Here is a 56,907-nt window from a genome sequence, read left to right as displayed (position 1 = left end):
TCAGACCATGAGGATCCTTTCACAATAACAAAACTGGCAGGACTTTCTTTTGAGATTGAACCATCCCAATCCAAATCCATTAAATTAGCTGGACAAGTTGTAAAGGCCGATAAACAGGCCCTCTCCCAAGGTGCCATTTGGATTAAGGGCATCGAATGAGACATGAGCGACAGAGGATTTAGATTGCCAATAGGGAACCAAGCGTCTTGAACATTGTCTGAGCCAATAGCAACAGTAACTCCTGCTTCTTGAAGCTGCTTGATTGGAGCTAGAGGCCTTATTGTGGGAGTTGATTTTTCTTTTCTCCCAAGGAGCCAGTAGTTTGTAAGAGGAAGTGCAATAACATTAATTTGATGATCAGCCATTCGTTCAGCAAGATGTCTGATTTTTTTTGGGGATAGTAGTCCCATGCTGCTTGAATGACTACATGTTATAGGTATAGTTATCATATTTTCATCAAGTATTTTAAGGAGAAAATTAATTCCCTTACCAGGCGATGAACTTGATTCATCAATGTGAATGTCAATTCCGCAGCCAAGTCTCTCTGCTAGAAATATTAATTCTTTGAGGTCTTTCTTATTTTTTTTTTCATCAAAAGGTGGGGCCAACACTCCTCCCAAATAACCTCTGCTAGTTGAGACCTTTGTTGCTAGTAATTGTCCTTCCCCACTAGACCAATAATCAAGAGGAACTAAAGCAACACACTGTATGTCGATAACCCTATGCCACTTTTTCTTTAACTCACTTATGACTTCCCAACTATGAGTGCCACCAATACCAAAACTGTCTATATGAGTTCTTAATGCTCTAATTCCATTACTAAAGGCATAATCTAATGCTGTTTCAGAGCGCTCCATAACATCACTAACTGTTCTGACCCGATGTTCCTCTAAGTTCACCTCCAAAGCTGCCTGGTAAGTACTTTTAAGATTTGGAAATCTTGACCAGCTATAACCCTTATCTATGTGAGCATGAGGCTCGACAAAACGAGGAAGGATCATCTTATTTGGAATTTCTCTGTCAAAACAAACCTCTATTTTAATTATTTTTCCACATTTCCAATATATCCTTAGTGGACAGAGACCTTCTTCAGTAACATTCGCGGAAATAATTGCATTCCCATCATTGATAAGACCTCTAGGGACCCATCCTTCAATTGATCCACTGTCTGCGCTGGTCACTTCCTCAATCACCTCATCAAAATGTGGCTATGGTTTCCAAAACTTATCACTTACTTACTTTACGAAACTTTTTATGTGAATAAGACAGTAAAAGTCTTTAAATATGGACAAAAAATAAATTCATAAAGATCTTTTGTAGAAAATTCCTTATGAATTGGTAAATTCATAGATGTGAGGCGGGCGTCGCCAAGTGGTTAAGGCAGCGGCTTGTGGCGCCGCTATTCGGGGGTTCGAATCCCCTCGCTCGCCCTTCAATTCTTTATTCGAAGCACTTCTAAGAAAAAAACCAAGTCCTATTGATTCTCGTTAACCACTCCAAATAAGAAAAGTCACCTTGTTTTAATCCAAAAGTGTCAAATTCAACAACACTCACACAACCAATCAAGTCTGCGACCTCAATAAAAAGCCGGGGTAGCTACTGGATAACTACTTTTGGATGCCAAATGAATAAAGCAGATTCTGAGAGAATGGCTGGTATTCTTGAATCAATGGGTTATCGGGCTGCCCAAGGTGAACTGCAGGCTGATCTTGTCCTTTATAACACTTGTACTATCAGAGATAACGCAGAACAAAAAGTATATAGCTATTTGGGCAAGCAAGCCATAAGAAAAAAATCCCTACCACATTTGAAATTAATCGTTGCAGGCTGTGTGGCTCAACAAGAAGGGGAATCTCTTTTAAGGAGGGTTCCAGAATTGGATTTGGTAATGGGACCTCAACATGCCAATCGTCTTGAGACTCTTTTAAACAAAGTTGATAATGGCCAGCAAGTAGTCGCAACTGAGGAACTACAAATCCTTGAGGACTTAACCACCGCCAGAAGAGATAGCGACATTTGTGCATGGGTAAACATAATTTATGGTTGCAATGAGCGATGTACTTATTGCGTTGTCCCGTCTGTCAGAGGGAAAGAACAATCTAGAACCCCTGAAGCAATTAAAGCTGAAATAGAGTCTCTTGCAGAAAAAGGATTTAAAGAAATTACATTATTAGGGCAAAATATTGATGCATATGGGAGAGATTTGAAAAGCTCACAAAGTACAACATTAAGAGATTTTTCACTAAGAGATTTACTAGAGTACATTCATGAAATAGAAGGAATTGAACGTATCCGTTTTGCCACAAGTCATCCAAGATATTTTACAGATGAATTAATCAAAACTTGTGCAGAATTACCCAAAGTATGTGAGCACTTTCATATCCCATTTCAAAGCGGTGATAATCAAATATTAAAAAAAATGTCAAGAGGCTACACAATAGAAAAATACAAAGAAATAATCAAATCCATTAGAGAATTAATGCCAGAGGCATCAATAACTGCTGATGTTATTGTTGCTTTCCCAGGGGAAACACACAAACAATTTATGAAAACTTTATCAATCATTGAAGAGATTGGATTTGACTTAGTAAATACTGCAGCATACTCACCACGGCCTAATACTCCCGCTGCAAATTGGACAAACCAATTAGAAGAAGATGTTAAAGTTACACGTCTCAAGGAATTAAATAACTTAGTTGCAACAATCGCGAAAAAAAGGAATGATAGATACAAAGATAAAATTGAAGAGGTATTGATAGAAGGAATTAATCCTAAGAATCAAAATCAATTAATGGGAAGGACCAGGACCAATAGACTTACTTTCTGCCCCAAGGTTGATTCAGCAAAAAATGAATACAAACAAGGTGATATTGTTAATGTAAGAATAAGAGAAGTCAGAGCCTTTTCTCTTACTGGATACTTTGAGTAAAAGAATAAATTTTATGAAAAAAAAACTTATTTCGAAAAATTATATTTTTTTTAGACTTAATGAATAATATTAAAAAGAAAGTTTGTCTCGTATTTGGTGGGGCATCAGGTGAACACAATGTTTCAATAAAATCCGCTATCAATGTGTTCTCTGCACTACAAAGTAAAAAAAATAAAAATCTCTTTCAAACTGAATTAATTTATGTTGACATTAAAGGAAGATGGTGGGGGGCTAATGTCGCAAATAAGGCCATGAAAAAAAAAGAAAGTTTAGATATATCAGAACTACCAGAAGTTAATTCCAAAACTGGCTTTACATCATTTCCCTTTGAGGCGAATTCAGTAGATATATGGTTCCCAGTTTTACATGGCCCCAATGGTGAAGATGGTTCCATTCAAGGTTTGTTTAAACTTACTGGAAAATGTTTTGTTGGATCTGGTGTTTTGGGGTCTGCATTGGGAATGGATAAAATCGCCATGAAAGCTGCCTTTAAAGCGGCGGGACTACCACAAGTACCATATGTCCCATTTGACTCAAATATCAATATAAGAAATCAATCTCATGAAGAGCTCGCAAATAAAATCGAACAAAGTTTTGGATATCCATGTTTTGTAAAACCAGCAAATATGGGTTCATCAGTTGGCATAACAAAAGCACTTGATCGCCATCAGTTTTTTACGGGGATAAAGACTGCATTAACTTTCGACTCAAGAATTGTAATTGAGAAGTGCATAGAGGCTAGAGAGCTTGAATGTGCAATTCTGGGTAAAAAAAATATTAAAACATCTATTGTTGGGGAGATAATTCACCAATCAGATTGGTTCGATTACCAAACAAAATATTTAGAGGGGAAATCACTTGCGAACATTCCAGCTTTAATCAGCAATAGTCTCTCAGATCAAATAAGAGAACTAAGTATTAAGGCTTGTAATTCATTAGCCGTCGACAGCATTGCGAGAGTGGACTTTTTTTATGAAAAATTTTCCGAAACTATTTATCTTAATGAGGTAAACACTCTCCCAGGATTTACAAATCAAAGCATGTATCCAAGTTTATGGGCTGCATCAGGACTAAAGATTGGGGACCTAGTATTTGAATTATTAAAAATTGCGCAACAATAGAGATTAATTCCTCTCAATACTCTCACTCAAAAATCCATTTTAGAAAAAATGATTCACGGCTTGCTTTGGTTCCCCCTTCTTATTGCATTTACTCTCCTTACAGGGTTGGGCTGGTTGGAGCGTCGGCGCCAAAATCTCTATTTAATTTGGGCTGAGGGTTCTGAACTTGCAAAACTAGATGGATCAGGAGCTGCCAAATTGAATGATGGGATTTTAATTTGGAGTACTTTTGAAGCAGGAAAATTTAAAGATCAGGAATCTTTTGAAATCAAACAATTGGAATTACTTGAACTTTTGGCTCTTGCATCTGGAGAGGCACCATTAACAAATGAATCTCAAGGCACATGTCGCCTCAGACTTATTGGATGTGGAAAGGAAACAGACATACCTTTTGCAGATGCAGACAGAGCAAGAGAGTGGATGAATGAATTAATGCAAAAAGCCAGGTGCGAGCTTTGATTCGATCCAAGATAGTTGGTACAAAAACATATGAAAAGAAGAAACTCAATAAAAAGGCAACGCAAAAAAGAACAGCATTCTTTCGAAACAAAAAATATAATCTATCTCTGGCAAATTTTAATTTCAAGTTTGTTATCGATTTTTCTATTTAATTTATTTATTGGCAAAAGTACAACCCAAATCAATCCGAAAAATCTAATTATTAAGGGGAATGTTAATTTTGATAAAGAATTAATTATTTCTCAAACGGGCATTAATTTTCCAGCAACTGTCTTGCAAATTAATCCTAAGCAAATAGAGTCAAATTTAACTAGAGAACTTGCCTTAGAGGCGGTATCTGTTAGCCGCAAGCTCATCCCACCTGAATTAATTATTTCAATTCTTGAAAGGAAGCCAGTTGCATTTTCTCAAAGAAATAATGGATCAAAGATGGACTATGGAATGATCGACAAGGATGCTTACTGGATACCACTCAAGCGTAAAAAAGAAGACCTTAAAGAGTTAAATCTGGTCGTAAAAGGATGGAGACCTAGATATCGCAATTCAATCTCATTAATAATTAAATATAAAAACGATTTTGGTAGTCCTCTTGAGGAAATAAATTTCGATCCAACTGGCGAACTAAGTTTGAAAACAATCAATATCGATTCAATAAAACTGGGGACAGATCAAGAAAAACTTCTTCAGCAAATTAAAACTTTGTCTTATTTAAGTGAGGTTCTACCTGAGAGTTTTTACACAAAAAAGGGCTTTAGTATTGATTTGAGGGATCTCGCAAAACCTGAATTGCAAACAGGGGGACAAGATTAAGAGCATGAAGTTGGCTAAAGCCATATACTGGCAATGTTTTAAAAGAAATTATCCGATTGAATTCGTATAATTGACTTTTTAAAACTACTTTGTGGATAGGAGAAGTTTTTCGCGTAGACAAACTACTCTTATTTATAAAGACAAAATGCACCAAAAATCTCTTATCAACTCAAAACATGGTGATGGGCATCGGTAACAACTCAGGGTTTGCATTGGATGAACAAATCCAACCAAGTCAATCAGCCCGAATTGAGGTGATTGGAGTTGGTGGCGGAGGCAGTAATGCTGTAAATCGAATGATCTTCAGTGATCTTGATGGTGTTACTTATCGGGTTCTCAATACTGATGCTCAAGCTCTTCTTGAGTCCTCAGCGAGCAACAGAGTGCAACTAGGACAAACTCTTACTCGTGGCTTAGGTGCTGGAGGCAATCCAAGTATTGGTCAAAAGGCTGCAGAAGAATCAAGAGCAGAACTACAACAGGCACTTGAAGGCTCGGATTTAGTATTCATTGCAGCAGGAATGGGAGGAGGTACAGGCACTGGAGCAGCACCTGTAGTAGCAGAGGTTGCTAAAGAAATTGGCGCATTAACAGTCGGAATAGTAACAAAACCCTTTGGATTTGAGGGTAAAAGGCGCATGAGACAAGCTGACGAGGGTATTGCAAGGCTTTCAGAAAATGTTGATACTTTGATTGTTATTCCCAATGACCGTCTCAAAGATGTCATAGCTGGAGCGCCTCTCCAAGAGGCATTCCGCAGTGCTGATGATGTATTAAGAATGGGTGTTAAAGGTATCAGCGACATCATTACCTGTCCTGGATTGGTAAATGTAGATTTTGCAGATGTTCGCTCTGTAATGACTGAAGCAGGAACAGCACTTCTAGGCATAGGACTTGGTTCTGGTCGTTCAAGAGCCCTTGAAGCAGCTCAAGCTGCAATAAATAGTCCCCTACTGGAATCAGCGAGAATTGATGGTGCAAAAGGTTGTGTGATTAACATCACAGGCGGGAAAGATATGACATTAGAAGATATGACCTCAGCTTCTGAGGTCATTTATGACGCTGTTGACCCTGAAGCAAATATCATTGTAGGTGCTGTTGTAAACAAGGAACTTGAAGGAGAGATCCAAGTAACAGTAATAGCAACAGGCTTTGAGAATAACCAAGCTTCATATAACTCCCCAAAAAGCAGAAGCCGACTTTCTCCAAAATCACTTTATGGACAAGAAGAAGCCAAGGAAACAGGGGCTACAATTCCTGAATTCCTAAGACTTCGTCAAAACAGAAAATATCCTGGAACCTGATAATTATTAGGTGACCCGGAATCCACGCCTGCTTTTAGCATCCCTTGTGGCTGCTATCTTCCGATCCTGACCAGATTTGGGCGTAAAAGCCGCATGGGTCCGAGTCGATTAGATTTTAGCAATTGATGCTTTTTTAGTAAGTAAATACCCATGATCCCAAACGAATTGATTCGTTTTAAAGAACTTGGAAAACCCATTACGGTATTAACCGCCTGGGACAGTATTTCCTCTTCAATGGTTGAAGAGGCTGGAGCAGATGTGGTCTTAGTGGGAGACTCTTTGGCAATGGTAGCGCTTGGCCATCAGACGACTCTCCCCGTCACTATTGAACAAATGTTGCACCATGCACAGGCCGTATGTAGAGGTTTTTCAAAATCAATTGAAAAACAACCATTAGTAATTTGTGATCTACCTTTCTTGAGTTATCAGATAGGAATTAATGAAGCTACAGAGGCAGCAGGGACTTTAATTAAGAATTCAAGGACAGCTGGAGTTAAGCTTGAGGGGGCAGAGCCAGAGACTCTTTTAGTTATAGAAAGGCTTATCAGAGTAGGGATCCCCGTGATGGGGCATTTGGGACTAACCCCTCAATCAGTTAATCAAATGGGTTATAAAATTCAAGCTTCTGATGAAAAGGGGAAAAATAAAATATTTGATTCTGCAAAAAAACTTGAATCAGCTGGCTGTTTCGCAGTTGTTCTAGAACATATCCCATCAGAAGTTTCCTTAAAAATAAGCAACAACCTCAAAATACCAACTATTGGAATAGGAGCGGGCAATCAATGTGATGGCCAAGTGCGAGTAACTGCAGATCTAATTGGGCTCTCTCAAAAGCAACCCCCATTTGCTAGACCGCTAATTGAGACAAGAAAAATTTGTGTTAAAGCTCTCGAGAGCTGGGTAAGCGAGCAGCACTCTCAGGGAGAGAATCCCACCAAATAATCACTTCAACAAGAATCTGATTACTCAAATCCATTCCCTTGGGATTTGTTAGAGAAATTCTTCTTCCCTTCTTAGTTATCAAACCTTTTTTAAAGTATTTATTTAATCTCAACATCAAAATTGACTCATATTTCTCAATTTGTTTCTTATCCCAACCCCACTCTTGAAAAACTGCGCCTAAGTCAACTCCCTCTCTTGTTCTCAAACCAACAATTAGTTGATCTTCTGGACAAATTGGTTGAGAAAATTTAGAAATTAAAGATGAATCAATTCCATTTAACTCTTGATCCTTAACCCATTTTTCATAACCATCTAGGGTCTTAGGTCTGGAATATCTTGTACCCCAAGGTGCACTAGTTGCACTCATACCAAATCCCCACCATCCTGCATTACCCCAATAAACACGGTTGTGACGAGATGAATGACCAGGCAATGCATAATTTGAAATCTCATAACGAGCGAAACCTGCTTCGTTAAGCATTTTGGAAGTCAGGCTATTGATATCTGCCGATAGATCCTCATCAGGGAGTGATAATTCTCCTTTCCTTTTTTTTAGTTCAAAGAGTGTTCCAGGTTCGATAGACAAGTCATATATCGAAAGATGAGGAACTTCTGTTTTTAAAGCTTTTTTAAGTTGAGACTCCCAAAAATTTATGTTATGACGAGGAAGATTTTGAATCAGATCAAGACTCCAGCTTTTAATTTTTCCAGCTCTAAACTCTTCATTTACCCACGAACAGGCCTCATACAAGTCACTTGAGGAGTGACTTCTGCCTATTTCTCTCAAAGTTGAATCATCAAAACTTTGACCGCCCAGGCTAAACCGGTTAATTCCACTCTCAATAAATCCAGCAAGAGATCTTTTATCAAAACTTAGGGGATCTACCTCTAAAGTAATTTCAGCGCCTAATTGAATTCCAAAGACTTTTTTGAGATGAGAAATTAAAGAATATATTTGAGCAGGTGCTAACAATGAGGGAGTCCCACCACCAATGTAAATAGTTGAGAGGGGAATGCCCCCATTTATCAAATCAATCTCACGTCTAAGTAATTCCAAATAAGATTCAAATATCTCAGTTTGGTTTATGCCTGTCTTTTCGGAACTTTTTAAAAGAGGTACGATGGCAAAATCACAATAAAAGCATCTTTTGTGACAAAAAGGGATGTGTAAATAGGCGCTTCTTGGTGATTTTTTCACAACTTTTTCATGTGATCATTAAAAATATGAAGAGATGAAGTCATAGGTTTATTTGTTAAAGGAAAATCATGGTGGTGCCAATTGTTCTAAATGAGAATAAATTAAAAGCATGATGGACCAATTTGTCCTACTTTTATTTTTCATCTCAGGAGCCATCCTTGGTTGGCTTGGAATTGATTATTTACCAACACTGATAATAGATAGAGTAACCAATCTTGAAATTTTTAGAATAATACTCGCTGCAGCAACAGGTTTTTTTAGCGGAATTTTTGCTTTTTTGCTTCTCCAAATAAGGAAAAATATCCTAAAAAAAATACGGACTATGCCAACAGATCTGCTTGTAAGCAGATCTGTTGGCCTTATTCTCGGATTATTGGTTGCTAATTTACTTTTGGCTCCAATTCTATTGCTGCCACTACCAGAGGAATTATTTTTTCTAAAACCACTTATTGCAATTATAAGTAATATCTTTTTTGGTTTAATTGGTTACAATCTCGCCGATATTCATGGAAGGACTTTGCTAAGAATATTTAATCCAAATAGTACAGAAGCACTTTTAGTTGCAGAGGGAATACTTACTCCTGCTACTGCAAAAATAATCGATACAAGTGTAATAATTGATGGGAGGATAAAAGGACTTTTAAGCTGCGGAATTATTGAAGGTCAAATCATTGTTGCTCAAGCAGTTATTGATGAATTACAAAAACTAGCTGACTCTGGAAATAGTGAAAAAAGAGCCAGAGGAAGAAGAGGTCTGAAATCTTTAGCTGAACTTAGAGAAATTTATGGGAGGAGACTAGTTGTTAACAGCACTAAATACGAAGGGCCCGGAACGGATGAAATTCTTTTGAAATTAACTAGTGATACTGGAGGGGTACTCATTACAGCAGATTACAACCTCTCCAAAATAGCTCAAGTAAAAGAACTGAAAGCTTTAAATCTCAGTGATCTTGTTATTGCTTTAAGACCTGATGTACAACCAGGTGCAAGATTAAATTTAAAAATTGTCAGAGAGGGTAAGGAAGCCTCTCAGGGGATTGGTTATTTAGAAGATGGAACAATGGTGGTAATCGAAGGCGCAAGGGAATTAATTGGAGATAGGCTTGAAGTGGTAATAACCGGTGCTCTCCAAACCCCAACTGGAAGAATGATTTTTGGAAAAGTTGAAAAGAAACTTCCTCCTAAAAAAACTCAAAAAACAAATGCGACTTAGCCCTCAATGTCGCTAGGCTTTAATTCAACGTTGATTTTCTGAATGTGACTGTTTCAGCTCCCTATTATGGGGATTCAGCAGTAATGAGAACTCCCCCTCCAGATTTACCCTCTTTACTTTTGAAAGAGAGAATCGTTTATCTAGGCCTTCCTCTCTTTTCCGATGATGACGCAAAGAGACAAATGGGCATGGATGTCACTGAGCTAATAATTGCTCAATTATTATTTTTGGAATTTGACAATCCAGAAAAACCAATATATTTCTACATAAACTCAACTGGAACGAGTTGGTACACCGGAGATGCAATTGGATTCGAAACAGAGGCATTTGCAATCTGTGACACTCTCAGATATGTAAAGCCTCCTGTTCATACAATTTGCATTGGCCAAGCAATGGGGACAGCCGCTGTAATTCTTTCTGCGGGGACGAAAGGGCAGCGGGCCTCACTACCCCATGCTTCGATAGTCCTCCATCAACCAATCAGTGGGGCAAGAGGCCAAGCCACTGACATTCAGATCCGAGCAAATGAGGTTATACACAATAAAAAAGCAATGCTTGAGATTCTCTCGAAAAATACTGGCCGTTCAGTTGCTCAGCTTGCCAAAGACTCTGACAGGATGAGTTATCTCAATCCATTTGAAGCAGTTGAGTACGGGTTAATAGATCGGGTGCTTACAAGCAGAAAAGATCTACCTGTTGAGGCTTAAAAACTCCCTCCCTTAAAACATTTTATCCAATTTATTAATCCAAATCATGCCAATAGGTACTCCAAGTGTTCCATACAGGCTCCCAGGGAGTCAGGTCGAAAGATGGGTAGACATTTACACACGGCTTGGAGTCGAGAGAATTTTATTTCTCGGCCAAGAAGTAAATGACGGGATAGCAAATAATCTTGTAGCTCAAATGCTTTATCTTGATTCAGAAGATAGCACTAAGCCTATTTATTTATACATAAATAGTCCAGGAGGCTCTGTAACCGCTGGATTAGCGATATACGACACTATGAAATACGTTAAAAGTGAGGTAGTGACTATTTGTGTAGGGCTTGCAGCCTCAATGGGAGCATTTTTACTATCTGCTGGATCGAAAGGAAAACGTTTAGCTTTACCTCACAGCAGAATTATGATTCACCAACCTCTTGGTGGAACTTCCCAAAAACAAGCCAGTGATATTGAAATTGAAGCGAGAGAAATACTAAGGATTAAAGAAATGCTTAATAAATCAATGGCTGAGATGACTGGTCAAACTTTTGAAAAGATAGAAAAAGACACCGATAGAGATTACTTTTTAAGTGCAGTTGAAGCCAAAGAGTACGGTCTGATTGATAGGGTTATCTCTCACCCCAACGATGCTAAAACCCAAAATAATTAATTTGCATGATTCAACTACGAATTATTTGGTAGATATTGCTAGCAACTATGAATTTTAAATCTGAAAATTTACATAAATGATTTTAAATTAGCTTCTCTTTCTTAAGCTCTGAATATTCCAGAAGTAGATAGCAAGCTAATGGCTCAACTTTTCTATGATTCAGATGCAGATCTCAAACTGCTTTCTAATAAAACAGTTGCGATAATTGGATATGGTTCCCAGGGACATGCCCATGCACTCAATCTTAAAGATAGTGGTGTCGAGGTCGTGGTGGGCCTGTACGAAGGGAGTAGATCCGCAAGTAAAGCAATCTCAGATGGTCTTGAAGTTTTGAGCGTTGCAGACGCTTCTGCAAAGGCTGATTGGATAATGGTTTTACTTCCTGATGAATTTCAAAAAAGTGTTTACGCTAATGAAATACAGCCCCATCTCAAACCTGGCAAAATATTGAGCTTTGCACATGGATTCAATATCCGTTTTGAATTGATAAAACCTCCTGAATTTGTTGATGTTGTGATGATCGCTCCAAAAGGTCCTGGACACACTGTCAGATGGGAATATCAAAATGGTCAAGGCGTTCCAGCACTTTTTGCAATTGAGCAAGATTACTCAGGCAAAGCAAGAGATTTGGCAATGGCTTATGCCAAAGGAATAGGAGGAACAAGAGCAGGAATACTGGAAACCAATTTTAAAGAAGAAACTGAAACCGACCTTTTTGGAGAACAAGCTGTTCTATGTGGAGGGCTATCTGAACTTGTCAAAGCGGGTTTTGAAACGCTTGTCGAGGCTGGCTATCAGCCCGAATTGGCATATTTTGAATGTTTACATGAAGTCAAGCTAATTGTTGACTTAATGGTCAAGGGTGGATTAACTGCAATGCGAGATTCAATATCAAATACTGCTGAATATGGCGACTATGTAAGTGGTCCTAGATTGATTACAAAACAAACAAAAGATGAAATGAGGAGAATATTAGGTGATATCCAAGACGGAACTTTTGCAAAGAATTTTGTAGCTGAATGCGATTCAGGAAAACCAAATATGAAAAAGTTCCGAGAAAGGGATTCCCAACTTCCAATTGAAAAAGTAGGCAAAGTCCTCAGATCCATGTTTAGCTGGTTGAGATAAAGCCCTGAATAATTTAACTATAATATTTTGTACTGCAATCTTATTAGACTATATAATTGGTGACCCTAAAAAGATTCTTCATCCAGTTGAAGTTATTGGTGTATTAATAAAATATAGTGTTGATAAGATTGAATCTAAAGGAAAAAATAATAGATTTATACTATTATTTAAAGGGCTTATTCTTACAGTTTTTATTCTTATATTAAGTGGCTTTTGTGGCTATATTATTGAAAGAATAGTTTTTTCAAAATCGATTCTTATTAGTCAATTTAGCACCGTAATATTAGTAATTTCTCTCTCAAGTGCAATTGCATTTGGCTCTTTAAAAAAAACAAGTTTAGATATTTTAAAATCCCTTGAAAACAATAAAAAAGAAATTCGGATAAAAGAATCAAGGGAAAAGCTTGCTTTCATTGTGGGTAGAGATACAGATAAGCTGAATGAAAAGGAGATTTTAAGAGCGACCGCTGAATCAGTTAGTGAAAATTCAGTTGATGGAATTTTTGCACCAATTTTTTGGGTCTTTGTGGGGATGATTTCTTGGAAAATTTCTGTAATTTTTCCAGGTCCGCTTACATTCGTCTGGATTTATAAAGCCAGCAGTACTCTTGACTCCATGGTTGGATATAAAGAGGGAAATCTTAAATATATTGGTTTTTGGGGAGCTAAATTGGATGATTTATTAACTTGGATACCATCAAGAATTGTTCTGTTAACTCTTCCAATTACATGCAGATCTTGGAAATTGGCTCCTAGCTTAATCAATGCAGCCTATCGAGACGGGTCTAAATACGAATCCCCAAATTCTGGCATTTCAGAAGCTATATTCGCCCATTGCTTAAATATAAAAATGGGAGGAGAAAGCTCCTATAAAAACAAAATAAAAATTAAACCACTTTTAGCAAGCAGTGCCAAAGATGCTGATCGCGAATCTATTAGACAAATTTTAAAATCCATTCTTAAATTAGAAATTTTATGGTCGGCAGCAATAATCTTTTTTTTGATATTTCTTGAATTTCCAACTAGCTAATAAGCCCCTCGATCCATTGGAAAGAATAGGACTCCTAAAGTTAATAATATAATCTCAAGATCCAAATTGAAAGACCTATAGCGAGCATAAAAAAGATCCATTTGAACCCTTTTGGAATAAGTAAGGTTGTTCCTTCCACTGACCTGCCAAAGTCCTGTGAGGCCAGGTCTAACAGAAATGACCTCATCCATAGCAGAGCCATATCTATCAAGTTCATCTTTCACTATTGGTCTTGGCCCAACAACGCTCATTTCTCCTTTTAATACATTGAAAAATTGAGGGAGTTCATCAAGACTTGATCTTCTTAAGAATCTTCCAATTGGAGTTATCCTAGGGTCTTGTCTTAATTTAAAATCGCTCTCAAACTCTTCTCTTAATGAAGATGAATTGGAAAGAAGCTTCTCTAATAAAAGATCTGAATCTTTATACATAGTCCTGAATTTTATACAACCAAATTTCTTATAGTTTCTCCCTATTCTCTTCTGTACATAAAAAATAGGGCCAGGGGAGCTGATTTTTACGAATATTGCTAGAAAGAGAAAAATTGGCGTTCCGAAAATTATTACAGAGGTTGAAAAAATAATATCACCAGCCCTTTTCAGGACCCTACCCCAAACACTTTGCTTCCCAATCAAGGCATGAGCTTTAAGATCTGATGGAGTAACATCTAAATTTCTACCTGAAAAAGATGAGAAGCCTCTCATGAGTTTAGTTGTCTAGAAAGAAATTCATGGCCCTAATTTTTGAAAAAAGATAGGAAAATCATCCACTATTAGCCTACCTAATCATCGCAAAATTATTCTGGCAATAATGAAGGATTTTTCATAAAAGATGAGTTGATTTTTTTATGTTCTTCATTAACCATCATCAAAAATCTCTCCATCTTAGAATTGAATTTATTCGGATGAAATCTTTGAGACCATTGGTGTAAGTAATTAGAACTAATTTTTCTCCATAATCCATCTTTCTCAAACCACTCTATTGCCTCAACTAAAGAGGAGACTTTCTGCTCAGAGAAAAGAAGTCCTGTTGCTTTTGAATAGTCATCTGAAGCACAGCAAACACTATCAAGAACTCCACCCTTGCCGTAGGCAATTACTGGGGCACCAGCTGCCATCGCCTCAACAGGGGCAATTCCAAAGTCCTCAAGTCCTGCGTAAACATATGCACGACAACTTTGCATGAGCTTAATTACTTTTTCAGAATCCAAAAAACCCACCACATCAACACTCGGCCCAGCAATACTTTTTAAGAAAGCTTTTTCTGGTCCATCACCTACAACAATAAGGGGCAACTTCAATTTATTGAATGCCTCAATAACAATATCAACCCTTTTATTTGGCACAAGCCTACAAAGACACAAGTAAAATTCATCTCTATTTAAATCACTTCTAAACTTATCAACATTTACCGGTGGATTAATTACTTTTGATTCTCGCCCCCAATAACTCTTTATCCGCATTGAGGTAAATCTAGAGTTAGCTATAAAATAATTAACTCTTGAAGCGGACAGTTGATCCCATTTTCTCAGCGAATGCAGTTGCAATCTTATTAACGGCCCCAAACCTAGCCTACGAAAAGTTGATCTTTTTAAATAAACATTCATTTGATCCCAGGCATATCTAACTGGGGTATGCACATAACTAACATGTAACTGATCCGGTGAAAGTAATAATCCCTTCGCGACACAATGAGAGCTACTAATTACAAGAGGGGCACCCCCTATCTCCAGCTGCTCAATTGCAAGAGGAAGCAGCGGAAGATATTTTTGTACGTTATTTATCCCAAAGGGCAAATTTTGAACAAAGCTTGTTTGTATTTTCTTCCCATAAAGCCAACTGGACCGAATGGTACTTTCTCCGTCTACCAAAGAACACAAAGCCACATCACTTCCTTTTGAAGTGAGATAGTCATATATGCATTGCACAACTTGCTCTGCACCACCAACAGAGCCTGGCGAAAACCATTCATGAACTAGAGCTATTTCCCGTGGTAGCTTTGTAAAATTCAAATATTCTCAAGGTGGTATTTTATTATATAGGAGCATTAATAAGTACTTTTGTGGAATGAATTGATAGAATATCAAAAAATTAAATTAATATATAAATTTAGCTCAATTAACAGTCAAATACCAAGAAATGGTAATGGAATTATTTTACCAATAATTAATAAGAAGATAATCCCTGAAAAAGCCGTAACACTTGAGAAATAACGTATATAGCCGGTTCTTCTTTTCAAGGAATAGAATGACCATATTAAAACAGCAAGAGCAGTAGAGCCGAGAACTGTAATAACTTTTTCGATTGTATTATTTATAAAGAATACAAAATTAAATTTAAAGAAAGAGAATATAAAATTAATTTCTTGTGACTGTTCGGGAGTTTTGATAACTAACAAAGTTATGCAAAAAATAGTAGAAATAGATACACAAGCTATTAAAAAAATTGAAATCGGCTTAGTTAACCTATTAATTGTTCTATTAAAAATAATTAGGAGGAAAATAACTAATAATGATCCTGCAAGTGGCAGGGCAGGTACTAGCCATGAAATTTTACCTAGTGTCTCCATTTAATAAAAAATTTTCATTACCACTCTAAAGCAAATCAGCTTGGTCTCAGTAAAATAAATCAAAAATCACATTACTTATTTGTTAAAGCTCAAATATGCATATTTTCTTTGTAATAGTCCTGATAGTCTTTTTACTATCACTAATTGGATTTAACTTAAACCAATTAGAAAAACGGTACTACAGTTATTTTAAGAAGAGAATGATAAAGAATTCAAGAAAAAAGCCTCACCGGAGAAAAAAAAAGTAGTATTTTATAGAAAGTTTCAATATTTGAATGGATCTAAATTCAAATAATCACAGCGAGATAAAAGAAAATCGCAACTCTAGTGATGGTTCTCCCGAAGATAATGTAAGAGAAGTTAATAATCTCAAAGCTATTCCAGAAACAAATGAATATGCAAAGTGGATAGATAATGAGGGGAATGAGGTTCAGGAGGTTTTTGGTTTTAACCATAATGCAGAACTTGTTAATTCAAGAGCTGCTATGTTTGGTTTTTTAATGTTAATTCTTACTGAGCTTGTTTTTAAAGGAGAAGCTGTTACTAAAAGTATATTTGGAATTGGTATTTAAGAACTGAATTTTAAGTTAGAATAATCATTGTTATTCCCCTGAGTCAAATGAAAAAAAATGTCTTTTATGGAATTATGTATGTGTCAGTTTTAGTTATTATATGGGGCACAATAGGTTCTCTTATTGATTTCGAGTTTTTGGAGCAAGATATATACGATGTCGGTAGCATCGGGCAGATATCAACATTTGCCATTACTTCTATTATAACTGCAATATTTGGTAAAACTTTCTATTCTAATTTCTCGTCTCGTTTTAATAAAATTGAAAAATAATATATTAATAGCGAAACCTTTTTAAAACTTTTGCAGCCGATAGATCCTCTCCTTTTTCATATAAAATCCATTGCCTTGTTTCTAAATCATGATCACACCCATGCTCCCCATCCTCAGAGAAATTTGTAAGTAAAATTGAGTGGCATTTCTGATCAGCCTCAAAAGCTGATGGATAACCAGTTAAGTAATAATAAAGACCAATTACAAATGTAAAGACCAATAAGAATCCTATAAATATTCTCATAAAAAAATCGAAGAGTTATTACCAATATTAATAAAAAATATGCTTTCAGAGGATTATTAAATTAATTCTAAGGTTTTTTGGTTTCAATCCTCAAGCTCACATTCAGTCAAATTAGAATTATTCAATCTACTCAGAACCCTTGCCATGTCAATTGCCGACAACTCTCCGTCTGACCCCCATTTTAAAGTTGTTTTACGTTGAGGAGGATTCTTCTCAAATTTAGAATTTAGATCTGCCTTTGAAGTCATAATTCTAAGGAGTAAATCTTTGAAGCACTTTACCTAAAAATTTGATCAAATCAAAAGCCCAATATTGCAAAGAAATTAAATTTCATTAAATCCAAAGCATGAGGCAGCTAACTCAACTGTCACTGTGACAGTTGAGTTAGCTGCCTCATGCTCTCGCCAATAAAAAAAAACCAAGCAATAATATTAAAGTGAGGAGTTGAGTTTCTGGAGTCGAAACTAGGAAAGACGTCCAGGCAACTCAAAAAAACCCCGCCTAGGCGGGGTTTTTTTATTTTCTAATGAATCTTCATCTTCCAAAATTGTATACAAATTCCTGGAATCCAGGGAGATAGAAGTAAAGAATAACGCTTATCACAAGTAAAACATTCAGACCAATTACAATTCCGCCCACTATGATTCTTTGATTTTTTCCTGGCATTCGGTACTTCATACCTGCAGGTAAATTCAACAGTACTTCCTGTCCATTCTCATTTGACTTTGAACTATTCATTGAAATTTTTTTGCTTGTTTTCATGCTTTCAGGTTTAGAGTTCTTAGAGGCCATGCTTTTAATAGAATTTGAACTTCTTTGGTTCTAATCATATAGTCTTCTTAGAGAATTACATTAGTTTTATCAGATAATTAACTAAATAATGTAAGTTCAAAAATTTAATAATTTTTAATTTTCAAAAAATATTTAATAATTACCAATTTTTAAGGCTATAACAATAAGATTTAGCCTCATTTAAATATTTAATTGAATTTTCTTTTTTTGAGATTCTATACATGTATGCTATTAAGCTGGATTGCAAAGCTAAAATTCTGCTTTGACAAGCCAAATTATTAATATCTGCCTCCTCTAATTGCAATCTCTCAAGATAAGCAATAGCTTTTATACATGTTTTCTTTTTCTTATATTTAATACAATTTCTTATAGGTTGAGAGTAATTAATATATTTATTTTTACTTATATTAGCATAAGCCTCCAAACTTCGAAATGGAAAAATCAAAAATATGAAAATGACTAAGCAAATTTTTTTTTTATTTGCGCAGTTATTCATTTTAATAAGTAAATTAATTTTCTCCAAAAGAAATTCTTTTTAAGATGGCAAAATTAATTAGTAATTGAAAATTCAATTAGAAAAATTCCCTATGAAATTATAAGTCTAGAATAGTCTAAAACTAAAAATAAAAAAATCTTCATATTTAATAAGTAGATTAATTTAAGAATCAATTACAAAAATAATTTTTCAAAAGACGATCTTGCAAATAAAATACTGCAGTAATAAGATTCTTTATCGGCCTAATTTGATTCGACTAATCTTGATTAAGAGATTAGTCGAATCAAAAAAGGGCCTTTTTGAAAAAGGCCCTTTTTTGTAGAAGTTTCTTTTGGATTAACCTTGTACGCGATCTTTAAACATTTTACCCGCGGTAAAAGCTGGAACTCGCTTTGCAGGAATTTTAATTTTTTCGCCTGTTTTAGGGTTGAGTCCCTGACGGGCAGAGCGATCACGAGGTTCAAAAGAACCAAAACCAAGTATTGATACCTTTTTGCCCTCTACAACAGAATCAATAATAGTATCAATAGCGGCATCAACCACTAGGGACACGTCTGTTTTTGTTAGCTCTGTACGAGCCGCAACAAGGTTTACAAGATCTGCTTTGTTCATTGGAAAGTAGGGATGTAGCGGAGAGTATTAACCACAAAAACCAAACAGGCTTTTGATGGAGAAAATCTCAATCGCGCTAATCGTATGGAAGCAATCGCATGCCGGCAACTGAAAAAGACTGTGGCGCAATGCATTGTCCAAGGGAAAAAGACCAAAATTAGTAGCAAAAAGACGTTTTGAGAAATGAGATTTTTGAAAATACTGAAAAATAAACGACTGTCTTAAAATGAAAATACTTAGTGATTGCAGTCATTTAGAGGAATTATTTTTCCTAACACTCTTTTTTCCTTCCAAAAAATTGAAGCTTGTTCTTCCTCTCCTCAGCTGAAAAAAAAAAAAAATAAAAAAACTGAATGTAAACAACAAACGTTCGCAGAAGAGAACATTCCGATGGCAAAATCCAATCAAATTCGAAAATTTTTACTGCTTTTATTTTCAAATCTTCTATCTAGTGAGGGATTTCAAGTCATTGCGTTGTTAAAGCGATCGAAAGAACTAACTTAAGAATGGCTTACTGCATGAGGAAGAAACCAGTGAGCAAAATTAATTGTGGTTCACCATGGCCCCTTGGTAGCTCGATAACAAGACTAGGTGTAAATTTTTCAGTAGCAGCACCTCATGCCACAAAGCTAGAACTTTTAATTTTTCATAATCCCAAAGATGATTCAACCTATGAAATTATTACCCTGGTTGACTCAAAAAATAAATCAGGCGACTACTGGCATGTTGAAGTTGAGGGGATTAACCAAGGGTGTCGCTACTGTTATCGAGTAATTAGTAATGTCAGAGGAGCTAAAAGGAACCAATTACTTTTAGATCCTTGTTCAAGAGCCATTTCTGGATGGAATAGTTATAAGAGACAAACACTTGAATCACAAAAAACTCTTTTTGACAAACACCTTAAATCTGTAGTAACTGAGAGAGATCGCTTTGATTTCGACTCACATCCAAGACCGAGGCACCCTTGGGAGCAAACCATAATATATGAACTTCATGTTGGTGGATTTACTCAATCAAAAAATTCTTCAGTTTGTAGGGAACATAAAGGAACTTTTCTTGGTTTAATCGAAAAAATTCCTTACATAAGAAGCTTGGGTGTAACGACAATAGAACTTTTGCCTGTGTTTGCTTTTGATATTTATGATTCTCCAAGAGGGGTACAAAACTATTGGGGTTATAGCCCTTTAAATTGGTTTACTCCTCACTCACAATATGTATCTAGCAATGACCCATTAAAGGCTAGAGATGAATTCAGAACTCTAGTAGCTGCCTGCCATGATGCCCAACTAGAAGTGATTCTAGATGTTGTATACAATCACACTACGGAGGGAAATGAGAGCGGGCCAACTATTAGCTGGAAGGGCTTTGGAGAAAGTACCTACTATCACCAAGACAAAAAAAATAAGTTCCTTGATGTTACGGGATGTGGAAATACCATTGCAGCTAATAAGCCACTCGTAAGGAATCAAATTCTTGAATCCTTGCGATGTTGGGCTATCGAATTAGGCGTTGACGGATTTAGATTTGACCTTGGGATCGCCTTAAGTAGAGGTGAGGATCTTCTCCCTTTAGAAGAGCCTCCACTATTCGAGGAAATTGAATCAGATCCGTTGCTAAGTGACTTGAAATTAATAAGTGAGCCATGGGACTGTGGGGGGCTTTACAAGTTGGATGATTTTCCAGCAAAAAGATTCAGTACTTGGAATGGTCATTTTCGAGACGATGTTAGAAAGTTTTGGAAAGGTGATAAAAATTGCACATGGGTTTTTAAAGATAAAATAATGGGTAGCCCAGATTTATATAAATCAAATGGAAGATATACAAAATACTCTGTTAATTTTATAACTTCACATGATGGCTTTACATTAAGAGATTTATTGAGTTTCAATACAAAACATAATTTAGCAAATGGAGAGAATAATAGAGATGGAGACAATTCTAATAATAGTTTTAATCATGGAGTTGAGGGCCCATCATCAGATAAAAAAATAGAAATTTTAAGGAAAAAGCAACAAAGGAACTTATTATCAACTCTTCTATTTTCTCCAGGTGTCCCAATGATTTTAATGGGTGACGAAGTTGGGAGAAGTCAAGGCGGTAATAATAATACATGGTGTCAAAATAATAATTTAGGATGGATGATATGGGGGCGTGAGGAATGTGACTATGAATTAAAATTATATTTAGAAAAGTTAATAAATATAAGAAAAAGTTTACCAGAGTTTTTTAGTCCAAAAAAATTTTTACCCGATAACAAAAAGTCCCTGAGCGGAAATAATTTATGGGTAGAATGGCATGGGATTAAATTGAAAGAACCTGATTTTTGCAGTTGGTCTCACACTATAAGTTACAGCATAAATTATAAAGATAAAGGTTCATGTGCTTGGTTTGGATTCAATGCATATGAAAAGGCAATGAATTTTGAGTTGCCAAGGCCAATATCACAATGGGTCAAAGTATTAGATACTTCAAAAGAAAATCAAGAGCAAGATCCCAAAACTTCGGTAACTAATCAAAAAAATATTGAAGTTGCCCACAAGAGTATGGTCTTGATGATTGAAGATCAATACGCTAAGCGTATTAACTATTGATTCATTTAAGCGGGCGGCGGGAATCGAACCCGCATCATCAGCTTGGAAGGCTGAGGTTTTACCACTAAACTACGCCCGCGCTAGAACTAACTAACCAAAGCATATTATTTGGTTAGGTTGTGAAAGCAAGCACCTACACATTATTACCCTGCGCTCCCCCAAAAAAAGAGTTTGACCATATCAAAATCAAAATTTCTCAACACGGGCTCTCGAAGAAGGTTGATGTTCTCCTATGGACTTGGAGATGCCGGGACAGGATTAGCCGCTACTCAACTGGGTTTTTATCTTTTTCCATTCTTTACAGGCTCAGCAGGGTTACCTGCTTTTATCGCAGGGTCTTTACTTATGGTCATAAAGATTTGGGACGCAATAAATGATCCTTTAATCGGTTGGTTAAGCGACCATACAAAATCTCGATGGGGGCCAAGATTACCCTGGATGATTGGCGGAGCTGCGCCGTTGGGTATGAGTTTGGCTGCAGTTTGGTGGATTCCACCTGGAGGTACAAATGAAAAAACTCTCTATTACTTGTTTGCAACAGTTTTATTGATGACTGCTTATACAAGTGTCAACTTACCATTTGCTGCTCTTTCAACCGAATTAACTCAAGAAACTTCCATAAGAACAAGGCTGAATGCTGCAAGATTTACAGGATCAATTTTAGCTGGACTTTCAGGTTTAATTGTTGCCGCAGGCCTTTTATCTGCAGGGGATGGCGGCTACATACTAATGGGAAGGATTACAGGCTCAATAGCAACTATTGCCACACTTATATCTTGTTGGGGTCTTGCTCCTTTTGCGAAGAAAGCGAGAAGACCTAGAAAAAAAACAGAGCCCTTTAGATTGCAAATAAAAAGGATTCTCTCTAACAAGTCTTTTATTAAAATTATTTGTTTATATCTTCTACTTTGGTGCGGATTACAACTAATGCAAACTGTATCGATAATATACCTTGAGCAAGTTATGAAAGTCCCTACAGAAATATCAAAATGGATACCAATTCCTTTTCAAATTAGTGCTCTTTTAGGCCTTCAATTTTGGAGTTTTTACTCTAACAAGAATGGAAGAATACAGGCTCTTTTTAAAGGATCGTTTATCTGGATAACAGCATGCTTAATTTCAATGATTTTGCCACCATTAAGAGAAAATATTAATATATTTCAAATTGAATCAATTGAAATTATTGAAATCATCAAACTAATATTTTTATTAATTACTATTCTATTGATAGGTTTTGGTGCAGCCACTGCATATTTAATTCCTTGGTCTTTACTACCTGACGCAATTGATGCAGATCCTGAAAAACCAGCTGGGATTTACACCGCCTGGATGGTATTAATTCAAAAAATAGGAATTGGCCTTAGTGTTCAAATACTTGGACTTCTGTTAAGTTTTGCTGGATACAAATCAGCAAATCAATGTCTTGATTTTAATAATTGTATTGAACAACCTATAAGTGCGATTACAACTATAAGAATATGTATGGGCCTTATTCCTTCGATACTTATTGGAACTGGTCTTTTCATTATGCAAAGTTGGATTGATAAAGAAAAAAATTATGTGCCCTCAAAATCATGAAGATTCCAAGATGGTTAAAAAGACTTGGGGAAAGTCTTCTGATTGGTGGACAAGCAGTTAATGCAATTTCAAAAAAGAAAATTTCAATTAATGATTTGTCTGAGCAATTGATGGAGGCTGGTCCGGGTAGTTTTCTAATTGTATTAATAACAGGTGTAGCAGCAGGCACGGTTTTTAATATTCAAGTGGCTGCAGAATTAAGCAAACAAGGTATTGGTTCTGAGGTAGGAGGTCTTCTAGCCATTGGAATGGCAAGAGAGATTGCACCTCTTCTTACAGCAACTTTATTAACGGGGAAAGTAGCAACAGCCTATGCGGCTCAACTTGGGACAATGAAAGTTACTGAGCAAATTGATGCTATTACAATGCTAAAAACTGATCCGGTTGAATATTTAGTGGTGCCAAGATTACTGGCAATGGTTCTTATGGCACCAGTTCAATGCTTGTTGTTTTTTACAGTTGCACTATGGAGTGGGCAAATAAGCAGTACTTCGCTTTATCAAATCCCTCCTGAAATTTTTTGGGTATCTGTAAGAAACTGGCTAATTTTGAGTGATATACCATTTATGCTTGTTAAAGCTCTTGTTTTTGGGCTCCAAATAGGTGTCATTGCATGTGGTTGGGGACTAACAACAAGGGGTGGTCCAAAAGAAGTTGGTACCAGTACTACAGGCGCTGTAGTCATGACACTTCTAACGGTCTCTTTAATGGATGTCTTACTTACTCAAATTCTTTTTGGTTAATGTCTCAAACAAATCTTTCTAACTCAAGTCAAAGAGAAACGCTTACCCCCTCCCATCAATTGCCTTTGATCATTGTTGGGATAGGACTCTTACTATTGTTACTGCCTTGGAGTCCATGGCCAACAATAATTATTAGCAGCTTTGGGTTATTTCTTCTACTTCAGTCTTTTACTCTAAAATTGGAATTTACTGACAAAGATCTAGTGGTATGGCAATTGGGCAAAGAACTTCGACGCTTTCCTTACAAATACTGGATCGCATGGAAAATCTTTTTTCCAAATGTGCCTGGATTTTTCTATTTTCGAGAGGAGGCAAGCCCACACTTGCTCCCAATACTATTTAACCCAGAAGAATTAGAGTTAAAATTAAAATCAAAATTACCAGATTTAGAAATAAAAAATAATTAAAATGCTATATCCCAGTAAATTGGATACACCTTGAGAGGGTTAATGTCAGAAACAAACAATCATAATAACGAAGGTAATCTTCAAAAACTCAGTGATGAAGAGTTGGGAAAACTCACGAAACCTACTAATGACATAACTGTTGACTCAATTGAATCAAAACCTACTCAAGAAAAAAGAAAATTCGATAAAAGTAATGACACAGAGCAGAGTGAGAAAGTTAGGCATATTTTAGACGAAAATCTCAATGACCTTATTGAGAGAAGAAATCTTCTAAAAAAAGAAATCGAGGCACTTTCACTCAAAAAAGTTTCTATTGAGAAAGAATTAACAAGTAATTTTGTTGGGCAATCCGATGCAATTGCTAGAAGATTAAAAGGATTCCAAGAATACCTAACCGGAGCATTCCAAGAGCTTGCTCAATCAGCTGAACAGTTAGAGTTGGTTTCTGAACCAGTTTTACTCACACCGTCACCTCTCGATAAACAATCAATTGAACGTGAAGAAATAGTCTTTTCACCTGCAATATCAGATACTTTTAAACCAGATGAAGATTTTATTCGTGACTGCCTAACTCAATATCTGGAACAACCCGAGTTTTATGCTGACCCTTGGAAATTTCGAAGAAGTCTTGAGATCAAAGACAAAGAACTTCTTCTCGATTGGTTTTTTAGTATGGGTGGGAGGGGCGCTCAACCCAGTAGAGGAAATAGATCTAAGAATATTCTTCTGGCTGCCGCACTCATAGCAATACTTGGTGATCTATATGGCGAACGTTTCCAGACTCTTGTGCTAGCAAGTCAACCTGAACGACTTGGTGAATGGAGGCGTGGACTACAAGACGCTCTTGGACTAAGCAGAGAAGACTTTGGTCCTAATAGCGGGATAATGCTTTTTGAGAGAAGTGATGGTCTGATTGAGAGAGCTGACAGGTTAGAGGATAGAGAGGAAGTACCCTTAATACTTATAGATGCAGCAGAGCAATCAATTGACACGCCTATCCTCCAATTCCCAATTTGGTTAGCCTTTGTTGCCTCACCCGAGGAAATTTATGCAGATGAGGAGGAGTTTATTTAATGACATCCATAACAACAAGTCCTTTAATTTTACTAATTGGCTATCTTCTGGGATCTATTCCAACTGGTTACTTGGCAGGTAAATGGCTGAAAAATATTGATCTACGAGAAATGGGATCTGGTTCAACAGGAGCAACAAATGTACTGAGGCATGTTGGGAAGAAAGCGGCTTTAGTTGTTTTTTTAGTTGATGTCCTCAAGGGTATTGCCTCTGTAATGATAGCCAAGTCTTTCGATCTAAATGATACTTGGCAAGTGATTGCTGGAATAAGTGCTCTTGGTGGACATATATGGCCTGTATGGCTTAAGTGGAAAGGGGGTAAGGCTGTAGCGACTGGATTAGGATTATTCCTCGGGTTGTCTTGGCCGGTTGGCCTTGCAAGTCTTGGTATCTTCCTTCTTATAATAAGTATTAGCAGAATTGTCTCACTTGCGAGTATTTGTGCATCTATATGCCTACCAGTTTTCATGTATATCAATTTAGAAAGCAGAGAAATATCTTCTCCTTATATGTTGGTATCTTTCATTTCTATGTTAATGGTTTTCTGGAGGCACCGAGAAAATATTCAAAGGCTTTTGAAAGGTAAAGAACCAAAGATTGGTTTTAAAAATTAGTTTCTTAACTGAGAACAAATTTGTTCAAAAACAAACCTTGGATTTGATGATTTTGTTACTGGTCTGCCAATAACTATTTTTGAGGCACCTGAGAGAATTGCCATTTTTGGTGTCATAATTCTCTTTTGATCGTTCGACTCATCATTGATCATTCTTATCCCCGGCGTGACCAACTCAAAATCGTCTCGGAATTCAAGACGTAATTTAGCAACTTCTAAGGGTGAACAAACACATCCATCCACTCCTGCATCCCTAGCCAATTTTGCTAGGAATAAAACTCTATCCTCAATAGATTGACCTATTAATAATTCTTTGTTGAAATTTTCTTTATCCCAACATGTTAAAACTGTTACAGCCAAAAGTTTTGGTTTAGGAAGACCTGATTCTGTGGAACCATCCAATAAACCTTGTACAGCAGCCTCTATGGTTTTAACTCCCGAACTAGCATGAACAGTTAATAGACCCACACCTAAATTCGCAGCTCTCCTACATGCACCGTAAACAGTAGCTGGGATATCATGGAATTTTAAGTCCAAAAATATATTCCTTTCCATCTCGAGAAAAGTTTCTACGATTGCTGGCCCTCCATTTATAAATAATTCAAGCCCAACCTTGACCCACAGGAGTTCAGGAATATTTCCCACTAAGTCAATCGCATCAACCTCAGATAAGCCATCTAAAGCAAGAATAATTTTTTGATTTGGACTACTTTCTTTTTTTAAAATTTCCTTCATGTTTTTTGCTGGGAAAGTCTCCTGAATATTTTTTTTCCAATTTGTATTACTTTGCCAGAAAGTTCATTGGGATTCTGAAAAACAATATTAGGGTCACAAATTTTTTCACCATCTAATCGCACGCCACCCCCTTGGATTAAACGTCTTGCTTCACTACTTGAACCGCATAAACCAATTGCACTTAAAAAATAAAAAGCTTTAACAGGGAATGAAATAGATGCAAAAGAAATATCCAAAATATTATTATCTAAATTGACGCCACCTGTGACTAGTTGAGCTGCATCTTCTTTAGCCGAATTTGCAATTTCCTTTCCATAAAAAGTTGATGTCACAGTCAATGCCATAAATTTTTGTAATTCTCTAGGATTAGAAGGAAGGTCCGATAGATTCGAATTGGTCAGTAATTCTAAATATCTATAGACACTCGAATCAGGTACTTTTTCTAATTTTGAATACATTGAAAGAGGGTCTTCAGTTAGAGATACTGTATTACCTAAACTTTTACTCATTTTTTGCACTCCATCTATTCCAGTCAATATTGGTAAAAGCATTCCGAATTGAGGTCTTTGATCAAAAAACTTTTGAACATCTCTTCCCATAGCTATATTAAATTTTTGATCTGTTCCACCAAGTTCAATGTCTGCATTGACTGCAAATGAATCATAACCTTGTAAAAGAGGGTAAAGAAATTCATGAAGTGAAATCGATGTTCCTTTTTTATATCGATTGGCAAATTCTTCTTTGGCCAACATCTGACCAACTGTGGCGTTAGTAAGTAACTCGACTACATTTACTAAATTTAATTTTGAAAGCCATTCACTATTACGATGAACTTCAAGTCTTCCAGGTGTTTTGAAATCCAAAATAGATAAATCTGGAGATTTTTTACTTCCAAGTTGTTCGAGATAAGTTAACGCGTTTGCATCTACCTGTTCTGGAGATAATTGAATTCTGGTTTTACTTTTCCCGCTAGGATCTCCAATACGAGCAGTAAAATCGCCAATTATCAAGACAGCCGTGTGACCAGCATCTTGAAAAGCCCTAAGTTTTCTAAAAAGAATTGTATGGCCAAGATGGATTTCAGCTCCAGTAGGATCAATTCCAAGTTTGACACGCAGGGGTTGGTTTATTTTTATTGACTCATCCAATCGTTTTAATAAATTATTTTCTGTAGACAATCCCTCTTTTCTCACATTTGGGAATAGATCAACTACTCCTCTTGATATTAATTCAGGTAGATTTTCTGACTCATTCAACATTTAATTCCTCTACAGTAAAAAAAACATTAATCTCAATCAGAAGATTTTTCTAATTCTGACCTCATTCGATCCAATGTCATATTCATTTGATCAAACATCTGATCAGGAGTAATCCCAAATTGATTTAATTGTGTCTTTAATTGTTCGACAGTCATTTTTGCCTGAAAATCCTCTGAAAGCTCAAAACGTTTCATAAATACTTTATATCTTTCCATCAAATCCTCCATATTGCTGATAAACATTTTTTTGCCCTCACGGTCAAATTTGCCATAATCTGAACCTAGTTTCATAAGGTTTTGATAATCCATAAAGAGTTTCTTGGCCTCTTCTTGGACTATTTCGGATTCAAAAAAGGCCATACTCTTAACCCTTATTAGTTTTCTATACCCAAAAAATTGTTGGGCATGTTAAAGAAACCACAAAAGCTGTCCTAGCTTCATTGATTCTCTATATCATTTTACAGTTATTCCCACTTTCTTCTCCAATATGGGCATAGGGGAATCACCGCACTCACCAATTAAGCCCATCTTGCAGATAAATAAAAAAACTCGATGGAAAAATTACAAGGGCAAGGTGAGCTCTTTAAGCAAAGTTGCCTGTTTTGGGAATCTTCAAAAGAGAATCAACCTCAAATGCCAAATAAAGGCTATTTAGAGGATTGGCGTAATCGTATTTGGACTCATCAATGTAAATATTTTTGTGGTAAGTCAACAGCTGAATTGCAAACATCACTTTTCGAAGAAAAAATCATTGATTCTGTAAACAATTTCAAACCGCTGGAACTAACTCCTCTTCCTCAAAATTTTTGGCGTCACTCCAAAAATTATCATAAAGGACCAGCGATTTACGTTGTTATAGATACCTTCGAAAATGATGAAAGAAAAATAATGCTTTATCTAGGTGAAACCATCGCCGCAGAGCAGAGATGGAAAGGAGAACATGACTGTAAAACTTACCTTAAAAACTACACTGAAACCCTACAAACTCTAGGGATTAAAAGCACCTTAAGCATTCGTTTTTGGACAGATGTTCCAGAAAACACAAGAAAGAGAAGGAACCTTGAAAGCAAACTTATTCAGAAATGGCTCCCCCCTTTTAATAAAGAAACAAGAAGTCGTTGGCAAACCCCATTCACTACCAAATTTTCTGTATAACTTTAGGTAAAATGTAGTAAAAGCACGATTTAAATGAAAGTTTCTTTTTATCAAGGAGATCTACAAAACTGGTCCGGTTCAATATTAGTTATTGGCTTAACTGAAAATAATCAAAAAAAACAACTTGAACCTTTTGAAACCCTTATAAACACTCAGTCTTTAATTAAATCTCTTGAAGAATCCAGAATTAAAGGTAAAAAGGGTGATTTATTTTCCTTTCAATTTTTAAATGAGAAAATAAAAAAATTGATAGTTGTCAGTCTCGGGAGGGAGGGGACTTTCACTTCAGATGATTTTCGACAAGCCTCATCATCCATTGCCAGAGCAAATATTGGCTCGGTAGATAAAATCAGTATTTTCTTTCCATGGAGTGATTTGAATCCAACTAAAACTATTAAAGTATTTTTAGAGGGTTTCAGACTTACAAACTTCAAAGATTCACGTTTTAGAAGCAAGCCTGAATTAACAAAAAGTTCCCAAGAAATAGAATTCCTCAACCTTCATGAAATTGAGGAAGATCTCTTAAAAGACATTGAGCCAATCTGCTCAGGAGTAGAGCTAGCGAGAGAACTTGTGGGATCGCCTCCAAACACGCTAACTCCCAATGAACTTGCCAATCAAGCAAGAAAAATTAGCTCCGAATACAATTTAGAAATAAATATCCTTAACAAACAAGATTGTCAAGAGAAAAAAATGGGAGCCTATCTCGCTGTTTCCCAAGGATCTGATTTAGAACCACAATTTATTCATATAATTTATAAACCTTCCACACAAATTAAAAAACGCGTTGCAATTGTAGGTAAAGGTTTAACCTTTGACTCTGGTGGATATAACTTAAAAGTTGGAGCTGCACAAATAGAAAAAATGAAATACGACATGGGTGGCAGTGCTTCTGTCCTTGGAGCTGCAAGAGCTATTGCAGAATTAAAACCAAAAAACATCGAGATTCATTTTATTGTTGCTGCATGTGAAAATATGATTAATGGATCAGCTTTGCATCCAGGAGACATTATCACCGCATCTAACGGCAAAACAATTGAGGTAAATAATACTGACGCAGAGGGACGTCTAACGCTTGCTGATGCCCTTATTTACGCTTGCGCTCTTAATCCTGATTCCATAATTGATCTAGCAACTTTGACAGGGGCATGTGTCATTGCACTCGGTGATGAAATTGCGGGTTTGTGGACTGAAAATGATGATCTTGCGGCTGAACTCTCTCAAGCCGCAGATTGCGTAGGTGAAGGTCTATGGAGAATGCCGATGAGGAACTCCTACAAGAAAGGACTCAAATCGATGCTTGCTGATTTACAAAATACAGGTCCTAGAGCAGGGGGATCTATTACAGCTGCGTTATTCTTAAGGGAATTCGTCGATGAGTCAGTTCGTTGGGCTCACATTGATATTGCTGGGACTTGTTGGACCGATAAAGATAATGGTATAAATCCAGCTGGAGCCACAGGTTATGGAGTAAGGACACTTGTAAGCTGGATAAAGGAATTAAGCATTGATAGCGACCATTAACTAATATGAAGAGTTGCGTCATCAGACAATTAACGTCACTCTTTTTTTGCCTTTCTACCAAGCATTCATTGTTTTTGCCCTCTCACCCCATACATCTAGAAGTCTTTTATCACGACCACAGCTATATCTATAAAACTTGTACCTAACTGGATTATTTACTGCATAATCTTGATGATAGTCTTCTGCCGACCAGAACTGTTTATTTTCTGTAATTTGGACTTTAATTGCCTCAATAGGTAAGTTTAATTCTTTTGCAACTTTTTGGAGGCTTAGCAGTGCCTTCTCTTCCTGATATGTATTATTAGTAAAAATAACTGGTTTATAAGAATCTCCACGATCACAAAATTGTCCTTCTCCGTCAAGTGGATCAATATTTCGCCAATAAACTCTCAAGAGATCTTCATAACTTATGAGAGTTGAATCATAACTAACAGAAATTGCCTCTTGGTGGCCAGTGTGATTTTGATAGGTAGGATTAATTAAATCTCCACCAGTATATCCACTCTCCACATTTAAGACTCCAGGTATATCCTCAAAATCATGTTCTAAACACCAAAAACATCCCCCGGCAAATACACCCAAGTCACTTGAAGCAGCTACCTGGAGAGGAGCAAATAAAAGGCAACATAAAGCAAAGATAACTGTGCAGAATCGTATATCAGCTTTTTTTGGTATTTTTTTCAGCCAAGTCGATAATTTCCTTAGCAGCTCGGGCCGTAACACCAGGGGAACCAAGTCTTTCTTTAAATCTTGCATAACCGTCGAGCATTCTTGATCTAACTATAGATTGCTCCAGCAAAGGCACGGCAAAATCAACAATTGATTGGGCATTAAAATCATGTTGGACCAACTCTGGAATAAGTCTTTCCTTCATTAAAAGATTGACCGGTGAAATATGATCAATTTTAAATTTTAAAAACTTTCTTAAAATAAAAGCAGTGACTCTACTTATTTTGTAGCCAACTATTTGAGGAACCAAATTTAAAGCAAGTTCCATATTGATGGTTCCTGATTTCCCAATCGCAAGTTCTGCTGCTGAGAAAAGATATGGCTTTAGTTCATCAGTTTTATTTGCTGGAATGACTTCTCCAACAACAGAGTAATTAGCAAGTGTCTCTGCAATTGTGGTTTCAAAAACTTGTAAGCTTGCAGGAACAATAAAATAAAGTGAAGGGTCTCGTTCCTGAAGAATACTTGCGGCCTCAGCCAGAACAGGCATCAAATATTTTATTTCTTGTTTTCTTGAAGCTGGAAGAAGTAGGACAACTCTTTTATTCTGATCAATATTCAGTCGATCATATGCCTCATTTGTATTTGGCAAATCTTTGACTGTATCAAGCATAGGATGACCAACCCACTGAACCTCTCCACCTTTATCGGAATAGTATTCAGCCTCAGCCTCAAAAATAGCCAAGATTTTATCGCTAAAATTAATTAAATCCGTGCTTCCACCATTACCAAAACTCCATGCCCACTCTTGAGGAGCTATGTAGTAAACAATTGGAATTTTTTTCTTTAGTTTAGAAATTTTATTGCCTAATCTGATATTGGGCCCCATGTAATCTAAAAGAACCACTACATCTGGTTGTTTATTTGCGATAAATTTATCAACTAATTTTTGTATTTTCAAAGTAGGTAGCACAAATGGAATTGCCTCCCAAAAACCAATAGCACCTATCAATGAGGTGTCTGCGATAATTTGAGCGCCTGAAGACTTCATACGGACGCCCCCCAGTGCAAACACCTGCAAAGAAAGATCCCTTTCAGATGCCTCTACTTTTAGAGCATGAACTAGTAAACTACCCTGCAAATCTCCAGAGACTTCACCAGTACTTATAAGAATCCTGATCATTTAGTTAACTTTTTAATGACAGGGATTGGACCACGTCTATTTTTCTGAGAAGATTGCTCAAGAAAAATGCATAATTGATCAGCTAAGGAGAATAAATTTTCTTGTCGCGCTTTTTCAAGCCCATGTTTAAGAGAGTTACCAGACCTGTAAAGTAATTTCCAAATCTCTTGCAATTGCTTAAATTCATCTTTCTTTTCTAATTCAAATCCACTCCTTTTAAGTCCAACAATATTTAACCCTCTTACTCGAGCTGGATTCCCTTCTACTAAACAAAATGGTGGTACATCTCTTTCAATCTTTGACATTCCTCCAATCATCGAAAGTGACCCTATTTGGACAAATTGATGTATACCAGTACAACCCCCAATAACAGCTTTATCTTCAATAATTACATGGCCAGCAACTTGGACACTATTTGACATAATAACCCGATCTCCTATCAAGCAATTATGAGCAATATGGCAATATGCCATTAAAAGATTTCCATCGCCAATTTTAGTTTGGGCTCCTTCCTCTGTTGCTCTATTGATCGTTACACACTCTCGCAAAGTATTTTTATTACCAATAATCACCTCTGTATGTGCACCATCATATTTTAAATCTTGAGGTTCAAGACCAAGACAAGCTCCTGGAAAGATTTTATTTTCTGCCCCAATTTGCAAACGGCCTTCGAGAACAACATTTGCCCCTATTACAGAATTAGCTCCAATACTCACATCAGGTCCAACTACGACTCCAGGACCAATAACAACACCTGAGTCCAATTCAGCTCGGGAAGAAACATCAGCTAAAGGATGAATCCTTACTTCTTTTCTCTGGCAAGAATAATCAGGAAAATCTATCTTTTCACTCATTTTTTTAACTCATCAATGAAAACATCAGATCACCTGAGCAAACCAGTTGATTATCGACTTTGACCTCCCCTCGAATTTTGCCGAACCGCTGTCTTTTTATGTTAATTAATTCACAACTTATTTCGAGTTGATCGCCTGGAACAACTGGTTTTCTGAATCGCACTCCGTCTATTCCAGCGAAAACAAAAAGACCTTTTGGCAAGTCTTCGATTTGGGAAACAATAAGTCCACCAACTTGAGCCATAGCTTCAACTATCAAGACTCCTGGCATTAATGGCTTGTCAGGAAAATGTCCTTGAAACTGAGGTTCATTTAAAGTCACGTTTTTTATACCAACTGCCCTTTTACCTGGATCATGCTCGATTACACGATCAACTAGTGCAAAAGGATACCTATGAGGCAAAAGGCCCATGATTTGCTCACTATCAAGTAAGACAATTTTTGGAGATGATTCTGTCAAAATTAATCAATCCTAAATACATTGTTTAAGAAGTGCCGCAGCCATTTCAGCATGTAGTGCATGAGAGCCTCGGTAAACTAAAATTTGGGCTTTAGGCAGTCCAACTAATGCTAGATCACCTATTAGATCTAAAATCTTATGACGAACTGGCTCATCTTTGAATCTCAAAGGTGGATTTAGCCAAGATTTGCCATTACAAACAAGAGCATTTTGAAGATCTCCCCCTTTGATTAGGCCTGCTTTTTTGAGGGTTTCTATCTGATCAACAAAACCAAAGGTTCGAGCTGGGGCAATTTCTTTTACAAAATTATGTGGACTGAGATTGACAGCAAAGATCTGTTGCCCAATAGCTTCATATGGAAAATCTATCAACCCAACTACTCTAAAAGACTCGCATGGTATTGCATGAATAACACTTAATCCTCTATTTATCAAAATTGGGGTCTCTAATTTCAGTTCAGCTTTTCGCGATGTTTTTGCTTTAACTATTCCTACCTTTTTAATTTCATCAACCCAACAGATAGCAGATCCATCAAGCAAAGGAATTTCTTCTCCTGAAAGTTCGACATGAATATGAGTAAGCCCGCAACCAATTAAAGCTGCAAAAAGATGCTCAACTGTCAGGACACTTTTATCACCTAATTCCAATTTGGTACAAAGAGAAGATTCTCTAACATGTTCAATTTTTAATTGAACGGGAGGTTCAGTTTGCCCTTTCCATGAAAAATTGATTCCAGGTTTGGAACTTGGCGAAACTCGAACTCGTGAAAATTTTCCATTATGTAATCCAATACCCTCTCTCTCAAAAGCTTTAGAAAGAGTCCAGGCCCCTTGATAGTCGCGTGGCCAGCTGTCCACTAGAACTTCCAACCTACTCCAAGGTTGTACCTCCAATCATCTCCAAAATCTTTACTTGCAGCTTCTAGCCTAAGAGGTCCAACAGGAGTGTTAACTACAAATCCAGTACCCAGCGAAAACCCAGCTCCTGGCTTGTCAAGCAATTCCCCTGGTTTTCCAGGGACTTTAGATTGAGAGCCAAAATCAGATCCAGCATCAACAAACAGAGCACCGGATATTCTCCTCCAAATGGGATATCTATATTCAACAGAGGCTTCTCCAAAGCTTCTACTTACGCCAAGATTACACTGACCCCACCCTCGTACTGAACTTGATCCGCCTAAGCAAAAGGCTTCATAAGGAGGCAAGTCACCAATTATCGTCCCGGTCTTTAGCTGAAATCCAATAGTTTGAGAACAATCTAACTTTTCTCCCCTTTTAGGCCTACAACCCTTATGAAGTTTTATCAGGTTAAGCGGGACAAAATATGAATACCCCAATCTTGCTCTATTAAAAGTTGGTGAATTATTTCCTACAGAAACATATTGATCAGTGGTAAGTGATAAAAAATCTCCGGACGTAGGGTTCCTTTGATCATTCAAATTGTTGTATGTGGATCCAACTTTAAAACTTACCAATGTATTTTCATCAGCACAATTGTATGCAACACAAATAATGCTTTCCTTGCCCACCGTATTATTTACGATATCAGTAGACACAACTCCGTAAGGTCTTTTGCTGCCCGCATAATCAACTGGCTCTACCTTTTGGAAGTTCATTCCTGTCAATAATGTCCAAGAAGATCTCTTAAAAGGGTCCCCACCATTGAGTGGCCTTGCAAAAGAAAAAGCTCCGCCTGTCCTTTGCAGAACTATCGAATCACCCTTGTTGTCAAACCAACTAACGTCGCTTTTTCCAGCTTTGGCTAAATCAACTGATGAATATGAGATGCCTGTTGGGATTGTAGACGCAATACTATAAGCGGTTGTATAGGAATTTGGTGGTTCGTACCTATCACTTACTCCTGTTATATGTCCAGATTTATTACTCCTTAATTCCGTTGGGACCTCTCTACTGGCGAACAATGAAGTTCTCAAAGATGTTCGATATTTATCTCCTTTAATCCAAGGATCAGTAAGAGATAGATTTAGTAATCCACCAAATTCTCCGTAACTCAGATTGAAATTTGCCTTCCAAGATCTTCCAAGAAAATTACTTTCTTGTAATCCACCTTGCCCAAAGACGCCCTGAGCTCCGCTGTAACCAATTCCACCAGTAAGAGTACCAGTTCTTTGCTCAGTAACGCCCAAAGTGATTAAGACTCTACCTGCTTCTCCAGGTACTGGTTTCAGTGTTACTTTTAAATCATTAAATAAAGATGTCGCGTAAAGTCTTTTAATATCTTTTTCTAGTTTATTCCTATTAAATACATCACCTGGTTTTGTTGATAATTCTCTTTCAATAACCCATTTTCTAGTTTTTCCTTTTACTTTCCTTCCATCATCATATTCAGTCTCTCCATCATCATTTATAAAAGTTATTTCAATTCCATCAACAATACCTTCTTGAATCTTTAATTCAACAACTCCCTCCGGAGATATTCTGCTAGGTCCAGATACTCTTGCAAGTGAGAAGCCTTGATCAACATACCATTTCTTTATTTCTTTTATTCTCAATTGAAGAACATTCAAATTTAATGTTTTTTTATAATCATTATAAAAAATTTTATTTATATCTTTGGATTTTAATTTCGCCCCAATCGGAGAAATTAAAACTTTTGTTAATAGAGGGTTAGGCTGTACATTTACAACTAATCCTATTCCCAATGGAGTATCAATAGGATCAATAGTAACTCCAGAGAACCATCCTGATGAATATATAGCCTCTAAATCTCTTTTAACCTCTTCTTTTGTAACTTTACTGCCAGGTCGTATCTTCATAGCATCATAAGCAGCATACTTTAAACGCTTCTGATCAGGGTGATTATCAAGTCCTTTAATAACAACTTCTGCTATAAGGAATAACTCTTTTTTATTTTGATCTAGAGATTTATTTGCGAGTAGTTTAAATTCTTTATCAACAGAATTCCTGATTTCAGTTAATAAATTACTTTTATCGCCATGGCCAATTTGATCATTTAAGGGAGAAAACTGAAGCAGCCTTCTGGAGTTCTGATCCTCAGCAATAAAATTGCTTTTTCTGGATGCTGCACCAAGTGGATAAACAGCTGAAACGAGGGGGATTAGAAGGGCGATACCAAAAACCCTTGTTTTTTTACCCTCTCTAAAGGGACCTCTTTGAGAATTCCTTGCCATAAAACTTTTACAGTTGCTCTAAAAGGTTTTTTTAATACTCGCTGACCTTACTTGTCGTTGATGCTTTATTTATACACCATTGTATACGTTTAAGAATCTCCCCGTATCCTTCAACAACTCCACCAAGATTTTTTCGGAAGCGATCTTTATCAAGAATCCGGTCATTCTCATTACTTGCGTTTTTGTCCCAAAGCCTGCAGGTGTCTGGACTTATTTCATCAGCAATAACAATTTCTCCTTTAAAATTCAAGCCCATTTCCAATTTGAAGTCGACTAAAGTTAAGTCGATTCTTTCAAAAAAGTTTTTGAGAATCTCATTAACTTTTCTTGCAAGTCTCTCGATTTCCCCATACTGCTCTACAGAAACTATCTTTAAAAGCTTTATTCTCGCCTCTGATAAAAAAGGATCATTCAGATTGTCATCCTTGTAGTAAATATCAAGTAGAGGAGTTTCTAATTTGGTGCCTTCTTTTATCGGAGTCTCTCGGATCAATGAGCCTGTTGCAACATTCCTAATAACAATTTCAAGTGGAATAACTTCAATTTTTTGAGCCAGCATAAATCTGTCACCAGTTAGCTCCAAGAAATGGGTTGGGATTGAGTTATCTCTCAGGAGAGAGAAAAGATAAGCTGAAATTTGACAATTCAAAAACCCCTTGCCCTCAAGTGTAGATTTTTTCTTTGCATTAAAAGCAGTCGCGTCATCCTTGAATTCGATAATGACATTATTTTCCTGATCAGAGTCAAAAACCTTTTTAGCTTTACCTTCATATATCAATGATCCAAAATTAGGTTTCATTTGCAATTCAAAAGCTTTTGAATTGCAAACTAGTCAAATTAAAGCTGAACGTCTAAATTCTTAAATGAATGAGTTATGAATCAAAACAAATTCTACAATTATTGAACTAACTGAACAGAAATGATTAATTATTAATAATGAAAAAGAAGCACACCATTTGATCGCTTCTCTTGGTCCTCAATCTTGTCATGTCCACAACAAGTAAATCAACAATCAAACTACCAACTTTGAGGAAAATCCTAATAGTGGGGTCTGGGGGTCGCGAGAATGCCTTGAGCTGGGGACTAAGCCAGTCCGAGGAGGTGGAGAAAGTTTTCATAGCCCCAGGCAATGGTGGTAGTGGACTAATTAAAAATGTAGAAATTGCTGACATTAATGAAAAAGATTTTGAATCTTTAAAAAATTTCTGTATATCTGAAGAAATTGGCCTTGTGGTTATTGGCCCAGAGGGACCATTAGCTGATGGACTAGCCGATGTTCTCAGAGCTGCAAACATCCCTGTATTTGGGCCTAATAAAGATGGGGCTCAGCTTGAGGCCAGCAAAGATTGGGCAAAAAAGTTAATGAATATTTCTGGAATACCTACAGCTAAACATTGGACAGTCTCAAGTGAGGATGAGGCTATTAATGTTTTAAACAAAGTCAATCAACCTTTAGTTGTTAAAGCGAATGGATTAGCTGGTGGAAAGGGAGTAACTGTTCCAAAAAATATTCATGAAACTGCATCAGCAATTCATGATGCTTTTGATGGCAAATTCGGATCAGCTGGAGAAACATTAATTTTAGAGGAAATTCTTAGTGGGCCAGAAGTCTCGATATTCGCTCTTTGCGATGGGGAAGAAATGATAATCCTCCCTCCAGCTCAGGATCACAAAAGATTGAAAGAGGGAGATGCTGGCCCCAACACTGGGGGCATGGGTGCGTATGCTCCCGCTCCTTTAGTAAATGATGCACAACTTAATGAAATAAAAAAATCCATACTCATCCCAACGATTGAAGCATTAAAAAAACAAGGAATAGATTATCGGGGCGTAATTTATGCAGGATTAATGCTTACAAAAAATGGTCCAAAAGTAATCGAATATAATTGCCGATTCGGTGATCCGGAATGTCAAGTACTCATACCACTTTTAGGAAGGAACCTTGCACTAGTGCTTCAAGCATGCGCCCATGGAAATATTAAAAATGGTATGAAACTAGAAATTAGTAAATTAGCTAGTGTCTGCGTTGTTCTAGCAGCAGATGGATATCCAGAATCACCAAGAAAAGGAGACCTCATCAGAATAGATCTGGAACCGAGCTCAAACACACAAATATTCCATTCAGGCACTAAGATGAGCAGTGACGGTGGTCTTTCAACTATCGGAGGAAGGGTGATTTCTATAGTCTCGCAAGGCAATAGTTTTGATGAAGCATTTTCTTCAGCTTATGAAAGCATCAAAAAAATTGACTTTAAAGGAATGAATTTCAGAAAAGATATCGGGCATCAAGTACGTGGTGACTCCTCGCAAGTAACCTCTTCAAACTAACTTCTATGACTGAAGCAAAAAGCATTTCAGTTACTGAAGATCAAATTAATGATCCAAAACCAGATTGGTGGATAGCGATTGTCGTGTGGTGGGCTGGATTTAATTTAAGATCAAAACTTTTAGCAATAGCAACATTGGGAGTGAGTTTTATAATGACACTTACAACCTTTTTTGCACTTAACAGCATACAAAGAGACGCGGGTCTCAACGACACTAGATATGCAAGGGATTTAGGTCTTCTTCTCTCGGGAAACGTAACTGAGCTTGTTGCAAAGGGACAAGACAGGGAGCTTTTTAATGTTGCTGAAAAGTTTTGGAGATCTAGTCGCAATCTTCGGTACATTTTTTTCACAGACCCTGAGGGAACAGTAAACCTAGGGATACCAGTCAGTGCAACGCCACAAGATGTTGATGGAGACCTTCAATTCACAAGAAAATTACAAATACCACCAGAGCTTAAAAAGCGCCCTCAATTTCCTTTAGTAAGACAGCACACCACACCTCAAGGACAAGTAACAGATGTTTTCGTTCCAATGCTCTGGAAAGGAGAATACATTGGAACATTGGCTTTAGGCGTAACACCAAACAAAAATGCTCTTGAGAGTGCTGCACTTACAAGAGAAATAACCGTTGCTGTCTTTATCTCAATTTGGGTACTTGTAATCATTGGAGCTGTTTTTAATGCACTTACGATCACTAGACCAGTAAGAGAACTTTTAAAGGGTGTTAGAGAGATTGCAAACGGAAATTTCAAATCAAGAATCAAACTTCCAGTTAGTGGTGACCTAGGAGAATTATTGAATGGCTTCAATGCAATGGCATCACAACTTGAGGATTACGACAATGCAAATATTGAGGAACTAAGGGCTGCGCAAGTTAAGCAGCAATCACTTATTGCGACAATGGCAGATGGTGCAATTCTATTAGATGAGCAAGGAAAAATTGTACTAGTCAATCAAACTGCCCGTCGACTGTTCCGCTGGGAAGGGAGAGATCTTGAAGGACAAGAATTTTTAAGCCTACTTCCTGAAATAATCTCTAACGATTTACATGCGCCTATTTCCTCATTGCTGGGGAATATGGAGGATAGTGATGATTTGCGTTGCACATTGGATGAACCCCCCAGGACATTCAGAATTGTTCTCCAATCAGTTAGGGATTCAAGCGGTGAAACTCTCAAAGGTATCGCAGTGACAGTTCAGGATCTAACTAGAGAGGTAGAACTAAACGCCGCTCAAAGAAGATTTATTAGCAATGTTTCTCATGAACTAAGAACACCTTTATTTAATATCAAAAGTTATGTTGAAACATTACATGACCTAGGAGACCAGCTTTCGAATGACGAACAAAAGGAATTTCTAGGTATTGCAAACTCTGAGACCGATAGGTTAACAAGACTTGTCAATGATGTTCTTGACCTCTCAAAACTTGAATCAAATAACATAGTTCAATTTGAATCAATTGATATTGGTCCTGCTATTGAACAAACAATGAGAAACTATAAGCTTAATGCAGATGAAAAAAATGTTGAAATCAGACTAGACATCAATAATAGTCTCCCCTTAGTGAGAGGTAACTGGGACCTATTGCTACAAGTACTAGATAATTTAGTGGGAAATAGTCTAAAATTTAGTAGTGAAGGTGGAATTATTTCAATCAAGGCTTATCCGTGGCCAGATGCTTGCGTGGCCGCTCCATTAGAACCCGAAACAAATGCTCCACACTGTAATCTAGTTTCGCCACTGCCCAGCCTAAGAATAGAAATTGCTGATACTGGTTGCGGTATTTCTGGAGTTGATCAACAAAGAATTTTTGAGAGGTTTTTTAGAGTTGAAAATGCAGTGCACACTGAAGTTGGAACGGGGCTTGGTCTATCAATTGTCAGAGGTATAGTAGAGAAACTAGGTGGCAAAATATCTATGGCCAGCGAATCTGGTCTTGGAACAACTTTTTGGTTTGAACTTCCTCTTGAGGAATCTGATGAGGAAGAGATATTTATAAAATCACAAAAGAAAAGCCGTGATTGGGATATGGATATCGATTATTAAATTAAAAATTGAATTAAATTGGCGAGTTAGTTTACTTTTTTTCGATACTTTTAAAAACACCAGGTATTTGATCTTCTGATGTAATCCTGTGTGGAGCTCCGCTGAAGATCTGCTCAAAATTAGAGAATGAATCTTTAATTTGAGGTCCATCGTTTGTTATCAAGAATTCTCTAATTCTTTTGTCATGCCATGATCCTCTCATCTTAAATACATTGACAGCTCTAGCCATTTCTCCTCGAATCTCTACATATTGAAGAAGTAAGATAGTATCAGTGATTGTTGATATGTGAGAATCAGTTATTGAATGACTTCCCATAAATTCCTCAGCAGTATTGGTAAAGAATCCAGCTATTTCCTCTTGCTTGGCATAACCAGTTACACCTATTACAAATTGTCTAAAGGCATTTAGGCTAACACCTCTAGCCAGCGCAGATAATGAATCAATGGCCATTCGAGAAGGCTTAAAACTTGTAATTTCTGTTTTTATTATTTGTAGGTGATCTTCAAGTCCGGTTGATTCAGGGTAAGCACAAATAATTTTCAAAAGACCATCTTCTTCCATCTTCTCAAAATCGATCCCCCAACTAGTGGCATTCCTCAATAATTGTGCCCGTGATTCTTCGTATGCAAATAAGATCGCACGTTCATCATTAAGATAAGCATCCTCAATAAACTTTGAGACCAACATTGTTTTACCTGTTCCAGTCGCACCAGTTGCCAAAATAATAGAATCTTGGAAATAACCACCGCCACACATCTCATCAAGCGCAGGGACCCCAGAACTTATTCGTACATTTGATGATCTTTGGGTCAATCGCATTGCGCCCAATGGGAATACACTTATTCCGTTTGCCCCCATCGTAAAAGGAAATTCTCCTTTCATATGTGTTGTGCCTCTAAGCTTTAAAATTTCAACAGTCCGTCTTCTTCTTTCCGATTCTAATACATTCCTCAAAATCACTACGTTATCAGAGACAAATTCTTCAACACCATATCTAGCAATAGGACCGTACTCATCAACTCTTTCAGTAGTCATGACTGTTGTAACCCCTATCTCTTTTAGACGTGCTATTAGCCTGAATATCTCTCGCCTAACTACGTAGATTGCATCGTATTGCTGAAAAACAGCTGTCATTGAATCTATGGCAACTCTCTTGGCTTTGTATTTTCTAATTGCATAACTTATTCTTTCAATCAAGCCAGATAAATCGAAGCTACCTGCAACATCTTGACCATCAGGATCAGGAGAGGCATCAAGAATAAACAACTTATTCTGGTCTATAAGTTCCTGTAAATCCCATCCAAAACTTGCAGCATTATTGATTATGTCTAAAGGAGATTCTTCAAAAGTAACGAAGATACCAGGCTCATCAAAGTGCAGAATTCCATGATGAAGATATTGAAGGGAGAAAACTGTTTTACCTGTTCCAGAAGTTCCACTAACTAAAGTGCTTCTTCCATTAGGAAGTCCACCATGGCAAACATCATCAAAGCCCTCTATCCCCGTTGGCAACTTCTGTAATTGCATGCTTGATGGTGCTGATTTGCTTGAAGATTGCATGGGACCTTAGTTATGATTTAAAGCTAGAGGAAAATTGCACACATTCATTAGGATCTCAGGTCACCTTAAGAATCTCTTTGAGAGATGTCCTCATCTGCAAACGATTCAATAGAGGTAAATTCCCCCTCCTTTAGTTCATCATAAAGTAGATCCAATCCAATCAAAACCCTTTCCCTATCTGACAAGTCACCTATTATCCTTCTCACAGGTGGTGGTAATATTTTTGCGAGAGTAGGAGTTGCAAGAATTTTATCCTCCTCAGCCAGTTGCGGATTTTTTAGCACATCAATAACTTTCAGTGCATAAACTCCTCTGAATTCCGTTTCTAGAATTTCTTTGAGAGTTTTCAGAGCTCTCATGGAATTTGGTGTGTTTCCTGCTACGTAAAGCTTAAGAATGTATGTTTTTCTGGGTCCCATCATAACTCTCCATAAATTTCATTCAAACTAGATTCTTGACTAAAATATGCTTAAAAGGCCAAGATGTTAGTTTGTTTTTCGATTGCGAATTAGGCCTAATCGTTTTTTAGGAATCGATTCACACAAATCAAACACTAAAACGAGCCTAACCGCGTCAATTAAATCAATGACTCCAAAAGCATCCTCGAATAAAGTCGAGAAAAATTCTGATCAATACGCCATAGTTGAAACCTCGGGCTCTCAATTTTGGTTACAGCCAAAACGTTATTACGACCTTGATAGAATTCATGGTGAAGTCAATGAGCAAATCACCCTAGATAAAGTGCTCCTTATCAGCGAAAATTCTGAAATTCAAATAGGTCGTCCCTACATTAAAGGGGCTAGTGTGGTCCTCAAAATCATGGAGCACAGAAGAGGGCCTAAGATTCTCGTCTATAAAATGCGCCCAAAGAAAAAGACCAGAAGAAAAAATGGACATAGGCAAGAACTCACCAGAGTAATGGTTGAGGAAATTTCCGTCGGAACAAAATCAAAAGTTCCCCCTAAAGCAACTCAAAAAACTAAAAATAACGACACCCCCTAGAACGATGTAAAGTAGAATCAACAACATTTCACTCATAAATCAATCTCAAATAGAACATGGCACACAAAAAAGGTACAGGCTCAACACGAAATGGGCGTGATTCGAACTCCAAGCGACTTGGAGTTAAAGCTTATGGAGGTGAAAAAGTTACTGCTGGTTCAATACTTATTCGCCAAAGAGGAACATCCATTATTCCAGGCATAAATGTAGGAAGGGGTAAAGATGATACGCTTTTTGCTTTGACTGATGGAATTGTAAATTTCGAGAGTATTAAAAGAAATCTTCGCAACAGAAAAAGAATCAATGTTGCTGTATAAATATATAATTTGGATTATTAATAAAATATCTAGTTTCTAGATTTATAAGCTCTGGTTGTTATTAAATAAGGGTGGAATATCTCTATAAATCTATCTTGTAATGTAAGAAAAAATTCGTTAATCATTTTAGGATCATCAAAATGAAATGGGAACTCACCTCTTTGACCTTTATAAAAATACCAATTAAGTAAAGCGACAGAATCATCATTCATACGTTCATTAAATATACACAATTGCTCTGATGGATTTGGCAAGTGTTCGAGCACGTCTAAGCAAACCAGAGTATCAAAACTGATATCGTCAGTCTCCTCTAAACTTCTATGAACGGAAATATTACCCTCCAAGCCCAAGGCTGCAGCTCTTACCTCAACAAATTCTCGATGCAAGGGATTTAGATCTACAAACCACACATGATCAACGGTTTTCAATGCGGCCAAAGCAAGTGTATGAGTGCCGATTCCACCACCAAAATCAAGGACTTGTCCTCCAGCAAACATTTCTTGAAGACGAAGAGTATCAGCAATGTATTCACAGCTATTCAAATGCCAGGAAGCTAGGTCAATTAAGTGAGCATCACCAACACTCTTTTCATAAAAGTCTTTGGCGTTTTCTGGTTTTAATGAACCAGGATGAATATTGGCAAGTGTTTCCATCCCCCTGGGTAATTTCTCCTCTAAGTCTTTCGAGGATAATTTTAAAAATTCACACAGATGCATTCTTAAGTCAAATCCTGACTTCAAAAAATCATCTACCCCAAGATTCAATTTATGCATTACGGTTATTGTTTATGAAAAATTTTAAAACCCAAGTTCACATACTCAAGTATGGTTCAAGTGATGTGCATTTCAATAGATCAATTAGGAGACTTATATAATGCCCGTACCTTTTGGCTTTTTAAGCGTTGACAAGCCTGCAGGACTGACTTCCCACGATTGTGTTAATACTCTCCGAAAAATTTTCAAAACCAAGCGTATCGGGCATGGTGGAACATTAGATCCCGCTGTCACTGGCGTTCTTCCAATAGCAATAGGTAATGCAACAAGACTTTTACAATATTTACCAAAAACAAAAACTTATTCAGCTATTATTCAATTGGGAATTGAAACAACAACAGATGATATTTTTGGAGAGATAATTAAGAAAAAAGAATGTCCAAAAATTGATAAATATTTTCTAGAAAAAATTCTCAATAAGTTTGTTGGTAAGATCAAACAAAAACCCCCGTTAGTATCAAGCGTTCATATCAATGGGGAGAGAGCTTATAAGAGATTTAGAAGAGGGGAAAAATTTGATATGGAAGAAAGAATAATTGAAATTAATAGTATTGATCTTTTAAATTGGGATGATAATTTTGGGAGATTGTCAATTACAATAGAGTGCTCATCGGGCACATATATACGCTCTCTAGCAAGAGACATTGGTAATGAACTTAAAAGTGGTGGATGCTTACTTGAAATGAGACGAATAGCAGCCCTTGGTTTCAAAGAGAAAGATTCAATTCCGTTACCAAAATTTGATCCATATTGCCAAAAAATTCCAGATTTAATAAATCCTATTGACAAATTGAGTAATATCAAAAAAATAAGTATTGATAATAATAAGACAATATCTTCATGGAGAATGGGCAAAAAAATTAAATTTAATCAGGAACAAGTTAAAAACCCATCAGAGGAATATTTAGCTAATAATGATGAATTTATATTGCTTTACAATAATTGTGAGGTTATGGGAATTGGTGAAATTCTTAGTGCTGATACAATTAAGCCAAAAATTGTATTTAATGCTATTGGCTAAGAATTAAATCAATAGGGTCTAATTTTTACGCCAGAATAATAATGATAAATAATTTGCTTAAAGTTAGCTCCTCTTTTTGCCAAGCCATTTGCACCCCATTGACTTAACCCAACTCCATGTCCAGCACCATTTCCATTGACAATTAAGTCATAATTTTCTCTAGCTTTTGGTAGAGATAAACCATTATTTTCGGTATATTTATTATTAATATCTTTTTGCCTTACTTTTTCCTTTAAATTATTCGAAGAGTCTTGTGTAGAGACCATTTTAAACCGAACAAGTGTGCTTTTAAGTCCTAATCGCTCTCTTAATTGTCTCCCTGTCTGATATACATATCCTTTTGGTCCATAAACTTTGGCATTTAAGACTCGACCTGTTTTACTTTTATTTATTATTTGTATATTTTGAACACCTCCAGTTTGAGGGAAAATTATTTTCAATTGTTCAGTTTCAAATTTTTTTTTCCATCTATATTTTGGGCTATGATTATCATAGTCAGGAACACTTTTTAAGTAAGGTAGTTGATATTTCCAAACAGATCCACTTGCTTCTGTCTGTCCCCCTGAACTACTATGAAAGACTGCACTAATCAATTTCCCTTTATATTTAATCACTAATGATCTAGTACTTTTTACTGCTCTCTTAGTACTTTTTGTCTCTGACTCCAATCCAAGATAAACCTGACTAGATTCTGTAGAATTAATATCAAAAATTTCTTTTTTTCCAAACCTTTTTAATGCATAAGTTCGCGCTGCTACGGCCTGCGCCTTAAGAGCAGCTTGAGGCCAGCTCTTTGGCATCTCAGCACCCACAACACTTACCAAATATCTCTCAATACCCAAATGATTTACAACAATTAAGTTTTCTTTATTATGACTGATTTTTATATTACCGGCATATCTTCTTTTGCCTAACCAGATACCTCTTGGATCTGTAGTTGAAACTTTAATTAAGCTACTTGAAGGAATACTTCTCCAGGTATCTTTATCAATTTTCCATAAAATTTTATTATTTGATGCTTTTAATTCAATAGCATTAGCTCTCTTCCTAACATAACTCAAACCACTTACTGAGAGTGGTATCTTCCCATCTGACCTGAATCTAACTTTTTTTGATTCGTCAATTAAAACTCTCATTATTGGTTCATTGCCTGCATGGACCAGACAAGGCACTAAACTCCAGGTAGTTCCCAGGCTAAGTAAAAAAACAAAAATAAAACTTTGCCTTCTAACCAAAATAGAACTCTTAATGTTCAAACTTTATTTTGGCGGTAAGACATATGCAAAACCACTGCCAAAATTATAAACATCTGAATTAACCAACAGAGAGAAAGAAGTTGCAGGTAACTTTTCTTGGCACAAGTTCTGGAGTACCCACACGGGCTCGCAATGTATCAGCGATGGCGCTGAGATTGCCTCAACGTTCTGAATTATGGTTATTCGATTGTGGAGAGGGAACTCAACACCAATTCATGCGCAGCAGTCTTCGATTATCCCAACTAAGGCGGATATTTATTACTCACATGCATGGTGATCATATTTATGGACTTCCTGGTCTTCTGGCGAGTTTGGGACTTGCTGGTAAAAGCAATGGCATAGACATTTATGGTCCTTCCCCATTAAATGATTTTTTACAAGGGGTCTTTAAAAATAGTTCCTGTAAAATAGGCTATCCATTACGCATACATGCAGTAGAAGAATTCGCCTTTGGTGATTCTTCTTTAATTGACGATAAAGATATTTCTGTAAGTTGTGCTCCCTTAAAGCACAGAATTCCAGCTTTTGCATACCGCATAGACCAAAAAGCAAAGACAGGCAAATTTGACCTCAAAAAAGCTCAAGAACTCAAAATTCCACCTGGACCAGTTTATGCAGCTTTAAAAAGAGGAGAAAATATTTCCCTACCTGATGGGAGAACTTTTCAAGGGAAAGATTTCACCGGGGCTCCAAAAAGCGGTCTGAGCATGGTTTATTGCACAGACACAATGTTTTCAGAAAAAGCTGTTGAATTCTCAATGGGAACAGACCTTCTTGTTCATGAATCCACTTTTGCTCATAACGATGCTGATATGGCATACCAAAAAGCTCATTCAACAAGCACAATGGCAGCGCAAACTGCACTAGGAGCACATGTAGGACAACTAATTTTGACTCATTTCAGTCCTCGATATGCACCAAATAATGTAATAACTCCCAATGACCTGCTTAATGAAGCAAAAGCAATTTTTCCCAATACCCTTCTGGCAAAAGACTTTCTTCAAATAGATGTAAAAAAAAGCTGCAACAGTTCGTGATCCGTTGTGGTTGGATATCCCAGCCCATGAAACAATAGTTCCGTTTGGTGTTTCAGTAAACCGCTGGCGTTTTAAATGGCCTCTCTATTTTCTTCCTTGAAAAGATCCATAACAAGACTATTAATCTTGTTACCTGTAGTGGTGGGATTAATTATCAGTCCCATCTCAACAAATGCTCTGTATCCAAGTGATCCATCATCTGTAGATACACTTGATACTAGTCTCCATGGACAAAATCTTCAAAATACAGAATACGTAAAATACGATCTGTCTGGAAAAGATCTTGGAGACGCTGATCTATCCGGTTCTTATTTCAGTGTTGCAAGCCTCAAAAATGCTGATTTGACAGGCGCAAACATGACCAATGTGATTGCTTACGCTTCTCGATTTGACAATGCAAATCTGTCAAATGCAAATTTCACAGGGGCTGAACTTCTCAAGAATGTTTTCGATGGTGCAACCATTGATGGAGCAGACTTTACAGATGCAGTTCTTGATAAAAGTTCAACTAAGACACTATGCAAAACAGCAACAGGTAAAACTGCTGAGTCTCTAAAGTGTGATTCCTTGGGAGCAAATTATGTTCCTCCTTCCGAAGGTAAAAACTCTTTCAATCCTGGGAGAGGATAAATAACCAAATCACTTGGCATAAAAAAAGGCCAGAAATGGCCTTTTTTTATGCTGATTTTTTTCTGGTTGGGATTTATTTAGTTATGAGAAAAAAAGCTGCTGAAGCAGCACCTACTATAAATACAGGGACTCCAACTAATAAATGTGCGGTTCCAAAGCCAACTCCTTTTGAGCGCATTACGAAGTAACTAACACCAGCCGCACCAGCAGCTAAAGGAATGGCAGCAGAGGAAGCAGCAGCAACTGCGTGATAGTCGAAATTCATGCCTAAAAAATTTTTTCTTAGGTTATCCGGCATTCTCTAATTAGGCTTCATTCAAAAAAGCTTTGTAATGCTTTTCAAATTCTAATTTGAAAAATTGTTATCAAGGCGTTGGGAAATTGGTGTTTTCGGGAATTCGTGATCTTGGGTGCCTGCTGTACCACCATTCTTGAACAGAAGAATCAAACTTGTCAGGGAATAAGGTCAGAACTGTCTTAACTGGCTTATTCCCAGGCTGAAGAATTTCAACTGAATATGATGGTGATTTTCTTGCTGCAATATCAGGGACAAACCTATTCCCAATCCTCCTCCAGCTGGGCTCCTTACTCTTCCAAGACAGTCTGCAACATGGCCAAGGCAATTCTTCTCGATCAAAAAGCCTACAGCAGGGCCCAACAACGCGAAAAGAATATTGCCCACCATTACTGACGTGAATAGTTCCATGGTCAAGAAGATTAATATTTTTAGCGCCTAGCATTTTGACTCCCAAAAAAGCTCCTGATAAAAAGTAATCAAGAAGTTCTATGACATTGGCCAAGAAACTTCGATTTGGCAACTAAGAAGTAATATTTTAAAAAATTGGCCTAATAGAGTTGTTCTTCAAGATGCGTAGAAATAACACAATCGGAAGTTGGATAAGCAACACACATCAAAATATATCCTTGTTCCAGTTGTTTAGAGTCCAAAAAACTTTGATCTGGTTGCTCAACTGAGCCTGAGAGCACTTTCCCAACACATGATGAGCAAGCACCCGCTCTACAAGAATAGGGAAGCTTTATTTCACTCTCTTGAATAGCATCAAGAATATACTCATCATCAGGTATTTCTAATGTCTCATTCAGCTCTTCTGCCTCATTTAAAAATGTCACTTTGAAAGTTGATTTCATTAGCCAAATTAAGATAGGGCTTGTTTCAATTTTCTTAAAACAAAAGGCTTACGAACCAAAGGACAGTTCTTAAGCTGAGTATCAAGAGTAATTGAGATTGATTTTTTGATTGTATTGATATTTTTTTTTTATTCAATACCATCTCTAATAATCTCAAGCATTGCCCAAGAATTTTTCTTATGAATCTCTGATACTGTCCATCCATAGTGATTAAGAGTCATTGTCAAGTCAGGAATCTGTTCAGCAAGCAATCCACTTAAAAGCGCTTTTCCATTTCTCGATAGAAGAGAATCGAAGCCCCAAGCTAAATTTTTTATTTCCGATGCCAAAATATTACAAAGAAGCAAGTCTGTTGAATTTTTTTTTAACTTTGAATTGAGTTCAACAATTGAGCCATCAATAACGCTATAGGAGTGTTCATTAAAATTGTTTAATTTAAGGTTATTTAAGGTGGATTGAACAGCAAAGGGATCTATGTCCGCAGCACAAATCGTTTTTGCTTGAAGAGAAAGCGCTGCAATAGATAAAATTCCACTTCCACAACCCAAATCAACAACAGACAAGTTTTTGAGGACAATTTCCTCCATTGCCTCTAAACAAAGTTGTGTGGATTGATGAGAACCTGTTCCAAAAGCGCAGCCAGGATCAATTCTTATTATTTGTTTTGATTTGTATTCCTCGGGTATTAAATCAATCCAGGCTGGTAGAACTAGAAAATTTTTACCTACTGGATTTGGATTCCACTTTTTCTTCCATTCAAGATTCCAGTCTAATTCTTGAATTTTTGTCCATTTTGGCAAATTCAGCTGAACTCCAAATACTTTCCCCAATGGTTCCAATTCAATCCATAAATTCTCTTTTTCTCGAACTGAGCACTCTTTGGGATGCAGCCATATTGTAAGTTTCTGAAGATAATTTTCTTCTGGGCTTGATTCAAATGCAAAATGTTTAATCTTTAGACTTTTTAATTTCCAAATGATTGAATCCTCCAACTCCCAGGGAATATCAATTTCGCAAGACCAAAGCCCCTTTTCCTCAGACATGATTACTACAAATTAACTAGCTTGGCTTGGTTAATTCCTTCAAAGTCAAGAATTGATACCAATAATTCGGAGGGTATCGGATCATCAATACTTAAAATCATCACAGCTTCACCTCTTAAAATCCTCCTCCCAACTTGCATTGAAGCAATATTGACATTGTGCTGACCTAAAAGGGACCCAAGTTTTCCAATCATTCCTGGCATGTCACTATGTTTGGTAAAAAGCATGTACCGACTTGGTGAGAGGTTTACGGGGAAGTCATCGATATTTGTAATTCGAAGATCACCGTCAACAAAAACTGTTCCAGTAAGGGTGTGATGATCCTTTCCACCATAGGTGCTTAATTGCAAGGCGCCCCCAGAAAAATCTGGATTAGCCTCCTCCCTAACTTCTACGACCTCAATACCTCGAGTTTTAGCCTCAAGTGACGCATTAACATAGTTAATTTTACTTCCAAGAGCATTTGTAAGGATGCCTTTGAGTGTGGCAATAATTAAGGGCTGAGAGGGATGCTTGGCAAATTCACCTTGAAGCCGAACTTCAATTTTCTGAATTTGGCCTCCACATAATTGGCTTGCAAACAAGCCCAGTGTCTCAGCTAACTCAAGATGGGGCTTGAGACTATCCATTATCTCTGCATTCAGGCCAGGGATGTTTACAGCGCTACGCGCTGGCAATCCAGTGAGAACATCTCTAATCTGCTCAGCAACATCAATGGCAACATTTTCTTGTGCCTCTCGAGTAGATGCGCCCAAATGAGGAGTGAGTATGAGACCTTTTTCAACAGTTCTTAAGGGTGATTCCGAACTCAACGGTTCAGAGGAATAAACATCCAAGGCTGCACCAGAAATTATTCCCTTTTTTAAGGCCTCTGCTAAATCAGATTCATTTATTATTCCGCCTCTTGCACAATTGATCAATTTTGCAGTGGGCTTCATTATCGAAAGCATTTTCGTATTCACCAGATTTTCTGTATCAGGAGTTCTAGGCAAATGCAGAGTGACATAATCCGACTGACTGAAAACTTCTTCGAGACTTCCAATCTCAACTTGCATCTGCTTAGCTCGATCTGCTGAGACAAATGGGTCAAAAGCCAGAACTTCCATTCCCATTGCATTTGCAACTTTTGCTACATGTGATCCAATTTTGCCAAGTCCAACAACCCCAAGGGTTTTCTTATAAAGTTCACAGCCAACAAATTTCTTTCGCTCCCAATTACCAGAAAAAACACTTGAATGTGCGTTGGGAATATGTCTAGAAATTGCCAACATCATTGCCAAAGCATGTTCAGCCGCAGCAATGGTATTTCCGCCAGGAGAATTTACAACTAATATTCCCTTCTTGGTCGCTGCTTGTACATCAACATTGTCTACGCCAACACCAGCTCTACCAATAATCTTTAGGTTGTCAGCATTTTGAATTATTGCTGAGGTAACTTGAGTACCTGAGCGAATCATAAGAGCATCATAATCTCTAATCTTTGACTTGAGCTCATCTGGATCCAAGCCATGCAATTGATCTACCTGAGCAACTTGGCTCAGTATTTCTACACCAACTTGGTCAATCGGATCGGAAACAAGTACTTTCGTCATTGAGGGCGAATCTATTGCCGTACTGAACTGTAGTGATCTTGCACTTGCTTATCAGCTTTATGATGCCTAGGGTTCAGAATCCAAACAATTGGGGAAAGGAATTGTGCCAATTTGCGTAGTTGTTTTTGAAGAATCAAAACAGGCCATCGAACTAAAAAAACAAATGCAAGTTTCATTCGAAGCACCCATTAAGATTGACTTAATAAGACCAAGCTCAAAAACAAATGCAACAAATCAGCAGGAATCAGTAGAAGAGATCAAGGATATAATTACCTCAGAGTCAATAGAAATTGAAAAGATAAAATTACTGAACCCAAAGCTTGATAGGCAAATAAGACAGAAAACCATGGCATTTTGGTTAATGCCATTTGGATTCATTGCTGGGATAGCATTCACTAAAATGACAGCTTTAACAACATTCCAGGACCTTGGATTATCACCTTTTTTTGAACCTCTTTTTGGGGGGCTGCTTGGAATGGGATCAGGGTGGATTGGTAGCTATGTTTCTTCAGCGAGTGTTAATCCTGACACGAGCGATGACATAAAGGCGCTTCAAAAACTAAATAAAGAAGGGCAATGGTTATTACTTGCAGAAACACCTATAGAAATTGATTTACCATGGAAAATACTAAAAAAATCCAATAACTTAAAAATAATTAGACTTAATCAAATATAAAGAATTATTCTCTTAAAAAAATCAATTAATTGTGACTGACCTAGTTAAAGAAATTTTTAATAAATCTGAATTAAGCTCAGAGGAAAAAGATATAATTAAAACATTTGAAAAAGCCTACAAAAATTGGGAGATAGTTTGGTCTAAGTTTATCTCTGCTCCAAAAAAAGAGGAATCAATGAGAGTAATAAAAAAGCTTGAAGGAATTCATTTTTTTGCTTGGGGAGGATATCTAGGTGCAGAGCGCCAAAGAATTTGCTTAAGTAGGAAGCCTATTGAAAAAGAAAAAGAATTACCTTTTATGGGAATAAATATTGAAGGAAATTTTCTTTTCGAAAGAGTAACAAAAGAAGAATTCAGAAATACTTTTATCAATTTGGGTTATCAATTAGATGAAATTGGGGATATTTGGCTTAATCGCGACAGAGGGGCCCAATTAATTTGCACACCAAAAGTTGCATTAGAATTAAACGGTTTAACTTCTCACCTCAAAGATGTAGAGATTAGATTTGAAGCACTGGAGTTAGAAAAATTAAATCTTCCCCACTATAGAAATCCTAAAAAAATCAAATCCGTTGAAGCATCCTTACGGTTAGATGCAATTTCTTCTGCAGGTTTTGGTATATCCAGAGCAAAGATTGTTGATCATATTAAAAATGGAAGACTGAGATTAAACTGGGAAAAGGTCAAACAGGTTAGCAAGTCAGTAAATATTGGGGACAAAATTCAATTAGAAGAAAAGGGGATATTGGAAGTGGTAGCTTTTGAAATAACTAAACGAGGAAGATGGAAAATTGAACTGATTCGAAATTAATCAATGATCCAAGCAGCCTGATAATCTCATTAAAGTCAAATATGAGTGTAGATTATCCAAGGAGATTAAATCTGGGGCGATTAGCTCAGAGGTAGAGCACTACCTTGACACGGTAGGAGTCACTGGTTCGATTCCAGTATCGCCCATAACTTTAAAATCAATCTAAATTTTTATTATCTGTCGAATAAGCGATGTTCTTTTAACCAATTAATCTCACTCTCTTCTTGTTGCCGTCTGATGCCAAGACAATGATGACAAGAACAACTATTAGTAATGTGATTATTGTTTAACAGTTGTTTCTCTCGCACTGATGAAGCCATAGAGAATAATAAAAACCTATATCCTTTAAATCAAAGCAACATTAGAGAGTTTCTGCCAGTCTAAAAGTCTAATTTTCACATAATTTCCAATTTTTCTATGAATCAGAACAGGGAAAAGGGTTCAAATAAATTGACTGCCATTGTGGGATTAGGTCGTTCTGGAATTGGCGCAGCGAAGCTCTTGAAAAAAGAAGGAAAGAAAATAATAATACTAGAAGAAAACGACAACGCTCACTTCAGAAATATCAAAAAGTCACTTGAGAGTAATCAAATTAATGTCCAACTAGGTAAGCCACTTAAAATCGAAAGCTTTAAACCATTTCTTGAGGGACTTGATGAAGTCATCATAAGCCCAGCAATTTCGTGGCAAAACAAAACTCTTGAAAAATTAAGACACCTAGGTATTGGGGTCAAAAGTGAAATATCTCTCTCTTGGGAGCGAATGAATCACATCCCCTGGATATGCATAACGGGTACTAATGGGAAAACGACGGTTACTGAGATGCTTAATCATATTTTCAAAAAAAATAAGATCAATATTGCGACTGGAGGTAATAACGGTCATGCCGCATCAGAAATTGCACTTAAATACAAAGATTCTCTATCGCCTATGCCCTCATGGTTAATTATGGAGCTTAGTAGCTATCAAATAGAGTCTGGCGAGAAAATATCACCGCATATTGGAATATGGACTACTTTCACACCCGATCATCTTGATAGGCACAAAACCTTAGAAAACTATTTTAATATCAAAAAAACTCTTTTAGATCATTCAAATATAAGAATCTATAATGGTGATGACCAATATTTAGTTAAAAAGAAAGAATCATTAGGGGCAGGAATTTGGATAAAATCAAACTTTCAAGAAATTAATAATAAAAGGTCTGATTACTGGATAAATAAAGAAGGAGTCATTTATGAGGGTTCCCACAAGTTGTTCCATTCTTCTGTTTTAAAATTACCAGGAAAACATAACTTAAATAATTTTCTTTTAGCTATTGCAGCAGCAAGAAAAGCAGGACTTGAATCAAATCAAATAAAATATGGAATTTCAGATTTTTCAGGCGTTGCCCATAGATTAGAATTAATTGGAAAATTTAAATCTATAAACATATATAATGACAGTAAAGCAACAAATTATGAATCTTCTGCAGTTGGTATTGCATCTTTAAAAACAAAATCAATTGTAATTTCAGGAGGCTTAGCTAAAGAAGGAAACCCGTTGGATTGGATTGATAATCTAAATATATTTTCTTGTGCAATATTTCTTTATGGATCTTCCGCTAAAAAATTAGAGAGCACATTAATTAAAGGCAACTATCAAGGTAAGATATTTATTTTTTCAAACTTAAAAGAAGCAACATATTCGGCATTTTATGAAAGCCAAAAAATGAATCCAAGTAACATTATTCTATCGCCTGCTTGTTCAAGTTTTGACCAATATAAGGATTTTGAGGAAAGAGGCAATCAATTTAAAAATATTGTTAAGTCAATATTAAATATTCACTAAAAATAAATTGCCCAAAAAGTCTGTGCGGTGATTACACCCATATCATTGCTAGTTAAAGCAGGCAAGAATTGTTAATTTAATTGCAGCAGAGGAATATTTGTGAACAACTCCAATTCTTTCCCACTTTCCATAAGCCATAGAACATTAAACAAACTCTTAAAAAAAGCTCCATCAGGTATTTCTCATGAACTACTTTCGCTAAATAATGACAGCACTGAAAAAGAAAATTTCCAAAAATTAACCAACCAGTGGTCTTCGATAAGTAAGGAGCTTCTCGCCAACTTAGCCAGTAGAAAGAAATCTATTTTCGAAGGTAAAGATAGTAATGAAATAATGGCTTTAGGAGCATTAGAAGTTCACATAAATATGGCCCTACACGCACTTAAAGCCTCTGAGAAAGATAGTTAAATTTTTAGTCAAAAAAAGTAATTAAAAACAACATCCCTGATAAGGCCTATCATTTTTTACAAGAAAAATAATTTTGGTTTTTCAAAATCCAACTTGCACTCTCAAGAGCTAGGCTTTTTATTAGTAACCGAAATCCATTTGGCAATCTCAAACCAAAATTCATTTTCTTTGATGCCAAGAGAATTAGCCAAAGAAATACCAACAATAAAACCTGACACAAGTCAAAAGGATGATCTGAAGGTTTACTCGCATCTTTTTGGTGTAATTGGTGATTGGTATATTTGTGCTGTGTCAGAAGACTGTAAAACAGCTTTTGGCTATCAAGATATATATTCTGAACAAGAATGGGAAATGGACGAGTGGTTTAA

Annotated in this window: 61 protein-coding genes, 3 tRNA genes and 1 other RNA gene (2 of these 65 running past the window's edge); 34 read left to right on the top strand and 31 right to left on the bottom strand. The window is 36.7% G+C overall.

Annotated elements, in window-relative coordinates:
- Positions 1 to 1,181: the 5' portion of an amidohydrolase family protein gene (locus tag AC6EJA_RS09070; protein ID WP_498502334.1), read on the bottom strand. The gene continues 88 nt to the left of window position 1, outside the view; 1,181 of the gene's 1,269 nt are visible here — the first part of the coding sequence; its start codon is at positions 1,179 to 1,181; its stop codon lies beyond the left edge, outside the window.
- A 176-nt stretch (positions 1,182 to 1,357) separates the two neighbouring features.
- On the opposite strand from AC6EJA_RS09070, the gene AC6EJA_RS09065 reads away from it, so the two are divergent.
- From AC6EJA_RS09065 to ftsZ, 6 genes are all read left to right on the top strand, one after another.
- A tRNA-His gene (locus AC6EJA_RS09065) sits at positions 1,358 to 1,430 on the top strand.
- Positions 1,431 to 1,624: 194 nt separating this feature from the next.
- The gene (gene miaB / locus AC6EJA_RS09060; RefSeq protein WP_498503587.1) at positions 1,625 to 2,929 is read left to right on the top strand and encodes a tRNA (N6-isopentenyl adenosine(37)-C2)-methylthiotransferase MiaB; all 1,305 of its coding nucleotides are present in this window, start codon (positions 1,625 to 1,627) and stop codon (positions 2,927 to 2,929) included.
- 59 nt (positions 2,930 to 2,988) lie between these two features.
- Positions 2,989 to 4,050 carry a D-alanine--D-alanine ligase family protein gene (locus AC6EJA_RS09055; protein WP_498502333.1) on the top strand — a complete coding sequence of 354 codons (1,062 nt, stop codon included), beginning with the start codon at positions 2,989 to 2,991 and terminating at the stop codon, positions 4,048 to 4,050.
- Between the two features lie 48 nt (positions 4,051 to 4,098).
- Complete coding sequence (locus AC6EJA_RS09050; RefSeq protein WP_498502332.1) at positions 4,099 to 4,509, top strand: hypothetical protein; 411 nt, start codon at positions 4,099 to 4,101, stop codon at positions 4,507 to 4,509.
- A 30-nt stretch (positions 4,510 to 4,539) separates the two neighbouring features.
- Positions 4,540 to 5,319: a cell division protein FtsQ/DivIB gene (locus tag AC6EJA_RS09045; RefSeq protein WP_498502331.1), complete on the top strand. Its 780-nt coding sequence runs from the start codon at positions 4,540 to 4,542 to the stop codon at positions 5,317 to 5,319.
- A gap of 182 nt (positions 5,320 to 5,501) precedes the next feature.
- Positions 5,502 to 6,623, top strand: a complete 1,122-nt coding sequence (gene ftsZ, locus AC6EJA_RS09040; RefSeq protein WP_498502330.1) for a cell division protein FtsZ — start codon at positions 5,502 to 5,504, stop codon at positions 6,621 to 6,623.
- A gap of 9 nt (positions 6,624 to 6,632) precedes the next feature.
- Here the strand turns inward: ftsZ and ffs are convergent.
- An RNA gene (gene ffs / locus AC6EJA_RS09035) (signal recognition particle sRNA small type) lies at positions 6,633 to 6,729 on the bottom strand.
- A gap of 44 nt (positions 6,730 to 6,773) precedes the next feature.
- Here ffs and panB point away from each other — a divergent pair.
- Complete coding sequence (panB, locus tag AC6EJA_RS09030) at positions 6,774 to 7,565, top strand: 3-methyl-2-oxobutanoate hydroxymethyltransferase (protein ID WP_498502328.1); 792 nt, start codon at positions 6,774 to 6,776, stop codon at positions 7,563 to 7,565.
- Here panB and hemW read toward each other — a convergent pair.
- Complete coding sequence (hemW, locus tag AC6EJA_RS09025; protein WP_498502327.1) at positions 7,504 to 8,763, bottom strand: radical SAM family heme chaperone HemW; 1,260 nt, start codon at positions 8,761 to 8,763, stop codon at positions 7,504 to 7,506. The genes panB and hemW overlap by 62 nt on opposite strands.
- Before the next feature lie 109 nt (positions 8,764 to 8,872).
- Here hemW and AC6EJA_RS09020 point away from each other — a divergent pair, with 109 nt between their 5' ends.
- The 5 genes from AC6EJA_RS09020 (at position 8,873) to cbiB (ending at position 13,505) form a co-directional block, all read left to right on the top strand.
- A complete protein-coding gene (locus AC6EJA_RS09020) occupies positions 8,873 to 9,976 on the top strand; it encodes a PIN/TRAM domain-containing protein (RefSeq protein WP_498502326.1) in 1,104 nt (367 codons plus the stop codon).
- 44 nt (positions 9,977 to 10,020) lie between these two features.
- Positions 10,021 to 10,683, top strand: a complete 663-nt coding sequence (locus AC6EJA_RS09015) for an ATP-dependent Clp protease proteolytic subunit (protein ID WP_498502325.1) — start codon at positions 10,021 to 10,023, stop codon at positions 10,681 to 10,683.
- A gap of 46 nt (positions 10,684 to 10,729) precedes the next feature.
- Positions 10,730 to 11,347: an ATP-dependent Clp protease proteolytic subunit gene (locus AC6EJA_RS09010; protein ID WP_498502324.1), complete on the top strand. Its 618-nt coding sequence runs from the start codon at positions 10,730 to 10,732 to the stop codon at positions 11,345 to 11,347.
- A 138-nt stretch (positions 11,348 to 11,485) separates the two neighbouring features.
- Positions 11,486 to 12,475, top strand: coding sequence for a ketol-acid reductoisomerase (ilvC, locus tag AC6EJA_RS09005; protein ID WP_498502323.1), 990 nt, complete (start codon positions 11,486 to 11,488; stop codon positions 12,473 to 12,475).
- 4 nt (positions 12,476 to 12,479) lie between these two features.
- Positions 12,480 to 13,505 (top strand): adenosylcobinamide-phosphate synthase CbiB, encoded by a 1,026-nt coding sequence (cbiB, locus tag AC6EJA_RS09000; RefSeq protein WP_498503586.1) that lies wholly within the window; start codon positions 12,480 to 12,482, stop codon positions 13,503 to 13,505.
- Here the strand turns inward: cbiB and AC6EJA_RS08995 are convergent.
- The 3 genes from AC6EJA_RS08995 to AC6EJA_RS08985 all read right to left on the bottom strand — a co-directional run bounded on the left by AC6EJA_RS08995 (position 13,502) and on the right by AC6EJA_RS08985 (position 16,073).
- Positions 13,502 to 14,209 carry an undecaprenyl-phosphate galactose phosphotransferase family protein gene (locus AC6EJA_RS08995; RefSeq protein ID WP_498502322.1) on the bottom strand — a complete coding sequence of 236 codons (708 nt, stop codon included), beginning with the start codon at positions 14,207 to 14,209 and terminating at the stop codon, positions 13,502 to 13,504. The two genes, cbiB and AC6EJA_RS08995, sit on opposite strands and share 4 nt — an antisense overlap.
- A gap of 92 nt (positions 14,210 to 14,301) precedes the next feature.
- Positions 14,302 to 15,516, bottom strand: coding sequence for a glycosyltransferase (locus AC6EJA_RS08990; protein ID WP_498502321.1), 1,215 nt, complete (start codon positions 15,514 to 15,516; stop codon positions 14,302 to 14,304).
- Positions 15,517 to 15,629: 113 nt separating this feature from the next.
- Positions 15,630 to 16,073 carry a hypothetical protein gene (locus AC6EJA_RS08985; protein WP_498502320.1) on the bottom strand — a complete coding sequence of 148 codons (444 nt, stop codon included), beginning with the start codon at positions 16,071 to 16,073 and terminating at the stop codon, positions 15,630 to 15,632.
- Between the two features lie 275 nt (positions 16,074 to 16,348).
- On the opposite strand from AC6EJA_RS08985, the gene AC6EJA_RS08980 reads away from it, so the two are divergent.
- Positions 16,349 to 16,645 carry a high light inducible protein gene (locus AC6EJA_RS08980; protein ID WP_498502319.1) on the top strand — a complete coding sequence of 99 codons (297 nt, stop codon included), beginning with the start codon at positions 16,349 to 16,351 and terminating at the stop codon, positions 16,643 to 16,645.
- Positions 16,646 to 16,921: 276 nt separating this feature from the next.
- Here AC6EJA_RS08980 and AC6EJA_RS08975 read toward each other — a convergent pair whose 3' ends face one another.
- The 4 genes from AC6EJA_RS08975 to AC6EJA_RS08960 all read right to left on the bottom strand — a co-directional run bounded on the left by AC6EJA_RS08975 (position 16,922) and on the right by AC6EJA_RS08960 (position 19,061).
- Entirely contained in the window at positions 16,922 to 17,137 is a 216-nt protein-coding gene (locus AC6EJA_RS08975; protein WP_498502318.1) for a hypothetical protein, read from the bottom strand.
- Positions 17,138 to 17,244: 107 nt separating this feature from the next.
- The gene (locus AC6EJA_RS08970; RefSeq protein WP_498502316.1) at positions 17,245 to 17,409 is read right to left on the bottom strand and encodes a DUF8633 family putative protein; all 165 of its coding nucleotides are present in this window, start codon (positions 17,407 to 17,409) and stop codon (positions 17,245 to 17,247) included.
- A 286-nt stretch (positions 17,410 to 17,695) separates the two neighbouring features.
- Positions 17,696 to 17,953: a hypothetical protein gene (locus AC6EJA_RS08965; RefSeq protein WP_498502315.1), complete on the bottom strand. Its 258-nt coding sequence runs from the start codon at positions 17,951 to 17,953 to the stop codon at positions 17,696 to 17,698.
- An 832-nt stretch (positions 17,954 to 18,785) separates the two neighbouring features.
- Entirely contained in the window at positions 18,786 to 19,061 is a 276-nt protein-coding gene (locus AC6EJA_RS08960; RefSeq protein WP_320674215.1) for an HU family DNA-binding protein, read from the bottom strand.
- Between the two features lie 533 nt (positions 19,062 to 19,594).
- Between AC6EJA_RS08960 and AC6EJA_RS08955 the strand changes: the two genes are divergently transcribed.
- Complete coding sequence (locus tag AC6EJA_RS08955) at positions 19,595 to 21,652, top strand: glycogen debranching protein (protein ID WP_498502314.1); 2,058 nt, start codon at positions 19,595 to 19,597, stop codon at positions 21,650 to 21,652.
- A gap of 8 nt (positions 21,653 to 21,660) precedes the next feature.
- Here the strand turns inward: AC6EJA_RS08955 and AC6EJA_RS08950 are convergent.
- A tRNA-Gly gene (locus AC6EJA_RS08950) sits at positions 21,661 to 21,731 on the bottom strand.
- A 143-nt stretch (positions 21,732 to 21,874) separates the two neighbouring features.
- Between AC6EJA_RS08950 and AC6EJA_RS08945 the strand changes: the two genes are divergently transcribed.
- From AC6EJA_RS08945 to plsY, 5 genes are read left to right on the top strand one after another with little or no spacing between them, the layout of a single operon-like run.
- Positions 21,875 to 23,230, top strand: a complete 1,356-nt coding sequence (locus tag AC6EJA_RS08945; protein WP_498502313.1) for an MFS transporter — start codon at positions 21,875 to 21,877, stop codon at positions 23,228 to 23,230.
- A complete protein-coding gene (locus AC6EJA_RS08940; RefSeq protein ID WP_498502312.1) occupies positions 23,227 to 23,973 on the top strand; it encodes an MlaE family ABC transporter permease in 747 nt (248 codons plus the stop codon). The genes AC6EJA_RS08945 and AC6EJA_RS08940 overlap by 4 nt, the downstream gene beginning before the upstream one ends.
- Positions 23,973 to 24,380, top strand: a complete 408-nt coding sequence (locus tag AC6EJA_RS08935; protein ID WP_498502311.1) for a DUF3119 family protein — start codon at positions 23,973 to 23,975, stop codon at positions 24,378 to 24,380. The genes AC6EJA_RS08940 and AC6EJA_RS08935 overlap by 1 nt, the downstream gene beginning before the upstream one ends.
- Before the next feature lie 42 nt (positions 24,381 to 24,422).
- Positions 24,423 to 25,454, top strand: coding sequence for a DUF3086 domain-containing protein (locus tag AC6EJA_RS08930; RefSeq protein WP_498502310.1), 1,032 nt, complete (start codon positions 24,423 to 24,425; stop codon positions 25,452 to 25,454).
- Positions 25,454 to 26,068: a glycerol-3-phosphate 1-O-acyltransferase PlsY gene (gene plsY / locus AC6EJA_RS08925; protein WP_498502309.1), complete on the top strand. Its 615-nt coding sequence runs from the start codon at positions 25,454 to 25,456 to the stop codon at positions 26,066 to 26,068. The genes AC6EJA_RS08930 and plsY overlap by 1 nt, the downstream gene beginning before the upstream one ends.
- On the opposite strand, the gene pyrF is transcribed toward plsY, so the two are convergent.
- From pyrF to AC6EJA_RS08910, 3 genes are read right to left on the bottom strand one after another with little or no spacing between them, the layout of a single operon-like run.
- The gene (gene pyrF, locus AC6EJA_RS08920) at positions 26,065 to 26,802 is read right to left on the bottom strand and encodes an orotidine-5'-phosphate decarboxylase (RefSeq protein ID WP_498502308.1); all 738 of its coding nucleotides are present in this window, start codon (positions 26,800 to 26,802) and stop codon (positions 26,065 to 26,067) included. The two genes, plsY and pyrF, sit on opposite strands and share 4 nt — an antisense overlap.
- Entirely contained in the window at positions 26,799 to 28,061 is a 1,263-nt protein-coding gene (tyrS, locus tag AC6EJA_RS08915) for a tyrosine--tRNA ligase (protein ID WP_498502307.1), read from the bottom strand. Before tyrS ends, pyrF begins: the two co-directional genes overlap by 4 nt.
- Before the next feature lie 32 nt (positions 28,062 to 28,093).
- On the bottom strand, positions 28,094 to 28,420 hold the full coding sequence (locus AC6EJA_RS08910) for a DUF1825 family protein (protein WP_498502305.1): 327 nt from the start codon (positions 28,418 to 28,420) through the stop codon (positions 28,094 to 28,096).
- A gap of 192 nt (positions 28,421 to 28,612) precedes the next feature.
- On the opposite strand from AC6EJA_RS08910, the gene AC6EJA_RS08905 reads away from it, so the two are divergent.
- Together AC6EJA_RS08905 and AC6EJA_RS08900 are read left to right on the top strand one after the other, a co-directional pair.
- Positions 28,613 to 29,215 carry a GIY-YIG nuclease family protein gene (locus tag AC6EJA_RS08905; RefSeq protein ID WP_498502304.1) on the top strand — a complete coding sequence of 201 codons (603 nt, stop codon included), beginning with the start codon at positions 28,613 to 28,615 and terminating at the stop codon, positions 29,213 to 29,215.
- 33 nt (positions 29,216 to 29,248) lie between these two features.
- Positions 29,249 to 30,739, top strand: a complete 1,491-nt coding sequence (locus AC6EJA_RS08900) for a leucyl aminopeptidase (RefSeq protein ID WP_498502303.1) — start codon at positions 29,249 to 29,251, stop codon at positions 30,737 to 30,739.
- 54 nt (positions 30,740 to 30,793) lie between these two features.
- Here the strand turns inward: AC6EJA_RS08900 and msrA are convergent, their stop codons facing one another.
- The 7 genes from msrA to purC are packed head-to-tail and all read right to left on the bottom strand — an operon-like array spanning position 30,794 to position 37,856.
- Positions 30,794 to 31,396 carry a peptide-methionine (S)-S-oxide reductase MsrA gene (msrA, locus tag AC6EJA_RS08895; protein ID WP_498503585.1) on the bottom strand — a complete coding sequence of 201 codons (603 nt, stop codon included), beginning with the start codon at positions 31,394 to 31,396 and terminating at the stop codon, positions 30,794 to 30,796.
- 1 nt (position 31,397) lies between these two features.
- Positions 31,398 to 32,591, bottom strand: a complete 1,194-nt coding sequence (gene lpxB / locus AC6EJA_RS08890; RefSeq protein ID WP_498502302.1) for a lipid-A-disaccharide synthase — start codon at positions 32,589 to 32,591, stop codon at positions 31,398 to 31,400.
- Complete coding sequence (gene lpxA / locus AC6EJA_RS08885) at positions 32,588 to 33,445, bottom strand: acyl-ACP--UDP-N-acetylglucosamine O-acyltransferase (RefSeq protein WP_498502301.1); 858 nt, start codon at positions 33,443 to 33,445, stop codon at positions 32,588 to 32,590. The genes lpxB and lpxA overlap by 4 nt, the downstream gene beginning before the upstream one ends.
- Positions 33,446 to 33,449: 4 nt before the next feature.
- Entirely contained in the window at positions 33,450 to 33,857 is a 408-nt protein-coding gene (gene fabZ, locus AC6EJA_RS08880; RefSeq protein WP_498503584.1) for a 3-hydroxyacyl-ACP dehydratase FabZ, read from the bottom strand.
- Positions 33,858 to 33,917: 60 nt separating this feature from the next.
- Positions 33,918 to 34,763, bottom strand: coding sequence for a UDP-3-O-acyl-N-acetylglucosamine deacetylase (lpxC, locus tag AC6EJA_RS08875; RefSeq protein WP_498502300.1), 846 nt, complete (start codon positions 34,761 to 34,763; stop codon positions 33,918 to 33,920).
- On the bottom strand, positions 34,763 to 37,057 hold the full coding sequence (locus AC6EJA_RS08870; protein ID WP_498502299.1) for a BamA/OMP85 family outer membrane protein: 2,295 nt from the start codon (positions 37,055 to 37,057) through the stop codon (positions 34,763 to 34,765). Before AC6EJA_RS08870 ends, lpxC begins: the two co-directional genes overlap by 1 nt.
- Before the next feature lie 31 nt (positions 37,058 to 37,088).
- The gene (gene purC / locus AC6EJA_RS08865; RefSeq protein ID WP_498502298.1) at positions 37,089 to 37,856 is read right to left on the bottom strand and encodes a phosphoribosylaminoimidazolesuccinocarboxamide synthase; all 768 of its coding nucleotides are present in this window, start codon (positions 37,854 to 37,856) and stop codon (positions 37,089 to 37,091) included.
- Between the two features lie 188 nt (positions 37,857 to 38,044).
- Here purC and purD point away from each other — a divergent pair, with 188 nt between their 5' ends.
- Both purD and AC6EJA_RS08855 read left to right on the top strand, forming a co-directional pair.
- Entirely contained in the window at positions 38,045 to 39,385 is a 1,341-nt protein-coding gene (gene purD, locus AC6EJA_RS08860; RefSeq protein ID WP_498502297.1) for a phosphoribosylamine--glycine ligase, read from the top strand.
- Between the two features lie 5 nt (positions 39,386 to 39,390).
- Positions 39,391 to 41,433 carry a HAMP domain-containing sensor histidine kinase gene (locus AC6EJA_RS08855; RefSeq protein ID WP_498502296.1) on the top strand — a complete coding sequence of 681 codons (2,043 nt, stop codon included), beginning with the start codon at positions 39,391 to 39,393 and terminating at the stop codon, positions 41,431 to 41,433.
- A gap of 31 nt (positions 41,434 to 41,464) precedes the next feature.
- Here AC6EJA_RS08855 and kaiC read toward each other — a convergent pair whose 3' ends face one another.
- The gene (gene kaiC / locus AC6EJA_RS08850; protein WP_498503583.1) at positions 41,465 to 42,961 is read right to left on the bottom strand and encodes a circadian clock protein KaiC; all 1,497 of its coding nucleotides are present in this window, start codon (positions 42,959 to 42,961) and stop codon (positions 41,465 to 41,467) included.
- Between the two features lie 98 nt (positions 42,962 to 43,059).
- Entirely contained in the window at positions 43,060 to 43,413 is a 354-nt protein-coding gene (gene kaiB, locus AC6EJA_RS08845; RefSeq protein WP_498502295.1) for a circadian clock protein KaiB, read from the bottom strand.
- Between the two features lie 166 nt (positions 43,414 to 43,579).
- Between kaiB and rplU the strand changes: the two genes are divergently transcribed.
- Entirely contained in the window at positions 43,580 to 43,996 is a 417-nt protein-coding gene (gene rplU, locus AC6EJA_RS08840) for a 50S ribosomal protein L21 (protein ID WP_498502294.1), read from the top strand.
- A gap of 56 nt (positions 43,997 to 44,052) precedes the next feature.
- A complete protein-coding gene (rpmA, locus tag AC6EJA_RS08835; RefSeq protein WP_498502293.1) occupies positions 44,053 to 44,313 on the top strand; it encodes a 50S ribosomal protein L27 in 261 nt (86 codons plus the stop codon).
- Between the two features lie 29 nt (positions 44,314 to 44,342).
- Here rpmA and AC6EJA_RS08830 read toward each other — a convergent pair whose 3' ends face one another.
- Positions 44,343 to 45,086 carry a class I SAM-dependent methyltransferase gene (locus tag AC6EJA_RS08830; protein WP_498502292.1) on the bottom strand — a complete coding sequence of 248 codons (744 nt, stop codon included), beginning with the start codon at positions 45,084 to 45,086 and terminating at the stop codon, positions 44,343 to 44,345.
- Between the two features lie 100 nt (positions 45,087 to 45,186).
- Here AC6EJA_RS08830 and truB point away from each other — a divergent pair, with 100 nt between their 5' ends.
- Entirely contained in the window at positions 45,187 to 46,107 is a 921-nt protein-coding gene (gene truB, locus AC6EJA_RS08825; RefSeq protein WP_498502291.1) for a tRNA pseudouridine(55) synthase TruB, read from the top strand.
- 8 nt (positions 46,108 to 46,115) lie between these two features.
- Here the strand turns inward: truB and AC6EJA_RS08820 are convergent, their stop codons facing one another.
- Entirely contained in the window at positions 46,116 to 47,279 is a 1,164-nt protein-coding gene (locus tag AC6EJA_RS08820; protein WP_498502290.1) for a SpoIID/LytB domain-containing protein, read from the bottom strand.
- Positions 47,280 to 47,443: 164 nt separating this feature from the next.
- Here AC6EJA_RS08820 and AC6EJA_RS08815 point away from each other — a divergent pair, with 164 nt between their 5' ends.
- Together AC6EJA_RS08815 and AC6EJA_RS08810 are read left to right on the top strand one after the other, a co-directional pair.
- Positions 47,444 to 48,400: a ribonuclease Z gene (locus AC6EJA_RS08815; RefSeq protein ID WP_498502289.1), complete on the top strand. Its 957-nt coding sequence runs from the start codon at positions 47,444 to 47,446 to the stop codon at positions 48,398 to 48,400.
- Between the two features lie 75 nt (positions 48,401 to 48,475).
- Positions 48,476 to 49,030: a pentapeptide repeat-containing protein gene (locus AC6EJA_RS08810; RefSeq protein WP_498502287.1), complete on the top strand. Its 555-nt coding sequence runs from the start codon at positions 48,476 to 48,478 to the stop codon at positions 49,028 to 49,030.
- Positions 49,031 to 49,103: 73 nt separating this feature from the next.
- On the opposite strand, the gene AC6EJA_RS08805 is transcribed toward AC6EJA_RS08810, so the two are convergent.
- The 5 genes from AC6EJA_RS08805 to serA form a co-directional block, all read right to left on the bottom strand.
- Positions 49,104 to 49,295: a hypothetical protein gene (locus AC6EJA_RS08805; RefSeq protein WP_498502286.1), complete on the bottom strand. Its 192-nt coding sequence runs from the start codon at positions 49,293 to 49,295 to the stop codon at positions 49,104 to 49,106.
- Positions 49,296 to 49,395: 100 nt separating this feature from the next.
- Positions 49,396 to 49,770: a DUF8632 family protein gene (locus AC6EJA_RS08800; protein WP_498503582.1), complete on the bottom strand. Its 375-nt coding sequence runs from the start codon at positions 49,768 to 49,770 to the stop codon at positions 49,396 to 49,398.
- A gap of 106 nt (positions 49,771 to 49,876) precedes the next feature.
- Positions 49,877 to 50,179, bottom strand: coding sequence for a 2Fe-2S iron-sulfur cluster-binding protein (locus AC6EJA_RS08795; protein WP_498502285.1), 303 nt, complete (start codon positions 50,177 to 50,179; stop codon positions 49,877 to 49,879).
- A 128-nt stretch (positions 50,180 to 50,307) separates the two neighbouring features.
- Entirely contained in the window at positions 50,308 to 51,222 is a 915-nt protein-coding gene (gene prmA, locus AC6EJA_RS08790; RefSeq protein ID WP_498502284.1) for a 50S ribosomal protein L11 methyltransferase, read from the bottom strand.
- A gap of 5 nt (positions 51,223 to 51,227) precedes the next feature.
- On the bottom strand, positions 51,228 to 52,814 hold the full coding sequence (serA, locus tag AC6EJA_RS08785; protein WP_498502283.1) for a phosphoglycerate dehydrogenase: 1,587 nt from the start codon (positions 52,812 to 52,814) through the stop codon (positions 51,228 to 51,230).
- A 103-nt stretch (positions 52,815 to 52,917) separates the two neighbouring features.
- Here serA and AC6EJA_RS08780 point away from each other — a divergent pair, with 103 nt between their 5' ends.
- The 3 genes from AC6EJA_RS08780 (at position 52,918) to AC6EJA_RS08770 (ending at position 54,447) form a co-directional block, all read left to right on the top strand.
- Positions 52,918 to 53,490 carry a hypothetical protein gene (locus AC6EJA_RS08780; RefSeq protein ID WP_498502282.1) on the top strand — a complete coding sequence of 191 codons (573 nt, stop codon included), beginning with the start codon at positions 52,918 to 52,920 and terminating at the stop codon, positions 53,488 to 53,490.
- A 31-nt stretch (positions 53,491 to 53,521) separates the two neighbouring features.
- Positions 53,522 to 54,301 (top strand): photosystem II electron transport protein, Sll1252 family, encoded by a 780-nt coding sequence (locus AC6EJA_RS08775; protein ID WP_498502281.1) that lies wholly within the window; start codon positions 53,522 to 53,524, stop codon positions 54,299 to 54,301.
- 74 nt (positions 54,302 to 54,375) lie between these two features.
- A tRNA-Val gene (locus AC6EJA_RS08770) sits at positions 54,376 to 54,447 on the top strand.
- 27 nt (positions 54,448 to 54,474) lie between these two features.
- Here the strand turns inward: AC6EJA_RS08770 and AC6EJA_RS08765 are convergent.
- Positions 54,475 to 54,621: a hypothetical protein gene (locus tag AC6EJA_RS08765; protein WP_498502280.1), complete on the bottom strand. Its 147-nt coding sequence runs from the start codon at positions 54,619 to 54,621 to the stop codon at positions 54,475 to 54,477.
- Between the two features lie 130 nt (positions 54,622 to 54,751).
- Between AC6EJA_RS08765 and murD the strand changes: the two genes are divergently transcribed.
- The 3 genes from murD to AC6EJA_RS08750 all read left to right on the top strand — a co-directional run.
- Positions 54,752 to 56,131 carry a UDP-N-acetylmuramoyl-L-alanine--D-glutamate ligase gene (gene murD, locus AC6EJA_RS08760; protein WP_498502279.1) on the top strand — a complete coding sequence of 460 codons (1,380 nt, stop codon included), beginning with the start codon at positions 54,752 to 54,754 and terminating at the stop codon, positions 56,129 to 56,131.
- A gap of 99 nt (positions 56,132 to 56,230) precedes the next feature.
- On the top strand, positions 56,231 to 56,539 hold the full coding sequence (locus AC6EJA_RS08755) for an MATH domain-containing protein (RefSeq protein ID WP_498502278.1): 309 nt from the start codon (positions 56,231 to 56,233) through the stop codon (positions 56,537 to 56,539).
- A gap of 138 nt (positions 56,540 to 56,677) precedes the next feature.
- On the top strand, positions 56,678 to 56,907 hold the 5' portion of the coding sequence (locus tag AC6EJA_RS08750; RefSeq protein ID WP_498502277.1) for a hypothetical protein. 175 nt of this gene lie beyond the right edge of the window; the window shows 230 of its 405 coding nt (coding positions 1-230); it begins with the start codon at positions 56,678 to 56,680; the stop codon falls past the right edge of the window.

Source organism: Prochlorococcus sp. MIT2309, assembly GCF_059772305.1.
Note: the sequence above shows the minus strand (reverse complement) of the source record. Positions and strands in the feature narration are given on the sequence as shown.

Coding starts and splice junctions, on each gene's coding strand:
- plsY (WP_498502309.1), top strand. CDS start 25,454: ATGACATCCATAACAACAAGTCCTTTAATTTTACTAATTGGCTATCTT.
- pyrF (WP_498502308.1), bottom strand. CDS start 26,802: ATGAAGGAAATTTTAAAAAAAGAAAGTAGTCCAAATCAAAAAATTATT.
- AC6EJA_RS08765 (WP_498502280.1), bottom strand. CDS start 54,621: ATGGCTTCATCAGTGCGAGAGAAACAACTGTTAAACAATAATCACATT.
- AC6EJA_RS08870 (WP_498502299.1), bottom strand. CDS start 37,057: ATGGCAAGGAATTCTCAAAGAGGTCCCTTTAGAGAGGGTAAAAAAACA.
- AC6EJA_RS08935 (WP_498502311.1), top strand. CDS start 23,973: ATGTCTCAAACAAATCTTTCTAACTCAAGTCAAAGAGAAACGCTTACC.
- rpmA (WP_498502293.1), top strand. CDS start 44,053: ATGGCACACAAAAAAGGTACAGGCTCAACACGAAATGGGCGTGATTCG.
- kaiC (WP_498503583.1), bottom strand. CDS start 42,961: ATGCAATTACAGAAGTTGCCAACGGGGATAGAGGGCTTTGATGATGTT.
- purD (WP_498502297.1), top strand. CDS start 38,045: ATGTCCACAACAAGTAAATCAACAATCAAACTACCAACTTTGAGGAAA.
- tyrS (WP_498502307.1), bottom strand. CDS start 28,061: ATGTTGAATGAGTCAGAAAATCTACCTGAATTAATATCAAGAGGAGTA.
- kaiB (WP_498502295.1), bottom strand. CDS start 43,413: ATGGGACCCAGAAAAACATACATTCTTAAGCTTTACGTAGCAGGAAAC.
- AC6EJA_RS09020 (WP_498502326.1), top strand. CDS start 8,873: ATGATGGACCAATTTGTCCTACTTTTATTTTTCATCTCAGGAGCCATC.
- AC6EJA_RS08795 (WP_498502285.1), bottom strand. CDS start 50,179: ATGAAATCAACTTTCAAAGTGACATTTTTAAATGAGGCAGAAGAGCTG.
- prmA (WP_498502284.1), bottom strand. CDS start 51,222: ATGTCTGAGGAAAAGGGGCTTTGGTCTTGCGAAATTGATATTCCCTGG.
- AC6EJA_RS08905 (WP_498502304.1), top strand. CDS start 28,613: ATGGAAAAATTACAAGGGCAAGGTGAGCTCTTTAAGCAAAGTTGCCTG.
- AC6EJA_RS09050 (WP_498502332.1), top strand. CDS start 4,099: ATGATTCACGGCTTGCTTTGGTTCCCCCTTCTTATTGCATTTACTCTC.
- AC6EJA_RS09055 (WP_498502333.1), top strand. CDS start 2,989: ATGAATAATATTAAAAAGAAAGTTTGTCTCGTATTTGGTGGGGCATCA.
- fabZ (WP_498503584.1), bottom strand. CDS start 33,857: ATGGGCCTTTTGCCTCATAGGTATCCTTTTGCACTAGTTGATCGTGTA.
- AC6EJA_RS08980 (WP_498502319.1), top strand. CDS start 16,349: ATGGATCTAAATTCAAATAATCACAGCGAGATAAAAGAAAATCGCAAC.
- AC6EJA_RS08945 (WP_498502313.1), top strand. CDS start 21,875: ATGTTCTCCTATGGACTTGGAGATGCCGGGACAGGATTAGCCGCTACT.
- miaB (WP_498503587.1), top strand. CDS start 1,625: ATGAATAAAGCAGATTCTGAGAGAATGGCTGGTATTCTTGAATCAATG.
- ftsZ (WP_498502330.1), top strand. CDS start 5,502: ATGGGCATCGGTAACAACTCAGGGTTTGCATTGGATGAACAAATCCAA.
- AC6EJA_RS08930 (WP_498502310.1), top strand. CDS start 24,423: ATGTCAGAAACAAACAATCATAATAACGAAGGTAATCTTCAAAAACTC.
- AC6EJA_RS08960 (WP_320674215.1), bottom strand. CDS start 19,061: ATGAACAAAGCAGATCTTGTAAACCTTGTTGCGGCTCGTACAGAGCTA.
- panB (WP_498502328.1), top strand. CDS start 6,774: ATGATCCCAAACGAATTGATTCGTTTTAAAGAACTTGGAAAACCCATT.
- truB (WP_498502291.1), top strand. CDS start 45,187: ATGCCCGTACCTTTTGGCTTTTTAAGCGTTGACAAGCCTGCAGGACTG.
- AC6EJA_RS08970 (WP_498502316.1), bottom strand. CDS start 17,409: ATGACTTCAAAGGCAGATCTAAATTCTAAATTTGAGAAGAATCCTCCT.
- AC6EJA_RS08940 (WP_498502312.1), top strand. CDS start 23,227: ATGAAGATTCCAAGATGGTTAAAAAGACTTGGGGAAAGTCTTCTGATT.
- lpxA (WP_498502301.1), bottom strand. CDS start 33,445: ATGAGTGAAAAGATAGATTTTCCTGATTATTCTTGCCAGAGAAAAGAA.
- AC6EJA_RS09045 (WP_498502331.1), top strand. CDS start 4,540: ATGAAAAGAAGAAACTCAATAAAAAGGCAACGCAAAAAAGAACAGCAT.
- serA (WP_498502283.1), bottom strand. CDS start 52,814: ATGACGAAAGTACTTGTTTCCGATCCGATTGACCAAGTTGGTGTAGAA.
- AC6EJA_RS08900 (WP_498502303.1), top strand. CDS start 29,249: ATGAAAGTTTCTTTTTATCAAGGAGATCTACAAAACTGGTCCGGTTCA.
- AC6EJA_RS08985 (WP_498502320.1), bottom strand. CDS start 16,073: ATGGAGACACTAGGTAAAATTTCATGGCTAGTACCTGCCCTGCCACTT.
- purC (WP_498502298.1), bottom strand. CDS start 37,856: ATGAAACCTAATTTTGGATCATTGATATATGAAGGTAAAGCTAAAAAG.
- AC6EJA_RS08810 (WP_498502287.1), top strand. CDS start 48,476: ATGGCCTCTCTATTTTCTTCCTTGAAAAGATCCATAACAAGACTATTA.
- AC6EJA_RS08830 (WP_498502292.1), bottom strand. CDS start 45,086: ATGCATAAATTGAATCTTGGGGTAGATGATTTTTTGAAGTCAGGATTT.
- AC6EJA_RS08855 (WP_498502296.1), top strand. CDS start 39,391: ATGACTGAAGCAAAAAGCATTTCAGTTACTGAAGATCAAATTAATGAT.
- AC6EJA_RS08965 (WP_498502315.1), bottom strand. CDS start 17,953: ATGGCCTCTAAGAACTCTAAACCTGAAAGCATGAAAACAAGCAAAAAA.
- AC6EJA_RS08995 (WP_498502322.1), bottom strand. CDS start 14,209: ATGAGAGGCTTCTCATCTTTTTCAGGTAGAAATTTAGATGTTACTCCA.
- rplU (WP_498502294.1), top strand. CDS start 43,580: ATGACTCCAAAAGCATCCTCGAATAAAGTCGAGAAAAATTCTGATCAA.
- ilvC (WP_498502323.1), top strand. CDS start 11,486: ATGGCTCAACTTTTCTATGATTCAGATGCAGATCTCAAACTGCTTTCT.
- AC6EJA_RS09010 (WP_498502324.1), top strand. CDS start 10,730: ATGCCAATAGGTACTCCAAGTGTTCCATACAGGCTCCCAGGGAGTCAG.
- lpxB (WP_498502302.1), bottom strand. CDS start 32,591: ATGATCAGGATTCTTATAAGTACTGGTGAAGTCTCTGGAGATTTGCAG.
- AC6EJA_RS08800 (WP_498503582.1), bottom strand. CDS start 49,770: ATGCTAGGCGCTAAAAATATTAATCTTCTTGACCATGGAACTATTCAC.
- AC6EJA_RS08805 (WP_498502286.1), bottom strand. CDS start 49,295: ATGAATTTCGACTATCACGCAGTTGCTGCTGCTTCCTCTGCTGCCATT.
- AC6EJA_RS08910 (WP_498502305.1), bottom strand. CDS start 28,420: ATGGCCTTTTTTGAATCCGAAATAGTCCAAGAAGAGGCCAAGAAACTC.